Origin of the sequence: Sporomusa rhizae, from assembly GCF_041428845.1 — a bacterium.
In the GTDB taxonomy this organism is placed as follows: domain Bacteria; phylum Bacillota; class Negativicutes; order Sporomusales; family Sporomusaceae; genus Sporomusa; species Sporomusa rhizae.
This window is the reverse complement of sequence record NZ_CP156925.1, coordinates 3070586-3128256: the sequence shown is the minus strand read 5'-3', so window position 1 is coordinate 3128256 and position 57671 is coordinate 3070586. Positions and strand designations below refer to the sequence as shown.

General features: G+C 41.9%; 49 protein-coding genes, 14 tRNA genes, 1 rRNA gene, 1 other RNA gene and 1 pseudogene (1 of these 66 cut by a window edge). 54 read left to right on the top strand and 12 right to left on the bottom strand.

Translation table 11 applies throughout. The features are described from left to right. The 30 genes from SRRS_RS14850 to SRRS_RS14705 all read left to right on the top strand — a co-directional run. Window positions 1-612: the 3' portion of a methyl-accepting chemotaxis protein gene (locus SRRS_RS14850; protein WP_371361602.1), read on the top strand. 1413 nt of this gene lie to the left of the window's left edge; 612 of the gene's 2025 nt are visible here — the last part of the coding sequence; its start codon lies off the left edge, out of view; the stop codon is at window positions 610-612. A 497-nt stretch (window positions 613-1109) separates the two neighbouring features. Beyond that, window positions 1110-1185, top strand: a tRNA-Asn gene (locus SRRS_RS14845). A gap of 8 nt (window positions 1186-1193) precedes the next feature. Further along, window positions 1194-1269, top strand: a tRNA-Lys gene (locus SRRS_RS14840). Between the two features lies 1 nt (window position 1270). Beyond that, window positions 1271-1345: transfer RNA gene (locus SRRS_RS14835), tRNA-Glu, on the top strand. 1 nt (window position 1346) lies between these two features. Further along, a tRNA-Val gene (locus tag SRRS_RS14830) sits at window positions 1347-1422 on the top strand. A gap of 78 nt (window positions 1423-1500) precedes the next feature. After that, window positions 1501-1577: transfer RNA gene (locus SRRS_RS14825), tRNA-Asp, on the top strand. A 21-nt stretch (window positions 1578-1598) separates the two neighbouring features. Then, an RNA gene (gene rnpB / locus SRRS_RS14820) (RNase P RNA component class B) lies at window positions 1599-1928 on the top strand. Between the two features lie 27 nt (window positions 1929-1955). Beyond that, window positions 1956-2032: transfer RNA gene (locus SRRS_RS14815), tRNA-Arg, on the top strand. Between the two features lie 4 nt (window positions 2033-2036). Next, window positions 2037-2112 (top strand) — tRNA-Phe (locus tag SRRS_RS14810). A gap of 5 nt (window positions 2113-2117) precedes the next feature. Then, window positions 2118-2193: transfer RNA gene (locus SRRS_RS14805), tRNA-Thr, on the top strand. Window positions 2194-2295: 102 nt separating this feature from the next. Beyond that, window positions 2296-2380, top strand: a tRNA-Tyr gene (locus tag SRRS_RS14800). Window positions 2381-2392: 12 nt separating this feature from the next. Continuing rightward, window positions 2393-2468, top strand: a tRNA-Met gene (locus SRRS_RS14795). A gap of 196 nt (window positions 2469-2664) precedes the next feature. Further along, window positions 2665-2740 (top strand) — tRNA-Thr (locus tag SRRS_RS14790). A gap of 16 nt (window positions 2741-2756) precedes the next feature. Beyond that, window positions 2757-2833, top strand: a tRNA-Met gene (locus SRRS_RS14785). A gap of 7 nt (window positions 2834-2840) precedes the next feature. After that, window positions 2841-2914 (top strand) — tRNA-Gly (locus tag SRRS_RS14780). Between the two features lie 3 nt (window positions 2915-2917). After that, window positions 2918-2994 (top strand) — tRNA-Pro (locus tag SRRS_RS14775). Window positions 2995-3275: 281 nt separating this feature from the next. Next, window positions 3276-5077: ribosomal RNA gene (locus SRRS_RS14770) — 16S ribosomal RNA — on the top strand. A gap of 346 nt (window positions 5078-5423) precedes the next feature. Then, window positions 5424-6389, top strand: coding sequence for a glycosyltransferase family 2 protein (locus SRRS_RS14765; protein ID WP_371361601.1), 966 nt, complete (start codon window positions 5424-5426; stop codon window positions 6387-6389). Window positions 6390-6411: 22 nt separating this feature from the next. Next, window positions 6412-7965 (top strand): ArnT family glycosyltransferase, encoded by a 1554-nt coding sequence (locus tag SRRS_RS14760; protein WP_371361600.1) that lies wholly within the window; start codon window positions 6412-6414, stop codon window positions 7963-7965. A gap of 20 nt (window positions 7966-7985) precedes the next feature. Then, window positions 7986-9632 carry an ArnT family glycosyltransferase gene (locus SRRS_RS14755; RefSeq protein ID WP_371361599.1) on the top strand — a complete coding sequence of 549 codons (1647 nt, stop codon included), beginning with the start codon at window positions 7986-7988 and terminating at the stop codon, window positions 9630-9632. Between the two features lie 29 nt (window positions 9633-9661). Continuing rightward, on the top strand, window positions 9662-10345 hold the full coding sequence (locus tag SRRS_RS14750) for a response regulator transcription factor (protein WP_371361598.1): 684 nt from the start codon (window positions 9662-9664) through the stop codon (window positions 10343-10345). Beyond that, on the top strand, window positions 10335-11624 hold the full coding sequence (locus SRRS_RS14745; RefSeq protein WP_371361597.1) for a sensor histidine kinase: 1290 nt from the start codon (window positions 10335-10337) through the stop codon (window positions 11622-11624). The genes SRRS_RS14750 and SRRS_RS14745 overlap by 11 nt, the downstream gene beginning before the upstream one ends. A 308-nt stretch (window positions 11625-11932) precedes the next feature. Then, window positions 11933-13975: a transporter substrate-binding domain-containing protein gene (locus SRRS_RS14740; protein ID WP_371361596.1), complete on the top strand. Its 2043-nt coding sequence runs from the start codon at window positions 11933-11935 to the stop codon at window positions 13973-13975. Then, window positions 13968-15371: a sigma-54-dependent transcriptional regulator gene (locus SRRS_RS14735; protein ID WP_371361594.1), complete on the top strand. Its 1404-nt coding sequence runs from the start codon at window positions 13968-13970 to the stop codon at window positions 15369-15371. Before SRRS_RS14740 ends, SRRS_RS14735 begins: the two co-directional genes overlap by 8 nt. Before the next feature lie 162 nt (window positions 15372-15533). Continuing rightward, a complete protein-coding gene (locus SRRS_RS14730; protein WP_371361592.1) occupies window positions 15534-17600 on the top strand; it encodes a methyl-accepting chemotaxis protein in 2067 nt (688 codons plus the stop codon). Window positions 17601-17821: 221 nt separating this feature from the next. Further along, entirely contained in the window at window positions 17822-19165 is a 1344-nt protein-coding gene (locus tag SRRS_RS14725; RefSeq protein ID WP_371361590.1) for an MFS transporter, read from the top strand. 168 nt (window positions 19166-19333) lie between these two features. Further along, complete coding sequence (locus SRRS_RS14720) at window positions 19334-19882, top strand: hypothetical protein (RefSeq protein ID WP_371361588.1); 549 nt, start codon at window positions 19334-19336, stop codon at window positions 19880-19882. A gap of 1 nt (window position 19883) precedes the next feature. After that, window positions 19884-21374 (top strand): AAA family ATPase, encoded by a 1491-nt coding sequence (locus SRRS_RS14715; protein ID WP_371361587.1) that lies wholly within the window; start codon window positions 19884-19886, stop codon window positions 21372-21374. A 65-nt stretch (window positions 21375-21439) separates the two neighbouring features. Continuing rightward, a complete protein-coding gene (locus tag SRRS_RS14710) occupies window positions 21440-22501 on the top strand; it encodes an SIR2 family protein (protein ID WP_371361586.1) in 1062 nt (353 codons plus the stop codon). A 224-nt stretch (window positions 22502-22725) separates the two neighbouring features. Beyond that, window positions 22726-23367 (top strand): alanyl-tRNA editing protein, encoded by a 642-nt coding sequence (locus tag SRRS_RS14705; protein ID WP_371361584.1) that lies wholly within the window; start codon window positions 22726-22728, stop codon window positions 23365-23367. 123 nt (window positions 23368-23490) lie between these two features. Here the strand turns inward: SRRS_RS14705 and SRRS_RS14700 are convergent, their stop codons facing one another. The 5 genes from SRRS_RS14700 to SRRS_RS14680 all read right to left on the bottom strand — a co-directional run bounded on the left by SRRS_RS14700 (window position 23491) and on the right by SRRS_RS14680 (window position 26557). Next, window positions 23491-23619 (bottom strand): hypothetical protein, encoded by a 129-nt coding sequence (locus tag SRRS_RS14700; RefSeq protein ID WP_371361582.1) that lies wholly within the window; start codon window positions 23617-23619, stop codon window positions 23491-23493. A gap of 65 nt (window positions 23620-23684) precedes the next feature. Beyond that, complete coding sequence (gene fba / locus SRRS_RS14695) at window positions 23685-24614, bottom strand: class II fructose-1,6-bisphosphate aldolase (RefSeq protein WP_371361580.1); 930 nt, start codon at window positions 24612-24614, stop codon at window positions 23685-23687. Window positions 24615-24670: 56 nt separating this feature from the next. After that, window positions 24671-25561: an RluA family pseudouridine synthase gene (locus tag SRRS_RS14690; protein WP_371361579.1), complete on the bottom strand. Its 891-nt coding sequence runs from the start codon at window positions 25559-25561 to the stop codon at window positions 24671-24673. Between the two features lie 145 nt (window positions 25562-25706). After that, a complete protein-coding gene (locus SRRS_RS14685; protein WP_371361577.1) occupies window positions 25707-26174 on the bottom strand; it encodes a hypothetical protein in 468 nt (155 codons plus the stop codon). Between the two features lie 38 nt (window positions 26175-26212). Then, window positions 26213-26557, bottom strand: coding sequence for a hypothetical protein (locus SRRS_RS14680; protein ID WP_371361576.1), 345 nt, complete (start codon window positions 26555-26557; stop codon window positions 26213-26215). Window positions 26558-26786: 229 nt separating this feature from the next. On the opposite strand from SRRS_RS14680, the gene SRRS_RS14675 reads away from it, so the two are divergent. The 7 genes from SRRS_RS14675 (at window position 26787) to SRRS_RS14645 (ending at window position 33197) form a co-directional block, all read left to right on the top strand. After that, complete coding sequence (locus SRRS_RS14675) at window positions 26787-27038, top strand: hypothetical protein (protein WP_371361574.1); 252 nt, start codon at window positions 26787-26789, stop codon at window positions 27036-27038. A gap of 12 nt (window positions 27039-27050) precedes the next feature. After that, window positions 27051-28166 (top strand): hypothetical protein, encoded by a 1116-nt coding sequence (locus tag SRRS_RS14670; protein WP_371361573.1) that lies wholly within the window; start codon window positions 27051-27053, stop codon window positions 28164-28166. Window positions 28167-28443: 277 nt separating this feature from the next. Next, entirely contained in the window at window positions 28444-29514 is a 1071-nt protein-coding gene (locus tag SRRS_RS14665; RefSeq protein ID WP_371361571.1) for an HD-GYP domain-containing protein, read from the top strand. Between the two features lie 80 nt (window positions 29515-29594). After that, window positions 29595-30035 carry a hypothetical protein gene (locus SRRS_RS14660; RefSeq protein WP_371361570.1) on the top strand — a complete coding sequence of 147 codons (441 nt, stop codon included), beginning with the start codon at window positions 29595-29597 and terminating at the stop codon, window positions 30033-30035. Window positions 30036-30134: 99 nt separating this feature from the next. Beyond that, the gene (locus SRRS_RS14655) at window positions 30135-31358 is read left to right on the top strand and encodes an aspartate kinase (RefSeq protein ID WP_371361568.1); all 1224 of its coding nucleotides are present in this window, start codon (window positions 30135-30137) and stop codon (window positions 31356-31358) included. A gap of 524 nt (window positions 31359-31882) precedes the next feature. Next, window positions 31883-32752, top strand: coding sequence for a hypothetical protein (locus SRRS_RS14650; protein ID WP_371361567.1), 870 nt, complete (start codon window positions 31883-31885; stop codon window positions 32750-32752). Between the two features lie 148 nt (window positions 32753-32900). Then, a complete protein-coding gene (locus SRRS_RS14645) occupies window positions 32901-33197 on the top strand; it encodes a small, acid-soluble spore protein, alpha/beta type (protein ID WP_371361565.1) in 297 nt (98 codons plus the stop codon). 151 nt (window positions 33198-33348) lie between these two features. Here SRRS_RS14645 and SRRS_RS14640 read toward each other — a convergent pair. Next, a pseudogene (locus SRRS_RS14640) lies at window positions 33349-34707 on the bottom strand (IS1182 family transposase); the annotation flags it as partial. 276 nt (window positions 34708-34983) lie between these two features. On the opposite strand from SRRS_RS14640, the gene asnS reads away from it, so the two are divergent. The 3 genes from asnS (at window position 34984) to SRRS_RS14625 (ending at window position 38015) form a co-directional block, all read left to right on the top strand. Continuing rightward, the gene (gene asnS, locus SRRS_RS14635) at window positions 34984-36276 is read left to right on the top strand and encodes an asparagine--tRNA ligase (protein ID WP_371361563.1); all 1293 of its coding nucleotides are present in this window, start codon (window positions 34984-34986) and stop codon (window positions 36274-36276) included. 27 nt (window positions 36277-36303) lie between these two features. Further along, window positions 36304-37551, top strand: coding sequence for an aminotransferase class I/II-fold pyridoxal phosphate-dependent enzyme (locus SRRS_RS14630; protein WP_371361561.1), 1248 nt, complete (start codon window positions 36304-36306; stop codon window positions 37549-37551). 287 nt (window positions 37552-37838) lie between these two features. Beyond that, window positions 37839-38015, top strand: a complete 177-nt coding sequence (locus tag SRRS_RS14625) for a hypothetical protein (protein ID WP_371361559.1) — start codon at window positions 37839-37841, stop codon at window positions 38013-38015. A 175-nt stretch (window positions 38016-38190) separates the two neighbouring features. Here SRRS_RS14625 and SRRS_RS14620 read toward each other — a convergent pair whose 3' ends face one another. Then, a complete protein-coding gene (locus tag SRRS_RS14620) occupies window positions 38191-39120 on the bottom strand; it encodes a substrate-binding domain-containing protein (protein WP_371361557.1) in 930 nt (309 codons plus the stop codon). Window positions 39121-39450: 330 nt separating this feature from the next. Between SRRS_RS14620 and modA (SRRS_RS14615) the strand changes: the two genes are divergently transcribed. The 5 genes from modA (SRRS_RS14615) (at window position 39451) to SRRS_RS14595 (ending at window position 44510) form a co-directional block, all read left to right on the top strand. Beyond that, complete coding sequence (modA, locus tag SRRS_RS14615) at window positions 39451-40263, top strand: molybdate ABC transporter substrate-binding protein (RefSeq protein WP_371361556.1); 813 nt, start codon at window positions 39451-39453, stop codon at window positions 40261-40263. A 37-nt stretch (window positions 40264-40300) separates the two neighbouring features. Beyond that, window positions 40301-41116 carry a molybdate ABC transporter substrate-binding protein gene (modA, locus tag SRRS_RS14610; RefSeq protein ID WP_371361555.1) on the top strand — a complete coding sequence of 272 codons (816 nt, stop codon included), beginning with the start codon at window positions 40301-40303 and terminating at the stop codon, window positions 41114-41116. Window positions 41117-41124: 8 nt separating this feature from the next. Further along, window positions 41125-41811, top strand: coding sequence for a molybdate ABC transporter permease subunit (gene modB / locus SRRS_RS14605; RefSeq protein ID WP_371361553.1), 687 nt, complete (start codon window positions 41125-41127; stop codon window positions 41809-41811). Continuing rightward, entirely contained in the window at window positions 41812-42504 is a 693-nt protein-coding gene (locus SRRS_RS14600; protein WP_371361552.1) for an ATP-binding cassette domain-containing protein, read from the top strand. Window positions 42505-42845: 341 nt separating this feature from the next. Further along, window positions 42846-44510 (top strand): nucleoside kinase, encoded by a 1665-nt coding sequence (locus tag SRRS_RS14595; protein ID WP_371361550.1) that lies wholly within the window; start codon window positions 42846-42848, stop codon window positions 44508-44510. A gap of 54 nt (window positions 44511-44564) precedes the next feature. Here the strand turns inward: SRRS_RS14595 and SRRS_RS14590 are convergent, their stop codons facing one another. Further along, window positions 44565-45962, bottom strand: a complete 1398-nt coding sequence (locus SRRS_RS14590) for a [Fe-Fe] hydrogenase large subunit C-terminal domain-containing protein (protein ID WP_371361549.1) — start codon at window positions 45960-45962, stop codon at window positions 44565-44567. Window positions 45963-46099: 137 nt separating this feature from the next. On the opposite strand from SRRS_RS14590, the gene SRRS_RS14585 reads away from it, so the two are divergent. The 3 genes from SRRS_RS14585 (at window position 46100) to SRRS_RS14575 (ending at window position 48211) form a co-directional block, all read left to right on the top strand. Continuing rightward, entirely contained in the window at window positions 46100-47419 is a 1320-nt protein-coding gene (locus tag SRRS_RS14585) for an APC family permease (protein WP_371361548.1), read from the top strand. Between the two features lie 114 nt (window positions 47420-47533). Next, complete coding sequence (locus SRRS_RS14580; RefSeq protein WP_371361547.1) at window positions 47534-47767, top strand: hypothetical protein; 234 nt, start codon at window positions 47534-47536, stop codon at window positions 47765-47767. 57 nt (window positions 47768-47824) lie between these two features. Next, window positions 47825-48211 (top strand): DUF1540 domain-containing protein, encoded by a 387-nt coding sequence (locus tag SRRS_RS14575; RefSeq protein WP_371361545.1) that lies wholly within the window; start codon window positions 47825-47827, stop codon window positions 48209-48211. A gap of 40 nt (window positions 48212-48251) precedes the next feature. On the opposite strand, the gene SRRS_RS14570 is transcribed toward SRRS_RS14575, so the two are convergent. After that, window positions 48252-48461 carry a DUF896 domain-containing protein gene (locus SRRS_RS14570; RefSeq protein ID WP_371361544.1) on the bottom strand — a complete coding sequence of 70 codons (210 nt, stop codon included), beginning with the start codon at window positions 48459-48461 and terminating at the stop codon, window positions 48252-48254. Window positions 48462-48694: 233 nt separating this feature from the next. On the opposite strand from SRRS_RS14570, the gene SRRS_RS14565 reads away from it, so the two are divergent. Both SRRS_RS14565 and SRRS_RS14560 read left to right on the top strand, forming a co-directional pair. Next, window positions 48695-48964, top strand: a complete 270-nt coding sequence (locus SRRS_RS14565) for an ACT domain-containing protein (protein ID WP_371361543.1) — start codon at window positions 48695-48697, stop codon at window positions 48962-48964. A 43-nt stretch (window positions 48965-49007) separates the two neighbouring features. Beyond that, window positions 49008-50366: a PFL family protein gene (locus SRRS_RS14560; RefSeq protein WP_371361541.1), complete on the top strand. Its 1359-nt coding sequence runs from the start codon at window positions 49008-49010 to the stop codon at window positions 50364-50366. Between the two features lie 161 nt (window positions 50367-50527). Here the strand turns inward: SRRS_RS14560 and SRRS_RS14555 are convergent, their stop codons facing one another. After that, complete coding sequence (locus SRRS_RS14555; protein WP_371361539.1) at window positions 50528-50842, bottom strand: hypothetical protein; 315 nt, start codon at window positions 50840-50842, stop codon at window positions 50528-50530. A 127-nt stretch (window positions 50843-50969) separates the two neighbouring features. On the opposite strand from SRRS_RS14555, the gene SRRS_RS14550 reads away from it, so the two are divergent. Both SRRS_RS14550 and SRRS_RS14545 read left to right on the top strand, forming a co-directional pair. Continuing rightward, on the top strand, window positions 50970-51779 hold the full coding sequence (locus tag SRRS_RS14550; RefSeq protein WP_371361537.1) for an inositol monophosphatase family protein: 810 nt from the start codon (window positions 50970-50972) through the stop codon (window positions 51777-51779). Then, window positions 51776-52969, top strand: a complete 1194-nt coding sequence (locus SRRS_RS14545) for a DEAD/DEAH box helicase (protein WP_371361535.1) — start codon at window positions 51776-51778, stop codon at window positions 52967-52969. The genes SRRS_RS14550 and SRRS_RS14545 overlap by 4 nt, the downstream gene beginning before the upstream one ends. Before the next feature lie 150 nt (window positions 52970-53119). On the opposite strand, the gene SRRS_RS14540 is transcribed toward SRRS_RS14545, so the two are convergent. Further along, window positions 53120-53698, bottom strand: coding sequence for a nitroreductase family protein (locus tag SRRS_RS14540; protein ID WP_371361534.1), 579 nt, complete (start codon window positions 53696-53698; stop codon window positions 53120-53122). Between the two features lie 127 nt (window positions 53699-53825). On the opposite strand from SRRS_RS14540, the gene SRRS_RS14535 reads away from it, so the two are divergent. Both SRRS_RS14535 and SRRS_RS14530 read left to right on the top strand, forming a co-directional pair. Next, window positions 53826-54218, top strand: coding sequence for a rhodanese-like domain-containing protein (locus SRRS_RS14535; RefSeq protein WP_371361533.1), 393 nt, complete (start codon window positions 53826-53828; stop codon window positions 54216-54218). 104 nt (window positions 54219-54322) lie between these two features. Then, window positions 54323-56359, top strand: coding sequence for a DNA topoisomerase 3 (locus tag SRRS_RS14530; protein WP_371361531.1), 2037 nt, complete (start codon window positions 54323-54325; stop codon window positions 56357-56359). 1 nt (window position 56360) lies between these two features. Here SRRS_RS14530 and SRRS_RS14525 read toward each other — a convergent pair whose 3' ends face one another. After that, a complete protein-coding gene (locus tag SRRS_RS14525; RefSeq protein WP_371361530.1) occupies window positions 56361-57665 on the bottom strand; it encodes a DEAD/DEAH box helicase in 1305 nt (434 codons plus the stop codon). Window positions 57666-57671: the final 6 nt, after the last annotated feature.

Sequence of the window (57671 nt, the reverse complement as noted above, 5' to 3'; positions counted from 1 at the left end):
ACAGTGACAAACTCTGCTCAGGTTATTGTCAAGCTAGGGGAAAATTCAAAAGAAATTGGTTTAATAGTAGATACTATAGCTGGTATTGCCGGGCAAACTAATTTGCTGGCTTTAAACGCAGCCATTGAAGCTGCGAGGGCAGGCGAGCAAGGGCGGGGTTTTGCAGTTGTTGCCGAAGAAGTCCGTAAATTAGCTGAACAATCCCAGGATGCTGCAAAACAAATTGCAGTGTTAATTCACGATATTCAAAGCGATACTAATAAAGCCGTTGTGGCCATGAATGCCGGAACGCATGAGGTTAACATTGGAGCTGAAGTTGTTAATACCGCGGGGCATGCTTTTAATGAAATTATAAAATTAGTTAGCAGTGTGTCTGAACAAGTTCGGGGTATTTCTCTGGAAATCCAACATATGGTGAGCGAAAGTCAAGAAGTAGTTGGCGCTGTTAAAGAAATTGGCCGAATCAGCAAGGATGCAGCCGGACAGGCTCAGTCGGTATCCGCTGCTACCGAAGAGCAGTCTGCTTCTATCGAAGAAATTGCGTCATCTAGCCATGGCCTAGCGAGACTGGCGCAAGAGCTACAAGATGCAGTGAGTAAATTTAAAGTATAGTGTTTAGAGTATTCTTTATCAACTAAATACTTGGAAATGCCTCAGTTTCGATACTAGGATATACTTTTCTTAAGGTAGACAGGTTGATACTAAATACCTAATACCGAATGAGGAGCATACACTAGGCACGAAATGAGGCTTTTTTTTTGTTTAGTGCAGCTTGAGATATGTTATTGTATATTTATTGCATTAGACTTATGTCAAATAAATTAAAACTGTTATTGGGATGTATGTTAGTAAATGGTAGCGACTATTAAATGTTTTTATGTTGACACGATGAAACAAACGTGATAACATATATAACTGTCGCCGCTGAAAACACGGCAACAACAAAACCGGTCCCGGACAACGTGTACCATCCATGGTACATCCGTGACGCCAGCGCATCCTTGCGCGGCTTATTTTCTAGGAGGTTTCCAGGAAGATATTTGCCAAAAGTTACAAGTTGTAAATAACGAATAACTGTGGTAAAATATAATTCTTGAGTAATGAAACATTCCTCGATAGCTCAGTTGGTAGAGCAATCGGCTGTTAACCGATCGGTCGTAGGTTCGAGTCCTACTCGAGGAGCCATTTTTGATGGTCCACTAGCTCAGTCGGTAGAGCACCTGACTTTTAATCAGGGTGTCCCGCGTTCGAGTCGCGGGTGGATCACCACGGCCCGTTGGTCAAGCGGTTAAGACACCGCCCTTTCACGGCGGTATCAAGGGTTCGATTCCCTTACGGGTCACCATGGGCGATTAGCTCAGCTGGGAGAGCGCCTGCCTTACAAGCAGGATGTCGGCAGTTCGATCCTGTCATCGCCCACCAATCTCGATATTCGACGCTAGACGGTCGACATGATAAATATCGGACATCGAAGATCTAAAGTCGAAAATCGAATATTGCGGCCCTGTGGTGTAGCGGTCTAACATGCCGCCCTGTCACGGCGGAGATCGACGGTTCAAATCCGTTCAGGGTCGCCATTAAAAATTCCAGCCTTTTTTAAAAACGGGAAATTGCGGTATTGCATTAATTGCAATATTGAGGAAAGTCCAGACTGCCACGACCTGAGATGGTCGTAGTGTTCGTGCCTATCGCAAGATAGGGCAGAGCTACGCTCTGACGACGGCAAAATCGACTCACGCAGCCGAAAGTAGCCATAAAGTGCACAGAGAATGAGTAGGTTGGCGACAACCTAGTGAAAAGTGGTAAACTCCACGAGGCAGAAACCCGAATTATGGTAGGGGAACTTCCTATAGGGAATTGAACCGAAGGGAAGAACGCTAACTAGCGTTAGATAAATAATTTCCTAAAACAGAAACTGGCTTACGGTTTTTAACGAAGGCTGTAATATAAAAGAAGACTCCGTAGCTCAGCTGGATAGAGCGTTTGACTACGAATCAAAAGGTCGCAGGTTCGAATCCTGCCGGGGTCGCCATTATGCCTCGGTAGCTCAGTCGGTAGAGCAGAGGACTGAAAATCCTCGTGTCGGCAGTTCAATTCTGCCCTGAGGCACCATTTATGCTGGCGTAGCTCAATAGGTAGAGCAGCTGACTTGTAATCAGCAGGTTGTGGGTTCAATTCCTATCGCCAGCTCCATTAAGCATAAGCAGCGAACCAAGTTTTTAAAAGCGATAGCGACGCGAAAACTTGTGTGAATCGCTTAGTTCCAAGCGACAGCGCGGAACTTCCTTACAATATGGAGGGATTCCCGAGTGGCTAAAGGGAGCAGACTGTAAATCTGCCGTCTTTGACTTCGGTGGTTCGAATCCACCTCCCTCCACCAAATTTATTTTATCGCGGGGTGGAGCAGCTGGCAGCTCGTCGGGCTCATAACCCGAAGGTCACAGGTTCAAGTCCTGTCCCCGCAACCATGATTCAGAAGCGAAGCTTATATATAGTTATCTGCGACGAGCCGAATATCTGTCACTCAGCCGCAAACGGGTTAGTAGTGTTCAGATGCTAGGCGCGACGAGCACGCGACCGGAGTCGTACTGGGAAGTACGTCGGAGGAAGCTCGCACAGGAGCAACAACGCAGATGGACGCTAATAACCCGCTTTGCGCAGTATGCTGGTGTAGCTCAGTTGGCAGAGCGTATCCTTGGTAAGGATAAGGTCACCGGTTCAATCCCGGTCACTAGCTCCATTTACAAAATTAATATGGCGGCGTAGCTCAGCTGGCTAGAGCATGCGGTTCATACCCGCAGTGTCCGGGGTTCAAATCCCTGCGCCGCCACCAAGTTTATGCGGGTGTAGCTCAATGGTAGAGCACTAGCCTTCCAAGCTAGCTACGAGGGTTCGATTCCCTTCACCCGCTCCATATCGGGGCGTGGCTCAGTTTGGTAGAGCACCTGGCTTGGGACCAGGGGGTCGCAGGTTCAAATCCTGCCGCTCCGACCAGTAAGTTACCTAAATTTTCTGGTTGATACAATAGCAATTTGTTATTTCGTTCCCTGAAAACTGAACAATGTAAGTAATGCATCAATAAGCCAGATGTGCGGTGCTCATTGAGCACACAAAAACAATTTCTTTTTTTGAATTTATGAGCCAACAAATGGCTCCATAATAATGAAGTCAAAAATGACTTTGAACTTTTGCCTGTCTCTTCTGATATAGTAGTTTATCTGCTTATCGAGATAGCAGCCGGCAAATAGCAATAAGGCATATAGACGGCATACAATTTTATGGAGAGTTTGATCCTGGCTCAGGACGAACGCTGGCGGCGTGCCTAACACATGCAAGTCGAACGGTCTGCTGTTCAACACCGAGAGTTTTAGTGATGGTGAATTCCGACAGCGTCAAGCGCGAACGAAAGAGAGTGCTTCACGCAAGGAAGTCGAGCTTTATTGCCGTCCATGGCAAGCTCGACATTAGACCCATCCAGGGTCGTCACAACACAAAAGCCTTGGGTGTTGAATAGCAGATAGTGGCGAACGGGTGAGTAACGCGTAGATAACCTGCCTCTAAAATGGGGACAACACCGCGAAAGTGGTGCTAATACCGAATGTGGTATCTTTATCGCATGATAAAGATAAGAAAGATGGCCTCTACATGTAAGCTATCGTTTAGAGATGGGTCTGCGTCTGATTAGCTAGTTGGTGAGGTAAAGGCTCACCAAGGCGACGATCAGTAGCCGGTCTGAGAGGATGAACGGCCACACTGGGACTGAGACACGGCCCAGACTCCTACGGGAGGCAGCAGTGGGGAATCTTCCGCAATGGACGAAAGTCTGACGGAGCAACGCCGCGTGAGTGAAGAAGGTTTTCGGATCGTAAAACTCTGTCGTTTGGGACGAACGTGCTTTGGGTAAATAATCTAAAGTAATGACGGTACCAAAGGAGGAAGCCACGGCTAACTACGTGCCAGCAGCCGCGGTAATACGTAGGTGGCAAGCGTTGTCCGGAATTATTGGGCGTAAAGGGCGTGTAGGTGGATTCTTAAGTCGTGTGTCTAAGTGCGGGGCTCAACCCCGTATAGGCGCAGGAAACTGGGGATCTTGAGTGCAGGAGAGGAAAGTGGAATTCCCAGTGTAGCGGTGAAATGCGTAGATATTGGGAGGAACACCAGTGGCGAAGGCGACTTTCTGGACTGTGTCTGACACTGAGGCGCGAAAGCTAGGGGAGCGAACGGGATTAGATACCCCGGTAGTCCTAGCCGTAAACGATGGGTACTAGGTGTAGGAGGTATCGACCCCTCCTGTGCCGGAGTTAACGCAATAAGTACCCCGCCTGGGGAGTACGGCCGCAAGGTTGAAACTCAAAGGAATTGACGGGGGCCCGCACAAGCGGTGGAGTATGTGGTTTAATTCGACGCAACGCGAAGAACCTTACCAGGGCTTGACATTGAGTGAAAAACTTAGAGATAAGTTCCTCCCTTCGGGGACACAAAAACAGGTGGTGCATGGCTGTCGTCAGCTCGTGTCGTGAGATGTTGGGTTAAGTCCCGCAACGAGCGCAACCCTTATCCTTTGTTGCCAGCACGTTATGGTGGGAACTCAAAGGAGACTGCCGCAGACAATGCGGAGGAAGGCGGGGATGACGTCAAGTCATCATGCCCCTTATGTCCTGGGCTACACACGTACTACAATGGGCTTAAACAAAGCGAAGCAAGCCTGCGAAGGTAAGCCAAACGCATAAACAAGCTCTCAGTTCGGATCGGAGGCTGCAACTCGCCTCCGTGAAGTCGGAATCGCTAGTAATCGCAGGTCAGCATACTGCGGTGAATACGTTCCCGGGCCTTGTACACACCGCCCGTCACACCACGAAAGTTGGAAACACCCGAAGCCGGTGGGATAACCGATTCGACATTGGATTTTCGACATACGATATTCGTAAGGAAAAGGAACTCCGAAAAAACCTTACGAAAGTCAAAAGTCGAAGGTCGAATGTCGAACCGGGGTCAGCCGTCTAAGGTGGGGCCGATGATTGGGGTGAAGTCGTAACAAGGTAGCCGTATCGGAAGGTGCGGCTGGATCACCTCCTTTCTAGGGAGAACCGTTCAAGCTAGCGCTTGAACTACTCCAAGGTCGGCGATGCCATCGAGGTAATTTGCAGTCTGCAAGTTACTGACAAACCGTCGTAAACAAGTTTGTCTTAATTCGATGTGCGGACATCAGGCAGATGATAACTCTTACATTGTTTGGTTTTGAGGGAATGTGAAAAATATATAATGTAAAAAAAGCCAACGCCAGCAAGGATTAATCCTTGCTGGCGTTGGCTTTTTCGCGCTTACATAGCTTTTTCATTTTGTTTTCAGAATCAATTGCTATAATTACTACCGAAATCAAGAAATAGTTACTATTTATATATGTGATTGCGAGGGAAGATACTATGAAATATATATCGATTGTTGTACCTGTATATAATGAGCAGGAAAATGTGGCAGTATTTTATCAAGAGGTTTGTAAGCATATGGAAGCTACTGGCTATCCCTTTGAATTGATTTTTGTAGATGACGGTTCTACTGATAAAACAATTCTTATGTTAAATAAATTAATTCAGCAAGACACCCGGGTTCGTGCGATTATTTTGGCACGTAACTTCGGCCACCAAGTGGCATTAACCTGTGGTCTTGATCATGCACGCGGCGACGCTGTAATTACTATGGATGGTGATATGCAGCACCCACCCGCAATGCTGCCGCTTTTGATTAATCAATGGGAAAACGGTTATGAGATCGTTCAAACAATTCGTAAGGATACGCAAGGTGTTTCCTGGTTTAAAGGATTTACATCAAAAATGTTTTATCGAAGCATTAATGCTATGTCAAATATTAACGTGGCTGAGGGGGGATCTGATTTTAGACTACTTGACCGTAAGGTAGTAGATACTTTTAGAAATTTTAAAGAAAAAGCACGCTTTATTCGCGGCATTATTAGTGGTATGGGGTACCGACGGGTAGAAATCGAATTTGTAGCCCCTGAGCGTTTTGCTGGTAAGTCTAAATTTTCTTTAAAGAAAATGTTGAATTTCGCGCTTGATGGTATTACTGCCTATTCAAAACTGCCGCTGCGTTTGGCTTTTTATATGGGCTTATTATCTGGTCTATTGAGCTTACTTCTGACAGCAGATGTAGTCTATACAAAGTTGTTTACCGCAGAAGCTGTTCCCGGTTGGGCTACGATTGCAGCTAGTGTATTATTGCTAGGCGGACTTCAGCTTGCCGGACTGGGTATTATCGGTGAATATATTGGACGGATTTTCGAAGAGGTAAAGGAACGACCATTATATTGGGTACGGGACGAGCTGAAAAGTGAAGTAGAATTAAGGACTAAAGCGCAGGATACCGTGGCGTGAAAAAGTGAGGGATAAAACTAATATGACAAACAAACGAATATGGCTTAACATAGCATTGCTTTTATGTGTTGCCAGCATCGTTACGTTCGCCTATTTAGGCAGTTTGCCTTTGCTGGATCCTGACGAACCGGTATATGCGGAAACGGCCCGCGAAATGCTGCAATATCATGATTTTATTTCCCCGCGAATATATGGCGACTTTTGGTATGATAAGCCTCCTATGTATTATTGGCTGGTTGCTGGTGCGTTTAAAATTTTCGGTGTAGGTGAATTTGCAGCCAGATTTCCGTCAGCATTATTAGCAACAGCGGGAGCTTTGCTGGTCTATTTATCAGGGCGTAAGCTATTTGGCGAACGTGCAGGAATATTATCAGGATTGATATTAACCACAAGCCTTGAATACTTCTATTTAGGCAAGGCTGCTGTTACCGATATTACTTTAACCTTTTTTTTAACAGCGGCGTTGCTAGCTTTTTTGCAAAGGAAGTATTATTTTTTTTACGGCTGTGCCGCGTTAGCTGTTGTTACTAAGGGGCCGATTGGAATAATTTTTTGTAGCGTAATTCCGGGACTCTATATATTGCTAAGCGGTAATTGGGCGTTGATTAAACGTATGAAGGTTTTGAGTGGGACGTTACTATTTGCTGTTATTGCCTTACCTTGGTATATATTGATGTACTATTACCACGGAATGGATTTTATTGAAACATTTCTTGGTTTTCATAATATAACGAGGTTTTTGCAGCCGGAGCATTCATCCGGGACTCTATGGTATTACTATGTTCCGGTTATTATATTCGGCTTTTTCCCGTGGATTGCATTTATGGTGCAGGCCGTTTACGCCGCAGGGAAAGATAAGAGTGATAATCAGCGGCAGCTTGGTTTCCTAGTTATCTGGGCGGCAACTGTATTTGTTTTTTTTACTTTTTCACAAACGAAATTGATTTCTTATATATTACCGATGTATCCTCCGTTAGCGCTTTTGGTAGGCTGGTATATTGACAAAGCCTGGTCTGAGAATGCCTTCAGTATTTTAAAATGGGCTACCGTTATATTCACCGTTGTAGCCTGTATACTCGAAGCCGGTTTGATTTATGCAGGAAAGACAATGACGCCCAATTTATATTTTCCGGGAATAATCACGGCGGTTGTGTTTGCAGTAGCAAATATTTTGCAATGGTGGCTAAGCTATAAACGGAATTTTCGCTTGGTGTTTGCCATCAATATTATCCTAATGTTATTTTTTTCAACGTACTTGGTTACAAATTTACTTCCTACAATAACACCTGCATTTTCCATGAAATTACTTGTTGAGGATTTCAACCAGTATTATGACGGAAAAAGTCAAGTTTATGTAACGAAATCTTACCGGCCTGGGTTTATGTTTTATAGCGGAATACCGGGCAAAGAAAAATCAGATGCGCTACGTACCAAACTTTTGGGCGTAAAAGAAGATGCTTTTTTCATTGTTTCAACTAAAGAATATAATGAACTGCCTGCCGATCTACAAGGTAAAGTTATAGTCCTGGCTACTCATGAAGGCAAAGTTTTATTAGTCCATAAAAGTAGCAGCTAATTAATCAAGGGGGAAATCTAATGGCCACTTCTATATCTATCTCGGCCGCTCGTTCTAGGCACATTTGCTTAGGTTTGTTTTTAGTCTCCTTTGTATCCTACCTTTTGTTTAGCCACCTTGTGCCAATTACAGATCCTGTAGAATCAAATTATGCGCTTACCGCAAAAGAAATGGTGAAAAGTGGCGATTGGCTTTCACCCCGAATTTATGGACATGTTTGGTATGATAAACCGATTTTTTTTTATTGGCTTACTGCGTTAGCTTATAAATATTTTGGCTTTTCTGATCTGGCGGCACGCCTAACTCCGGCTTTATTTGCCGGACTGGGTATTGTTTTACTATACTGGTTCTTGAATAAGACTACCAATCCGTTGGTTGCGCTATTATCAACCATTGTTATGGGAACATCGTTAGAATATGTGCTTCTAGCGAAGTTTGTAATTACCGACATGGTATTGTTTGTATTTAACAGCGCTGCGCTTGTGTTCTTTTTTCTTGGATATATCCAGGAAGGGGGGACAAAACGCTGGTATTGGGCTATGTACGCAAGCATGGCCTTAGCCGTTTTAACTAAGGGACCAGTTGGTCTACTTTTGCCTGGTCTTGTAATGTTTGTTTTTATTGCAGTGCAACGCAATTGGTCAGAACTTAAAAATATGTCGATTCCGACAGGCTTAATGCTTTTTTTCATGATTGCCTTACCCTGGTATGGTGCCATGTATTATGTTCATGGATTCGATTTTATTGATACCTTTTTTGGAGTGCATAATTATTTGCGGGCCACTGTTTCGGAGCATCCCAAAGATAATGTAATCTATTACTATGTGGTAGTATTTTTTCTTAGTATGCTGCCATGGGCTCCGCTAGCATTAAAAGCTATGGTTATGACTTGGAAAGACCAAAATTTGCGGAAATCATCGCTGTGGGTATTTAGCTCTATATGGTTTGGAGTTTATTTTATTTTTTACTCGCTTATGGCTACGAAATACTTAACTTATACTTTCCCTACACTTTTTCCACTGGCGATGTTAACAGGTAATTACCTGGAACAGCTGCTAAATCACAATAAAAAAAGTACAATTCTTTCTTGGATAGGAATGCCTATATTTTTTTCGACCGCTGGCTATATTGCTGCAACTTATAGCTATTTAGAAAGTCTGTGGCTTATTGCGGGTAGCCTAACTTTACTATTTATAGCAGTATTTGTCTGGGCGAAGATAAGAAAACAATCTTCTCAATTTGTTTTGGGGTTACTTTGTGTATACCAAATAGCCATTTATATGATGCTGTCAGTATTTATCTACCCCGCTGTTGCCGAAACTAGATCTGAAAAAGAACTTGCACAAAATTTGTTGGATTATAATGACCAACGAATCGGATTTTATGAGTTTTATAGTACATCTGCCGTTTATTACAGTGGTAAAGCGGCAGTAAAACTTACCTCAGAGGAAGTAAGTGAATCACCTCAAACTAAATTGAGCTGGGCAAGCAAATATACAATGCCTACGGAATCACTAGCAAGTTTCGTGACGGATTCTAAAAAAGGTAGTATAGTTATTGTAGTACCTGATACTGGTAGGACACAGTTTTTGGCAGAGACAAAAAATAGCAATCCTCAGCTAGTGAAGACTACTGAGAGATTTAGCTATTACCGTATCGGAGATTGATTATTGGTTTGGGCTTGGGGGGAATAAAGATGCGAATACTGCTTGCTGAAGATGATAGTAAGCTTGGTAATTTAATAAAACGGATGTTAGAAAAGGTTGAAGTAGCTGTTGATTGGGTAACACGCGGGGACGAAGCGCTGGAGTGTGCAAATTACTCACAGTATGATGTAATTGTTTTGGATTGGATGATGCCAGGCGAGACGGGTATCGATGTATGCGATCATTTGCGCAAAAGTGGTTATCAAGGAGCCATTTTAATGCTTACTGCTAAAGATGATATTAGTGACCGGGTGTTAGGGCTGGATACAGGAGCCGATGACTATCTTGTAAAGCCATTTGAGTTTGAAGAACTATGTGCTCGGCTCCGGGCCTTAGCACGGCGTAGTACTGCTAAACTTAAAGAAGATATCGTGCAATTAGGTGATTTTGTCCTAAATCGCTCGACTCGCAGTGTTCGCTTTGCGCAAACTGAGGTGCAACTTACTAGTCGTGAGTTTCAATTGTTAGATTTACTTGTACAAAATAGAGGGCAGGTTGTACCAAGAGAAGTTATATTAGACCGGGTGTGGGGGCTGGAAGCCGAAATATCACAGAATAATCTTGACGCCTATGTACGTTTGCTTCGAAAAAAAATCAACCTGCCTGAGGGCGACGTGGTGATTCAAAATGTAAGAGGTGTAGGGTTCAAACTGGAGGCTCATCATGTTTGCTAAGATTCGCAACCATTTGACCATAGTTTATTCCACTGTTATGGTATGTTTTCTTATATCATTTGTGGTGGCAAGTTATACAGGGTTAGTTTGGGTACTGTACCGTCAAGAACAACAAGATATTGAAGTTTATGCCAAAGAAGAGGCCCGTGAACATAGTAGCTTGCTTCGGCAAAAGCAGCTTTCAGCAATTTTACCATCAGAAGAAGATGCAGAAAGCGATGGAGATCTATTTCATTATGCATTTGATTTAAATGGCAGACAGGTTTCTTCTAGTGAACCAGCTCATGAAGTGCGTGCCGCTATACGCGAAAAAATTCTTACCTGGCAGGAGGCTGACGGGGAAGCGGTCTTAACAAAAGTATATCTGCCTGGCGATAAGAAAAATTATTTTATGTTATGCAGTATAAAAGTTTATGATGGAGAGCATTTGCTGGGTACAGTCTTCGTGGGCAAGGATATTACGTCTTACTACATTATGTTGAAACGGTTACTGTTAGTGCTTTGTATGGTTTGCTTATTATTTCTTATTATTGCAACTTTTACCGGGCATTTATTGGCAGGGCGGGCAATTATCCCAATTAAAAATTCTTTTACGCGACAACGTGAGTTTGTTGCGGACGCATCTCATGAACTTCGTACTCCTCTTAGCGTTATGCTAACTTCCGTCGAGGCAATTCGAACAGACGATGAAAATACGCTTTCTTCATTTTCTGAGCAGGTTCTCGAGGATATGAGAAGTGAAATCAAAAGAATGACTAAAATTGTTTCTGATTTATTGACTCTGGCTAGGGCTGATGCTGGAGCGGAAATTCTAATTAAAGAAAAATTTGATATAAGCGATATTGCAGAGAAAGTCATCCGTTCCTTTCAGCCAGTAGCAGTCGAAAAAGGAGTTAAACTTGATTTTGTCGGTATAAACGATCTTTTTATTCATGCAGATAAGGAGAAAATTACTCAGCTATTGTTGATTCTTATTGATAATGCTTTAAAGTATGTGAAGCAAGATGGAAAGGTAGTTCTTTTTATCAAGCAATCATCTGGTTCGAAGGGGACAGTCAATATTATCGTACAAGATAACGGAGTAGGTATTCCTGAAGAACAACAACAATTTATTTTTGAACGGTTTTACAGAATAGATAAAGCGCGTTCCCGGGTAGCAGGTGGTACAGGTCTGGGCTTATCTATCGCGAAATGGATTGTGGAAGCACATCGCGGAACCATAAATGTGGAAAGTGCCGTTGGTAAGGGGAGTACTTTTACTGTAAGTTTACCTAATTAAGAGATTAAAACATTTACCTAAAAAAGGGGACAGATTACTTTGAACAAAAGTAGTCTGTTCCCTTTGCTACTTTATAAAGCGACATGTGACTAATTTTTAGAATGGTAAATAAATATATAGCCGGGCACATGAGTAATCACAAGCTCAGGTTTAACGGTCATAGCAACTGCTTGGGGAGTACAGAACACCAACCCAGAATAGGGGAACTCCTTCAGGCTTGATTATTTTATAAACAAACTGTCAAGATGCATTCCAACATGATAAACTAAATATAAAGGTTATGGAAAATAGAATTTGGAGTGGATACAGTGCTTATCTTAAGTACAATAAATAAATTTTCTCAAGTAATTAATAATTTTAGAGTATTGTGCAGGTTAAGTGTACTTTGCCTTTGTGCGGTGATAACTGTATTTGTAATATTTGATGTGAGTTTATGTAATGCAGAAAGAAGTAAAGTATTTGTAATCGGCGGAGACGATAATTTTCCGCCGTATGAATATGTGTCGGCAAAAGAAGGAATACAATCTTACCGTGGATTCAATGTAGATATTATGCGGGCCATCGCTTTGCAGACCGGTATTGAAATTGAGTTTAGACCAATGACTTGGGCTGATGCTCTACAAGCCTTAGATAACGGAGAAATAGATGCAATTCAGGGTATGAAATATGATAGTGAACGTCTCAGTAAATACGACTTTTCCGATGAGTATATTACAAGTTCTCAGGTGGTTTTCGTTCTCAGTGGTATGTATATATCAGAATTGGATGAACTACGGGACCATAAAGTAGCTGTCCAAAAAGGTGATATTGCCTATCAAAATCTTAAAAGCCACTCGTCTTTTAGTGTTGTAGCTGTGCCAAACCAAGAGGAAGCTTTTAAATTGCTGCTTGCTGGAGAAGTAACGGCAGTTATTGGTAATAAGCTGGCCGGCCAGTATATTTTGCAGCGGAATAATCAGGTTGATAATGTGAAAATGATCGGGCCGGATATTGATCCGCACAATTACGGAGTTGCTGTTAAAAAAGGAAATACCGAATTAATTCAAATTATTAATACAGGACTGCGTGAGATAAAGAAAAATGGAACGTATGATAAAATTAGTAAAAAATGGTTTGGTGAGCTAATTGATCACCCGTCTTCTTACTATAAAGATCGACTTATTTTGGTTATAACACTGGCAGTTGTATTGTTTCTAGGATTAATTGCGGCAGGTCATATTAGTTTTATGTTGAAAAATGAAGTCGCGAAACGGACGCGGGAAATTGCGGGTATCAATAAAGCCTTAATGGAGAAAAACGAATATATTAAGCGGGAAAACCTGCATAAGGAGAAAATTTTAAACAGTGGCTACAGCGGGATAATAACATTGAATCAAGATGGTATCATTCAATTTATTAACGATTATGCGGTTCAGTATATGGGAGTAAGTAATGCTATAGGGTTGCATTATTCCAGTACTCCGATAGTTGAACTCTTTCCTCAGGATGATATAAAGTCGATCTTTAGAGAAACAGAGAATATGATTAGAGGCGAAAAAAATATAAGAGGTTATAGTGTGGAATATACTATCTGTTTACTATCTCAGGACGAAATAATGGAGGGGATTGTAATCAGCTTCCGCGATATTACTCTTGAAAAGAGAATGCATGAGCAACTAATACGCAAGGATAAAATGGAAGCATTAGGAAGCCTGGTAGCGGGTATTGCCCATGAGATAAGAACTCCACTTACCTCGATAAAAATGTTTACCGAATTATTGCCTGTTAAATACGAAAGTGTTTCTTTCAGACAACAGATAAGCCGCTTTGTTCCACAGGAGGTGGAGAGAATCAATGATATGGTTAACAGCTTGTTAGAATATGCCAGGCCGCGTAAACCAAGTCCGGAGTCGTTCGGCTTAAACCAACTTGTAGAAAATGTATTGATCTTATTTACCGGACATATTGAAAAACATTGTATTTTAATTACACATCAAATTGATGACCAAATTACTGTGTTTGCAGATAAACAGCAAATTCAGCAGGTGCTGATTAATATTTTGTTAAATGCTATTGAAGCAATGGAAGAGCAGGAAAAAAAGAAAATTGCTATTTCTTGCAGTTCGAATGAGCATTCTGCCGTTATGGTAATAGAAGATAGTGGGTTAGGTATGAATGAAGAAATCGTAAGCAAGATATTTGATCCCTTTTTTACTACCAAACCACTAGGAACAGGATTAGGATTAGCTATTAGCTATAAGTTGGTTCGTGAAAATAATGGACGGATTTGGCCGGAGAGTCTGCCTGGTATTGGGACAAAGCTATATATTGAATTACCGCGGAGCTCTTGTAGGGGTGGGAAAAGTGTTTAAGTTATTAGTTATAGACGACGAAGAGTCTATCTGCTCTTCGCTGGCGTTTGCACTAGAAAATGAGTACGAGGTTTTTACTGCAAGCAATGAAAAAAATGCGATAGATTTATTTACAACTCACGAAATTGATCTTGTACTTCTGGATTTACGGTTAGGGAAAACTGATGGTTTAGAGGTATTAACTAAAATTAAGGAACTTAGGCCGACGGCAATGGTTATAATTATGACGGCCTACGGCAGCATTCGGTCGTCTGTTTTCGCTATGAAAAAAGGCGCATTTTATTACATTACAAAACCGATTAACATAGAGGAAGTAAAAGCTCTTTTAAATAATGCAACAAACTACATTAAGCTAAGTAGTAGAGTTGAGCATTATGCCGACAGGTTTTTTCGTGAATATGAGCAGGCTGGGATTATTGGTAGATCGCAGACAGTGCGCAATGTATTCAGTATGGTTGAGAAGGTACGAAATACGGATACTAATGTAATGATTACCGGTGAGAGTGGTACTGGAAAGGAATTAGTAGCACGGGCAATACACTTTACCGGAAATAGAAAAAACGAACCGTTTGAAGTCATCAACTGTGCTGCCATTCCTCCTAACTTACTTGAAAGCGAACTATTCGGCCATGAACGTGGCGCATTCACAGGTGCTTTACGAAGAAAGCAAGGCATTTTTGAATTAGCTGATAAAGGTACCTTATTTCTTGATGAAATATGCGAAATGGATATAAATTTGCAATCAAAACTTCTCAGGGTAGTACAGGAAAAGGAGATTACTCCGCTAGGATCTACTATTCGGAAACGTATAAATGCTCGTATACTATGTGCAACTAATAGAAATTTCGCCGTTGAAATTTCTGCAGGGAGATTTCGTGAAGATCTTTATTATCGGCTCAATGTGATTAATATTCAGCTACCTTCTTTGCGAGAGCGTCCTGAGGATGTTCCACTATTGGTAAGATATTTTATTTCCAAATATAATCGAAAAATGGGAAGAAGTATTGAAGGCATTAACGTGGAAGCATTAGAAGCATTATGCAGGTATTCGTTTAAAGGCAATGTGCGTGAACTGGAAAACATAATAGAGCGAGTGCTTGTACTTAGTAATGGGCCTTATATTGGAATAAATGATTTACCGGCCGAGATATGTATGAGGCAAGGAATGAACCCCAATAATCCTCAAATGCTTATACCTGTACATGTAGGGGAACGTATGGAGGATATTGAGCAAAGAGTAATTCTCTACACACTAAAATCTTTAAAGGGCAATCGACGGGAAACGGCAAAAACATTAAATATTAGTGAGCGGAGTCTGCGCTATAAACTTAAAGAATATAGTTTGAAAACTGAAAAAATTGCAGAAACGGCAAAATTTGCCGACATAAAGGGATGAATTTTCTGCAATTTTTGCCATAATTTGTAGAGAAAGATATAAAAAACCTACAATTTTGTGAAAAAATGACTTTTGGCATGAAAATTGCGAATAATTAGTGTTTAGACGAGTATTGCCTCCAACATTGGTGGTACAGCTATTGGTCAAACAGGAGGGAAACTAATGTTTAAACATGGAAATAATTCAATTCGTAAATTACTAACGCTCAAAAATAAGTTATTGTTATCGTTACTGGCCGTTTCGATAATACCGTTAATCGCTGTGGGTTTTTATATTAATATGTACATACAGAAACAGAACTTTAATTCAGTCTATAATACTAATGTAGCGCAACTGAACCAAATTGATTTGCAAGCAACAGCCTTTTTTACTGATATTGAATATAATGTTCAAATGCTGGCTAATACTGAAATTATGAAAACAAAAAACGACAATGAGTTTTCAAATTTTCTTCAAGCAGATGAGACGACTTTTATATACAATATAAAGAATGAAGAAGCGCAAATACTAAATATATTCCAGACTTTCAAAAAAAGCCACCCATATGCAACAATGGTGTATATGGGAAGAGAAAACGCTGCCTATATTCAGTATCCGGCCCGCGGGAAGCCGACAAAATATGATCCCCGTGTACGGGGATGGTATAAAGCCGGCATGGCTCAGCCCGGGACATTTGCAATAACCGATGCATATAAACCGCTTACAAGTAATGATATAGCTGTAAGCGCAGTGATAGCACTTATGGATGGAAATAAACCTTATGGTGTTGTTGGCGTTGATGTATCGTTAAATTACTTAGCAGAGGTAATGTCCAAAATCCGCGTAGGCGAAAACGGTTATGCTTTTCTGTTTGATAAAAAGGGCGTATTGTTAACAAACCCAAATCCGGAAAAAGTATTCAAAAAATATAATGAAGTTGGTTATGATGTTTACGAACAAATAGCCCAAAATGACAAAGGTTATGTGATGTTTACTGAAAATGGCGAAAAGAAATATTTGTTTTATCATACCTCACCAATGTTAGGGTGGAAGATTTGTTCGGTGATTCCTGAAACTGAAATCACTGCCGCTACGGCGAGTATTGCCAAAACAACGGTGGTTGCTGTACTAATTACCGTGCTCTTAGCTATATTTGTTGCAATATACGTGGTTCGCCACATTACTCGTCCGATTAACCAGCTTGTTACATTTTCTAATCAAATGGCCGCAGGCGATCTGACAAATTCTATTAAAGTGCAGGGCAACGATGAAATTGGTCAACTTCAGAGAGCCTTTAGTAATATGACTCAAGATTTGCGAGAAATAGTTCATCGTATTCAGGATAGTGCCCAACAGGTAGCTGCGTCTTCGGAAGAGCTAACTGCCGGTGCTGAGCAGTCCGCACAAACAACCAATCAGGTAGCAGCCACGATTACCAATGTGGCTAGGAGTACAGAGCAGCAATTAAATGCTGTTAACGAAACGACTCAGTTTATCGAAAAATTATCGACTGGTATTCAGCAGGCCGCGGCAAGCTCCCATTCGGTAGCTGATGTTGCGGACAAAACGGCCGCTGCCGCAAATAGTGGCGTTACGTCGATAAGTACTGCAATGAGCCAAATGTCACATATTGAAGCAACAGTGGCAAATTCTGCTCAAGTAGTATCCAAATTAGGTGAGCGGTCCAAAGAGATCGGACAGATAGTAGACGTAATTTCCGGAATTGCAGGTCAAACCAATCTGCTTGCTTTAAATGCCGCCATTGAGGCCGCCCGGGCTGGTGAACAAGGACGAGGCTTTGCTGTAGTGGCGGAAGAAGTTCGCAAATTAGCAGAGCAATCTCAAGAAGCCGCCAAAGAAATTGCCAGCTTAATTAATGAGATACAGAGTGATACTGAAGTGGCTGTTGTAGCTATGAACGATGGTACGCGCGAGGTTAAGGTAGGCACAGAAGTCGTCAATACTGCCGGCGAAACTTTCAACGAAATAACCTCGCTGGCGAGTCAGGTTTCGAGCCAGATCAAGGAAATTACAGCGACAATCCAGCAAATGGCAGGAGGTAGTCAGCAAATTGTTGCTTCAGCTAAAGCGATAGATAACCTATCAAAAGAAAATGCCGGACACACCCAGACAGTATCGGCTGCTACAGAGGAGCAATCTGCGACAATGCAAGAGATAGCATCCTCAAGCCACAGTCTGGCCAGAATGGCTCAGGATTTGCAGGATGTTATTGGCAAATTCAAAGTGTAACAATTAAAATTGTCTATTATCCAGTGGTTGACAATCTGAAAATTTTATGTGATAATCAAAAGAACAAATGCATATAAGAATCCTTTAAATCAGTCCTGTGAGGCTGGCAAGGTCAGAGCTTGATGTTTTATTAAGCGTATTTGTGTTGAAAATCAGCTCAATCAAGGCTTTCTGCCGTCTCCAGGCAGAAAGCCTTTTTAATTTTATTGGGGGGAATTGCTGTGGATATTGAAGTTAAAGCCAACCAAAGCAGTATAGGGGTTGTTGCGTCAACCGGTGCGATGGGGGATGTTGATAATACTTCGGCCAGTTATCGTTGGAAGGTGCTAATTGCTTCGGTAACGGGATATGCCATGGACGGGCTGGACATGCTGATCCTGTCTTTTGTAATGGCTTCAGTAATGAGCACGTTTGGCCTTAGCTTGGCTGAAGGCGGGTTCGTGGCTACCGTTACCTTGTTTGGGGCGGTCATAGGGGGTTATGTTTTCGGAATTTTAGCCGACTATATTGGCCGGGTCAAAGTATTTTCCCTAACTATCTTAATCTTTTCCATATTTACCGGATTAACGGCGTTTTCATCAAGTCTGACTGAGTTGAATATTTACCGCTTTTTAGCGGGTTTGGGCCTAGGCGGAGAATTTGGTATCGGCATGACTTTGGTAACTGAAACCTGGCCAAAAGAAAAGCGAGCCAGAGTTACCGGCGGGGTTGCAATCGGCTGGCAATTAGGTGTTGTCCTTGCAGCCGCAGTAAGTGCATGGGTCTTGCCGACATACGGATGGCGGGCCGTTTTTCTGGTAGGTTCTTTACCGGCGCTGTTTGCTGCCTGGTCTCGTTATGGTTTGGCTGAACCGCCTATCTGGGTAGCTAGAAATGAATTGAGGAAGCGTCTTAGAGAAAAAGTAAAAAATAATGAACCCATGACACAAGAGGAACTAGCAGTATATAAGGAAACAAACAAATTTCCATTATTGCACTTATTCGCTGATAAAAAAATTTCCACAAAAACTTTTGGACTTACCGTCATGACGAGTGTACAGAATATGGGTTACTACGGTATTATGGTCTGGCTGCCGACAATCTTAATGCAAAAGCATGGTTTAACGTTAACTAAAACCAGTGCATGGATGATAGCAACCGTTCTCGGAATGATGCTTGGAATAATGGTATTTGGCTATATTGCTGACAAAGCTGGCAGACGTCCGGCCTTTATAACTTTTCAACTTATGTCAGCGGTGTGTATATGGATTTACTCCGGTTTATCAGACCCGATGCACCTTTTAATCGGTGGTGCAACCCTTGGATTCTTCTGTAATGGCATGATGGCAGGATATGGCGCACTACTGTCCGAAAACTACTCTACCGATGCGCGGTCTACCGCAGAAAACTTCATTTTCAATACCGGGCGTGCAGTTGGCGGTCTGGCTCCCGTACTTATCGGCATGCTGGCGGCAAAGTACACACTGTCTGGCGCACTAGCACTGCTGGCCTTCATTTATATAGCTGCTGCAATCAATGTATACTGCTTAATTCCTGAAACTAAAAATAAAGAATTAATTGATTAAATATTTACCCACGCGTAAAACCCTGCTCAAATATTGGGCAGGGTCTTTTGTACTTTTCTTCCCTGTATTTTACGCTATATTAAAACATTGATATGTGATATAATATTTTCGCTGATAGTATTGCGAAATACAGATATTAATATATACGAATGAAAGGGGCATTAAGACATGCCAAAAAAGGACTACAATTGGATTATTGGCTGTCTGACGCTGGTGCTTTCCCTTGCCATTTTGTTTGGCGGCCAATTTTTGTGGAATAAATACGCGGTAGCTAACCCGATAAACAAAATGTTTCAAAATATTAACGGTGTTGAGTCGGTAACGGTGGGGCGCTTGAATGAGCAAGGCAAGAATAATGAAAAGGTAAAAATATATGTAAAGCTTAACAACGTTTCTAACCTGCAGAATTTATATAGTGAAATAACCGACGGGTTGAAACAAGTGGATGGCGGCAAGAAATACGATATCGTTATTCAGGACACACGGACACCTGAATTAGAACAGTTCTATTACACAATTCACTATTATGTTCAAGAAGCTATTTTTACAGGAAACTTTGCAGCAATGGCAGATCATATTACAGCGAAGGCCGTTAGCGCAGGGGTGGATGCTCAGATATATGTTGATACCAAAAATATATATTTAAAGATGACCCGGGGGACGGCGGAAATGTATGTGATTGTTCCTCGAGATGCCAGCAGCCAAGGGGGGAAATAGGATGCGCTATTTTGAGATTATCGGAGGTATGGCGGCAGCTTTAGTAATCTTTTTAGCTGTACAGGGAATTGATATATTTCCGGTGCTGCTTTTGGCTGGTTTACTAGCTGCTTTCTATATCGCTAATGTTAAACGCTCTGGCGGTAAGTCATTTGCTGGTATTTCAAAGAAAGCCGGCGAGGAACAATTGATAAGTTTTGAAGATATTGGCGGCCAGGATATCGCTAAAGGTGAGCTGCAAGAGGCACTTGAGTTTATAAAAGATATTGAAAGACTTAAAAACTTAGGTATTCGCCCGCTTAAAGGCATTTTGCTTAATGGACCGCCCGGTACGGGTAAAACACTTTTAGCAAAAGCGGCAGCTTGTTTTACCGGTTCAGCATTTCTGGCAGCCAGTGGCTCTGAGTTTGTTGAGCTGTACGTCGGTGTTGGTGCCCAGCGGGTTCGACAACTCTTTAAGCAGGCTCGCGATATTGCCAGACGCAATAATAAAAAAAGTGCCGTGATTTTTATTGATGAAATTGAGGTACTCGGCGGCAAACGTGGGCAAAATTCCGGACATATGGAGTACGACCAAACACTGAATGAATTATTGGTACAAATGGATGGCATGTCAGAAAATGACGATATCCGGGTGTTAGTAATTGGGGCAACGAACAGAAGTGATATGCTTGACCCTGCGTTATTGCGTCCGGGCCGATTTGACCGGCAGGTTAAAGTTGATTTGCCTGATAAAAAAGGCCGGGTCAAAATTCTTGAATTGCATACGCGTAATAAACCCTTGGCAGAGGATGTTTTGCTGGAAGAGGTTGCTAATGACACCTTTGGGTTTTCGGGGGCTCATTTGGAGAGTGTAGCTAATGAAGCAGCTATTCTAGCTTTCCGGGAAAACGCCGGAGAAATTACTGCCCAACATTTACGCAGTGCGGTCGAAAAAGTAATTATGGGAGAAAAATTGGATAGAATTCCGGGCGGTGAGGAAAAAAGCCGGATTGCTATTCATGAAACAGGGCATGCGGTGCTGAGTGAATGTATTCAACCGGGCTCTGTTGCCAGTGTCAACGTAGTTCCTCGTGGTAATGCCTTAGGTTATGTGCGGCAAACACAGCAAGAAGATATGTATTTGTATACTGTCGATTTCATTAAAGGCAAAATAGCGGTTGCGATTGCGGGGGCGATTGCTGAAGATATATTCCTGGGGGCACGTAGTACTGGTTCGGATAATGACTTTAAGCAGGCTGCAAGTATGGCGAAACAAATTATATTTGGCGGTATGTCCGAGCTTGGTATTGTATCACCGGAGGATGTGCCTAAAGACCTGCTCCATAATGCTATCACCAGCATTATAAAAGAGATTGAATGCAAAGTAAGGACTATGCTTATGGATAAAAAAACCGAGTTTGACACGGTGGTAAAAATATTACTAGCGAAAGAATTTATTTCTGGAAGCGAGTTTCGCGTTCTTCTGAATAACTCTGAACAAGTGGCGTAAAGTCCATCCTATTAGATGGGCTTTTTTTCGTATACTACTGCATTTCGTGGAAAAAATAAATTAGTATGATGAAAACAGCGATTTTTCTAGGCGGCGGTGCTTCAGCTGCCGAAGGTGCACCTGTACAAAGTGCACTTTTTAAAAAATATTTTAAAGCACTTCGTGCCGAAAATAATTATAGTGACTATAAGCGGGTAAGTGAGCTTAGTGCCTACTTTAAGCAAATGTTTTTTATTGATGTGCTTAATGATGATTTAGATGAGATTAATTTCCCGACGTTCGAAGAAGCAATAGGTCTTTTGGATTTGGCGGTACGCAAGCGCCAGTCTTTCCGGGATTTTGATCTGGAAAACCTGGCAAAAAGCAGTAATCGAATTGGCTTTATTCGGCAATATTTGGTTCTGCTAATGGCTGAGGTACTTGAGGATAAAACGGCAGCAGTTAAAGGTCTACATCGTTCTTTAGTTGAACGGCTCAACAAATTTGGCGTCCTAAAAGACATGATATTTATCTCCACTAACTACGACGTTCTTATTGATAGGGCGTTAGCTTCGTGTGAAGATACATTTTTAGACTATGGTATAGACTTTAGCAACTACAGAAGTCCAATGTGCTCCCCGGAAGAGCGTAAGCAGGCTGTCAGTTTGTATAAAATCCACGGTTCTTTGAATTGGTCCTATTGCCCGACTTGCAATTTACTAAAGCTTATCAAATATCAGCAAGGATTGCTTAAGCTTTTAACTGATCCGTCTCAAGCAGTTTGTGCAATTTGTCAATCTGTTAAGACTCCGGTAATTGTCCCGCCTACTTTTTTCAAAGATATGTCCAACAGCTTTTTAAATATTGTTTGGCATAAGACGGAAGCAAGTCTCAAAGATGTTGGGCATCTTGTTTTCTGCGGCTATTCTCTCCCCGACGCTGACATGCATATCAAGTACCTTTTAAAACGGATTCAGACCAATCGTACTGACAGGTTAAAGATAACCGTAATTAATAACTATCAAGGCAAGAAAATGGAAAAGGCTGAAGAAGAGAAAAATCGTTATATGCGTTTTTTAGGTACAAAAACTCGTTTTACTGATGATACATTCGAAGATTTTTGTCAGCGCCCGGAAAACTTTTTATAGTTGTTCCACTTCTTGGACTTGGATTTTATTTTAAAGCTTAGTATGTAATTTTAGTCAACATTAGCACAGAGAAAACCCATCAGTTAAAAATGATGGGTTTTCTGACGTTTACTCTAAATTTTTTCGAAAATGATGAACTTAAAAATGGATATTATTTACATGACAGGTATTTATAGTATAAAAGTGTTATAATATGGATTAGGTAAAGGTGTTGGAGGTTAAAAATGGATGTTGTAAAAATATTTTGGGAAGACCCATATCTTACAGAATTAGATGCAAAAGTAACAAGCGTTGAGAATGACTACATTACTGTAGATAGAACAATTGCTTTTGCTTTCTCTGGTGGACAAGAAAGCGATACCGGAACAATAGGTGGTTTAAAAATACTTAATGCCGAAAAACGGGATAAGCAGATTGTATATCAGTTAGCCGGACATGCCATGTCAGTAAATAATCCTGCGCGAATATGCATTGATTGGAACAGACGGTATTCGCTTATGAGACTACATTTTGCGGCGGAAGTTGTTTTGGAACTTATCTATCAAAAATTTAATCACCCCGAAAAAATCGGAGCGCATATAGCAGAAGATAAAGCGAGAGTGGACTTTTATTGGCAAGGTAATATATCCCAAACCTTTAGTTTGCTTCAAGATGAAATTCAGAAACTTGTTAGTAATGATTTGCCGATTACAAGTGCTTTCAGTGACCCGGAAAACGAAGTACGGTATTGGGAAATTAATAACTTCGCTAAAGTGCCCTGTGGAGGTACACATATAAAAAGGACAGGTGAAATTGGGGAAGTAGTACTAAAAAGAAATAACATTGGAAAAGGAAAAGAGAGAATTGAGATTTTTTTAAAAGAGTAACATTATAAAAAGTCGACTTGCTCCGTACTATGATGGTAAAAAGCCATAAGGATAAAAGAAGAGAGTAAGTAGTAATACAGATTACTAAACTTACTCTCTAATTATTTATATTGGTAATTTTACTTATTTTTGATTAAAGGCCAGCAATAAAATATTATTACCGTGTTTAGAAGCGAACTCTTTTTCAAACTTTTTAATAGTTTCAAGCTCGTCTAAGGATAAGGAGGCAAAATCAGTATTGTTCGCGTGCATTGTAAAGACTCCTTTCTATAATGAGATTCATTTTAATTTTTCCCATTATAGAAATTATATGCTTCTTACAGGCGACCGCTGCAGTTTAAAACATTGCGGATTTTGTGCTTAACCATACCTTTGATTGCTTCACGGGCGGGTTTGAGATACTGACGAGGGTCGAAATCGGATGGGTGATTGGCAAGGTGTTCTCTAATGGAAGCAGTCATAGCCAAGCGAAGGTCGGTATCAATATTAATTTTACATACACCCAGTTTCCCGGCTCTGAGCAGCATATCTTCAGGAACTCCTTGAGCGCCTTTAATTTGGCCGCCAAAATTATTGCATTTCTCGACAAACTCAGGCAGAACGGTCGATGCACCATGCAATACCAGCGGGAAGTTCGGTAACAGACGGGAAATTGTTTCAAGACGGTCAAAGTCAAGTTTGCATTCACCTTTGAATTTGTAGGCACCGTGACTTGTGCCGATAGCAATTGCAAGGGAGTCTACACCGGTACGCTGTACAAACTCAACTGCTTGATCCGGATCAGTATATGTAGCGTCTTTTGCGCTAACGTTAACAGCATCTTCAACACCGGCCAAACGGCCAAGCTCTGCTTCAACTACTACGCCGCGCTCATGCGCATAATCAACAACTTTTTTAGTCAGGGCAATATTTTCTTCAAACGGCAATTTAGAGCCGTCAATCATAACCGAAGAAAATCCGCCGTCAATGCAGGATTTGCAGATTTCGAAATCTTCACCATGATCGAGGTGTAAGCAAATAGGTAAGTTTGAATCTTCCAGAGCTGCCTCGACTAGTTTCACAAGGTAGATATGTCTGGCGTATTTACGGGCACCGGCAGATACTTGAAGGATGAGTGGAGCTTGTTCTTCTTTTGCAGCGTCAACAATGCCTTGAATAATTTCCATATTGTTAACGTTAAAAGCGCCAACGGCATACTGTCCTTCATAGGCTTTTTTAAACATGTCTTTTGAGGTTACTAATGGCATGGGAATCCCTCCTAAGTTTTTCCTGAGCAGATATATTGTAGCACATTTTAAATACATTATAGCATATTTGGAATTTTTCCGCCAAGTTTGCTAATAAGATTAATAAAATCTAAAGGTAACTTAGTCGAAATAGTAACTGGAGTGCAAGTAATAGGATGTGGCAGAGTTAAATGTGCTGCATGTAAAGCTTGGCGGTTAATTAACGTTTTAGAACCTCCATAGAGGTCATCGCCTAATAAAGGGCAGCCAATGTGGCTGAGATGAACCCGTATTTGATGCGTTCGTCCGGTTTCCAATGTAATTTCAAGTATGCTGGCTTCATCAAAACTTGCTATGACACGATAATGGGTAAGGGCAGCTTGTCCGTCAGCTCGAACTTCCCGCTCGATAATACTATTTGCCTTTCGACCAATAGGGGCATCAATAGTACCCGATGCCGGGGAAGGCGTTCCATTAGTAACAGCTAAATATTGCTTTATTAATAGTTTGTGATTTTGATTCAGCCAGTGTTGAATATCCGGGCGTTTGGCTATTAGCACTAACCCCGATGTGTTCCGATCTAACCGATTAACCGGATGAAAGCCGCAAGAATAATTTTGTACATTATAATAATGCATTATAGCATTGCCTAATGTTCCTGAATGTTCTCCGGCTGCGGGATGCACAAGCATACCCGCAGGTTTGTCTACTGCCAGAAGCCATTCGTCTTCGTAAATTATGTTAAGCTCCAGGGACTCGGCAATTATAGAGGAATTTTCCGGCCAGGAGACAGTGATAATATCCCCGGGATATACAAGATCATGAGCGGCGGCAGGTTGTGAATTAATCACAAGAGTTCCGTTGTTTTTTATTTTGCGCCATAGAGTTAATGACACGCCGGCTTGCCGACGTAAAAAATCTTTTGCAGGCAAGGCAGAAGTAGTTGGCGGAACCATAAAATCTGGCATAATGACTCCTTTGCTTAAATTGGTAGTTATTACATATTATTTCGTAGAAAAAATATAAAAATCCTTTCATGGAAAAGTCCAGTACAAAGGCTGTTCTATAGGGCAAAAAAAAGGAGGCAAATTGCCTCCGGTGCAAACGACTCTGTTACATTGTATTTTGGAGCATACTTATCATTTCTGCCAAGTGTTCTCTTTCCATGCTAATTGATTCCTTAATATAATCCCCCATGGGATTTGTCCGTAATCCATAGTAGTAGGCAAAACGGCGGTGTCGCCGAATAAGCCCTAAGAGGAGGGATAAAATCAGTAAACGGTTGCCAAAAAACTGACGCTCGGTTTCCGCCAGCTCGCTGTCACGCATTGAGAAACCCTGCTTCTTCATGACTGTGGCCAAATTGTCATCGTGCATGCAAATCATATGGATTACATCCAAGTAAGATTCCCAATGTTTTTCCGCAATTGTTTCTAGTGAGTCTCGCATGCCATCAATAGCGTGTTCGGACGCTTCCACACAGTTTTGCATAAGCTCAAGCTGTTCTATAGCTTCATGATGTAGAGTAGTCATATGCACTGGATCAACGGCCAGTGACCGGCGGTTGTATAGTTTTCTCATGGAACATCTTCTCCTCTGCCAAGGCTATAGAAAAACTTTTAGCGACGACCTTTAAATGGAGCAATGAAGCGAATCATTTTGATTGGCACATGTAATGAAATGGCGCGACGGCAAAACGTGCTGTTAACGATGATATAGTCGCATCCTACATAACAAATTGTTCCGCAGAAAGTAGAACCTTTGCGATCAATTATGGCATCAGTACCGATGATAATTTCATCGCCCAGGAAGCAAAGCAGGCGGTCTTTGAAGCTATCACGATACATTTTGTAAGCCATAGGATCAGTCATTAACTCGTCTTCGCAGCACATCATTTCTTTTTCCGGAAAATCGCAGCACATTTTATCTTCTGGACCATACCAATGTGGATATTTAGATTCCATAAATATCAATGACCTCCTTTATTTACCTTATGAGAAGTTATACATGTTTAGATTTCGGTTTCTACTTCAGCATATGAATTTCAAATACATAATGTTACAGCAGTCAACAATTTAGAAATAGGAATTAAATAGGACTTAAGCACTAGACGGATTCTCTGTTCGAGGCAGGAAAAAAGGCGTATTCAGCGAATATATAACCTATCCTTATAAGGTAGGTGGCCTGCAGTCAATGGAATTTATGAAAAATAGCAACATTATTCTTATGGGCTTTTTGGTATGGCTGATTATTGCACCGCGTGTTAATAGTCCGCGTTACGGCGAACTATTTTTGGCTTATATGACAGCGCTTTTGTTTTCTCTAATTGGCAGTTCGGAGATTATGATGATAAAGCCAGTCGCTTTCTTCTTTACGTTAGGCGGAGTGCTGGCTTTTTGTTACGTTGTCGTACGGAAAACAATCAGAATAACAATTAGAAGATAAGGGGGCAAATTCATGCCTGCAAATGCTGAAAAAAGATCTAATCACCGGGGGCGGGATAGTAAAGAAAATGAAAGGGCCGAAGTCCGCTATTTTAAAGGGGAAGATCAATTTGAACGGTGGCGTAAAGAATTCGTACAACATCAGGATTATGAGCTTAAATTGGCGTCAGTTAGTAAGCTGAATTATGAACCGGTCGACTACCAAGGCTTACTTGTGCGGGAATCATTTCCCGAACTAAAACTGACTGATTATAGCCACCTTGTTGGGATTGCTAAACAAAAAGCCGAGGAGAAATACTTCTACCCGGTTGCCGCCAGGATTGCTGGAATCGTATGTTTACTGGGTATTTTGGTTATACTTTTTAGTCCAATCACGCTCTTAATAACGGCTGCATTAGGGGTAGCCACTGGTGTATCGTTGCACTTTACAATAAAGGATAGGGAAAGTGCAATAAAAAAAGCGGAAGAGAATGCACTAGAGGAGATCGCCAAACGAAACGAACAGGAACGCCAAGTACATGCAGAGCGTAAACGTCAGCATGATGAGAAAGAAGATGCTCGTATCGGGCAAACCGAGCTGCTGCTCTCGGGTGAACCTAGTGCAGTTAGGTCCAGACTGGATGAAGTTTTAAATCGTCTAAAGCTGCCCGTTGTCGTGGAAGTAGATATCGATTTTTATAATAACATCCCGTTAGTGAAGGTATGGTTGCCGGCAAAAGGTGTCATTCCCAAACAAACATGCGAAATGCTCACTTCGGGGCGGCTTCAATACCAAGATAAAGATACCCGGGTTTATAACAAACAATATTTTGAGTTATGTGCAGGAATTATCTTGCAAATTATGTCTGCGATAATGGCAAATATACCGTCATTTCAAGAAGGATATGCAGCCGGTATTGTTAAAAACGATCTTAGTGATGATTGTGTGTTAGCCGTTAAAATTCCTCGTGAAAAGATCGATACTGTTGGGCGTGCGTCTAATGCGGTCGCCGCAATTCAGGCATTTGATGCAGTATATGAATGCGATACTGCGTTAGTTCTGTATCCTGTTAATATGTTGTACCCGCCGGAATGGGAAGAGGTCGATAAACAATCATTAAAGAGCCTGCGGGTGCGGATTTTCAAATAGAAAGATAATTAATACATAGTAGTATTTATTGTTGAATTTTGAAGTAATTTGTAATATTAACATTTTGTGGGAAGGGAGTAAGTAAGTTTTTGTAGAATAAATAAGTATGGCGCTCTTGAGAGCCGGGGAGATACTCCCTGGCCTTTTTGCGTAATTGAAAGCTAGGTACCTTTCATTAGTTGAGAGAACGACTAAGGCATCTGTTGATGACTTAGGGCTTGGCGTTTGACAGAGCGTACAGCATAGTTTTTAATAAAATATGGCGGGTGAGGGATTTATGGTTCAAATCGCTACTAAGTCTTATAATGTGAAAGACATTACTCCTGGTATGACGATTGGAAAACCAGTGTTGGGAACCAATGGTCGTGTAATTCTAGCTGAAGGTATCATCATTTCGGAGCGAATTATTGAGCAACTTAATAATTGGGGGATAAGCTCGATTGACATCCAGGAAATTAGTCAGACCGTTAGTGCGCATGTTGAAGAAATCGAACATTGTGCAAAGCAGACTAAGGAAAACTATGAAAAAACATTAGATTTGTTAAAAACAAATTTTGAGCAGACCCGCCGTTACAAGAAGTTGTCTGTAGCCTCTATGCGCCAGTTATCTGATGATCTTATTAAACAATTAGTTAATACTTCTGGCATAATTTCTTTTTTGTTGATGTTAGAGCGCAAGGATGATTATACTTTTCATCATTCTTTGAATGTATCAATATTATCAGGTGTATTAGGAAAATGGCTTGGAGTTTCGGAGCAAGACCTAAGTGATTTAACTCTTGCCGGGTTAATGCATGACGCAGGCAAAGCTTTGATAGATATCGGTATTTTAAATAAACCGGAAAAATTAACGGGTAAAGAATTCGAAATTATGCGTTATCACCCGGTATTTGGTTATGAGCTTTTACGGGAAGATAAACAGTTACCTGAAGCTGTAAGGTTAGGAGTGCTTCAGCATCATGAACGGATGGATGGCAGCGGTTATCCGCTAAAGCTCTCCGGGGGACAAATACATACCTTTGGAAAGATTATCGCGATAGCCGATATTTATGATGCAATGACTTCTGATCGAGTATATAGAAGCAAAGTTGACCCATTTAGTGTTGTGGAAACTTTAGCGGGTGAGATGTTTGGCAAAATTGATGCGGAGTTCTGTTCGGTATTTTTACAAAATATCAGTAACTATTTAACGGGGAAATTTCTGCGTTTAACTGATGGCAGAGTTGCTGAGGTTGTCTACTATGACAATGTAAGCTACCGGCGCCCGGTTATACGCACTAATGATAACGAATTTATCGATTTAAACAAAAATAGATCCATTGGGATTAGCGAAGTGCTAGATGTCTGATTGTTCAATCAATTACGGTATGGTATAATATGGACATAAGGTTCGAAGAAGAAGCATAATTTGCCGGGGGGTTGAGCGGTATGCAAAAAATGCTGCTGATTATGGCCTGCTGTTCTTTTCTTTGGAACTATACCATTCCTCAACGTTACATGCGTTATGAAAAAGGTGAAATTTTATGTGGGCGCCGTTTTAGTAGAATGGCGTTACTTAAATTAGCGAGGCACGCCGGTTCAAAAGTCGCCCGGCGTGTTGCGCTTATTTTGTTATTTTTCGTTTGGATAATTCTTTCGTGCTACTTTATCATTATTAGTGCTGTCTTTCCAACCATTGGGCTCAAGACAGTAGCAATGCTTACCGCTATTTTGGGTACAATCGGATTGTGGCAAGACATGGAAGCCGCTAACCGCAATTTTACCGAGTGGTGTTACAATCAGGAAGACAATATGATAATGCTTAGCAAAGGCTGTTTGGAAATTGTTCTGGCCGGTCTTATCTTTATCAATATTTATCTGGGAAATTAATTTCCCTAATTTTTTGTCCACTTGTAGAAGGATATTGTATTTATATGGAGAATATAAAGTGCCATGCCAATTAAATGTGTATACTAGAGGGGGATGGTCATGGCACTAATTGTAAAAAAATTCGGAGGAAGCTCTGTAGCTACACCCGAAAAAATTATGGCAGTTGCCAAACGGGTGTTGCAGGAAAAGCACCCGGAAGATAGAATTGTCGTTGTAGTATCAGCAATGGGAGATACTACAGACGATTTAATAAGTTTGGCTGAAGCAGTGACAGACAAAACCTATGGACGGGAAATGGATATGCTTTTAGCAACAGGTGAACAGATATCCATTTCCCTTTTAGCCATGGCTTTTGCTAAATTAGGACATGAGGCCGTGTCTATGACTGGGTTCCAGGCGGGTATTACCACAAACGAGGTTTTTAATAAAGCCAAGATTACCGGTATTGCTCCGGAAAAGGTGTTAGCAGAACTTAATGCTGGCAAAATAGTAGTAGTTGCAGGTTTTCAGGGAATAACTAAGGCTGGAGATATTACTACTTTGGGCCGGGGTGGTTCGGATACTACCGCAGTTGCCGTAGCGGCAGGCTTAAAGGCCGATCACTGCGAGATATACACTGACGTCGATGGTATTTATTCTTCCGATCCCAGAGTTGTTTCAGATGCAAGGCGGATGAAAGAAATTACCTATAATGAAATGCTTGAACTGGCTAGACTCGGTGCCGGTGTAATGCACCCGCGTTCCGTAGAACTAGGAAAACATTATGGTATGCCGATTCATGTCCGTTCCACTTTTACACACGAACAAGGTACTTTTATCAGGGAGGAATATACGATGGAAGAAAAAGAGTTTGTAATTCGTGGTGTAACTCATGACACCAATGTTGCCAAAATTGCTGTATTAGGAGTACCTAACCGTCCTGGAATTGCGTATAAAATATTTTCTGCGCTGGCGAAAGCTAATATCGATGTTGACATGATTGTGCAAAGTATTCGTGTAGCTGACAAAGATATTATTGATATGGTGTTTACCATTGCGCAAGGCGATGTTGCCCGAGCCAGGAGTATACTTGAAAAGATCAATCAGGAAATAAGTTTTGGCGGGCTGACAATTGACGAGAATGTAGCTAAAGTTTCAGTTGTAGGCGCCGGTATGTTAGGCAACCCAGGAATTGCGGCTGCTACCTTTGGTGCTTTGGCTGATGCAAGTATTAATATTGAGGTTATTAGTACCTCAGAAATCAGTATATCTTGTCTTATCGAAGCAGGAAAAGTAAAACAAGCTGTTAACTCCATACATAATCGTTTCTTTCCTGCTAACTAAAGGAGCAAGGCTTATGCCAACCTTCATAACGGCAGCGGAACAATATTAATCTTGGCGAAGTATCTTTTGTTCTATGCAGAGCGTAAACAGTCCCTAATTATGTGGGGACTGTTTTATTTTGCTTGTAATATAGTTAACATAATAGCAAAATGTTAATGGTAAGCATTTCATGAATTTCAATTAATTACTAACTATATTTTATCTAAAATAAAAAGGAATTGTAGTAAAGTAAGCGAATTAGTTACAACACTAGGTAGTTAACATAATAAATTAACTGCTTGGCGATGCTTATTACTCCAATAGCGTAATAAAGAACTAAAAGGAAGAGTAATAAGTATAATCGGTCAGTCTGAAAAACTGGTCTGAGGTAAAGCTGAGTACATATGAGGAAACGTGGAAACTCATTTTGGAAAGGGCAGTAACCTCCCAGGAAACGCAGGCTAGACAGGTTAGTATGGGTAACTTGAACCTGGATTCCTGTAGCAAAAAAACAAAGAATTCAAAAAACTAGGGAGGGACTTACTGTGAAAAAGAAATTGATTGCTGCCGCTGTGATGGCTACTCTGGCAGTATCTACTGCATCGGTTTTCGCCGCCGCTCCTGCTTTCTCCGGTGACGCTAAAATTGAATGGAACAACCAAACCAGTGGTGGTACTGACAACTACCTTATTAACCGCGTTCGGTTAAACATGGATGCCAGCATTGATGACACTTTCTCGCTTCATAGTCGTGCTGTTATGCTTAACGATCTGAAAAATGGCAATGGTTCTAATGGGGTAACTTTTGACCAAGCTTATCTTGGAGCCAAATTTAGCAATGTTGATATCAAAGCTGGTAAGCAATCGTTATACTCCGGCCAAGGTTTGTTGATGGACGACGACAATTTTAGTGGTGTACAAGCTGGAACAACTTTAGAAAATGTAAAATTAAGCGGTTTCTATGGTCATGATAACGATGCTAATAAAATTACCTTAGCCGAAATGGCAACTTCTTTTGGTAAAGTAAATGTTGGTGCTAACTATCTTAAACAAGATGACGCTAAATATTGGGGTGTAAATGCTTCTACTCCGATTACGAACAATGCGGCATTCAACATTGAATATGTGAAAAATACCGACACCAGCGCTACCGGATATCTTGCTGAAGTAAAGGTTGGCAATGCTGTTAAAAAAGGCGATATTGATTATTCCCTTATTTACCGCGATATTGACGCAGGCGCAATTAACAACCATACTACCAATTACAACTATAGCGACTCCAAAGGCTTCAAAGTAAAAGCCGATTACAAAGTATCTGACAATGCTAAACTTGCCGTATACCATGACATGGGTAAAAACCATACTACCGATGTTGACCAAAATCGTACTAACGTAGAATTCTCTGTAAACTTCTAATTTAATCAACTTTTTCAAGGCGGCTTTGCATAAGCCGCCTTTTTAATTTGCACCAGTTATGCCATATATTACAATGTATTTATGTTTTTAATAACAGGCATTATATAAACAGGCACCAAAAATATTTTAAAAATGGAGGTTTTGCGTAATGTCAAGGACTAATAAACCTGTGAACCCTGCAGCGCAAAATGGCCTCGACCGTTTGAAAGAAGAAACAGCTGCCGAACTTGGTCTTAAAGATTACAAAAACACCTACAAGGGCGCTCTTACGTCGGCTGACAACGGCCGGGTAGGTGGAAACATGGTTCGCAAAATGATTGAGTCCCAAGAAAATCAATTTGGTGGACAAGGTGGGAATCAAGGAAATCAGGCTAACAAAGCAAACAAAGCTAACCAACAAAATGCAGGTACTACGCTTACTTCTCAATATGATATCAACGAATAATCCTAAGCAGGCATAAAGCCTGCTCAGAGTGTAGACAAATCCCGCTTCAGGCCGGAAGGCCAACAAGCGGGATTTTGTTAATAGTTACGAGTTTCATAAATTTTGATAACATAGACGGAAAAGTTCTTGAAAAAGGCGGTAACATACCGCGCTTTTTTTTCCACATTGCTAACTTCTTTAAATTCATACACGCAAAAAGAAGCGTGAGGTAGTGTTGTACTTTCCTCAAGCCACGATAGCGAGTATAGCGCATTCCATGTCTTTCTTTCGCATCTGCGAAGACACGTTCAATGGTTTGGCTTCGGCGGCGATATAGGTCTTGGCCTTGGTGAGTATGACGGACATCCTCTGCATATTCAACGCAAGATTCCCAGATATGCCGGTTTACGACTTTTGTAAAGTTTTGGCTTTGGGTACATTGCATACGCAGTGAGCATTGGACACATATCTTGGGATTGCTTTTGTATTCCCGATAGCCTTCTCTATTTGTAGTGGAATATTTTAGCACTTGGTTATTGGGGCAGATATAGCAGTCATAGTATTCGTCATAAACATACTCGTATTTCTTAAAGTATCCTTCTTTAGTCATAGGGCGTTTGTAGGGCATAACCGGTATTTTATTTGCTTGCATAATTTCACGACATACTCCCGGCGTTTTGTAACCAGAATCGGCAACTACTGCTTTTATGTCATTAAATTTTTCAATGACATCTTGAAATACATCGGTAAACACCTGACTATCATGAACATTACCTGGGGCTGTTTTAACACCAAGAATAAAATTGTTGCGCTCACAGGCCACTGTGGCGGTGTAAGCAAAGCAACGCTCTTTTTCACCTTTATGGAACATACCACTTTCTGGGTCAGTTGTACTTTCTTTGACTTCCTTTTCTTCAATCATTGTTCCGTCAGAATCATTGTCGTTGTCATCGGTAAAAGGTTTCTTGCCATGTGATTCACGGTCAGCGTTAATTTCAATCATCAATTCACGCTTATATTTATGTACTCGATGCTGGGCCATCTTTTTAACATACTTGTTTTTATTGGCGTTGGCCTTAACATGACTAGCATCAAAAAATACAGCATCTGCTTTGATAAAACCACATTCTATGGCCTCAAATAACACTCTTTCAAAGATTTTTTCAAAGAGGTCACTTTCTTTAAACCGTCTTTCATAATTCTTCCCGAAGGTAGAAAAATGCGGTATCTTCTCCTGAAAGCCGTAGCCTAAGAACCAGCGGTAAGCAAGATTGACTTGAGCATCGCTAATTGTTTGACGCATAGATGTAATACCGTACAAAATCTGCAGTACTAGCAATTTTATCAGAACGACCGGATCGATACTGGGTCTGCCAGTAGTATCACTGTATAAATCTTTAACTTCATCATATATAAAATCGAATTTTATGCTTGCATCAACTAAGCGCAGTAAATGATCTTGTGGAACTAGCTCGCTTAGACAAACAAATTCGACTTGGTCGATTATCACTCTGTTTTTCTTCTTAAGCACGATTATCTCTCCCAATCTCTTATTATCTCTATTTTACTATATTTCACACCGGATTAGAAGAGGTTCTCAAATATAAAAAGGCTGCCGACTTTGTCGACAGCCTGAGCAGGCATAAAGCCTGCTTTTTCTATTAAAAAAAGCTGGATATACTAAATTTTTAGACAGGAAATATAATGGTATAGCCAGAATAGGTATATAATAGGCATATAACCATCATTTACTATATGTCGATGTACTAAATAGATAGACTATTTTCGTTAAAAGGGAGTGCAATTAGTGGAAACAGCATTAATAAAGAATTTATCTCGTCATGTTGGCGAGCAGGTAACTGTGCAGGGCTGGGTTTACAATTTGCGATCCTCCGGGAAAATCTCTTTTCTTATTATCCGGGATGGCTCGGGACTTATGCAAGGCGTGGTTGTAAAACAAGAAGTAGGCGAAGAGTTATTTGCTGAAGCGAAAAAGTTAACTCAGGAAAGTGCTGTTAAGGTAATTGGAATTGTTCGTGAAGAACCACGCTCGGTTGGCGGCTATGAAATGCAGGTAACAAGCCTGGAGATAGTTAGTCTTGCGGAAGACTACCCTATTACTCATAAAGAACACGGTGTGGATTTTCTGGCTGAACATCGGCATCTTTGGATTCGTACACCGCGCCAGGCGGCCGTGTTACGTATTCGTTCGGAAATCGAGCATGCATTAAGAAATTTTTTTTATGAGCGTGATTTTGTTCTAGCTGATGCACCAATTATTACTCCGGCAGCGTGTGAAGGAACTACTAATCTTTTTGAACTTGACTATCATGGCGAAAAAGGTTATTTATCACAGAGCGGTCAGTTATATAATGAAGCAAATGCTATGGCATTAGGACGTATATATTGTTTTGGACCTACCTTCCGGGCAGAGAAATCCAAAACGCGCCGGCATTTATTGGAGTTTTGGATGATTGAAGCAGAAATGGCTTACTTTGACATTGATGCAAACATGGAACTCCAAGAAGAAATGATTTACTATGTCATCCAGCGTGTACTTACAAAATGCCAAAATGAGCTAAAAGCCTTAGAACGTGATGTAGAAAAATTAAAAGCTGTCAAACTGCCTTTCCCGCGTATTAGCTATACTGATGCCGTAGAAATTCTTAAACAGGCAGGGGAAGAATTTACCTGGGGCGATGATTTTGGTGCGCCACACGAGACTATTATATCCAACCATTTCAACTCGCCGGTATTTGTACATCGCTATCCAACCGAAATTAAAGCGTTTTACATGAAGCCGGACCCCGAGAATCCCAAAGTAGTTTTAGGAGCCGATTTATTAGCGCCGGAAGGGTACGGGGAAATTATCGGCGGCGGACAACGTATTGACGAGTTGGCTTTGTTAGAACAGCGTATTGCTGAACACAAATTACCAAAAGAAGCTTTTGAATGGTATCTTGATTTACGGCGGTTCGGCGCAGTACCTCATTCAGGTTTTGGCCTTGGACTAGAAAGGACAGTTGCCTGGTTGTGCGGTTTGGAGCACATCAGAGAGACCATTCCTTTCCCAAGAATGCTTCATAAGATGTATCCTTAAATTTTTTAATTATAAGGGGGAGATAAAATGACTGTAAGTATTGCCGCATCACATGCAAGAGGCAAATTTGCTACTGACAAAATCTTCGGAGCCTCAGCAGCTGCCAACAAAGATGTTGCTAAGTATGGCAACGAGGTAGTTGTAAACGCCACTATCGGTGCTATTTTGGATGATAAAGAGACTCTGGTATGTCTGCCTACGGTAGAAAAAGTATTTCGTAATCTGCCTATGAATGAAGTAATAAACTACGCGCCTATCGCCGGCTTGCCGGACTACTTGGAAGCGGCAATGGCATTGACTTTTGCCGATAACCGGCCTGAGGCCTATACTGCTGCCGTTGCTACTGCCGGTGGCTCCGGTGTAATTCACCATACTATCGCGAATTACACCGAGATCGGTGATACCCTGCTTACTTCTGATTGGTACTGGGGACCGTACAAAGTGTTGTGTGAAGACGCTCTACGTAAACTTGATACATATACTCTCTTCGATGAAAAGCAAAAATTCAACATTAAGTCCTTTGAAAGTAAAGTTAACGAACTTTTAGCTAAACAAAACAGCGTTGTAGCTTTAATTAACACTCCGGCGCATAACCCTACTGGTTATAGCCTGACAGACAGCGAATGGGACAGCGTGCTGGATGTTGCTAAGACAGCTGCAAAAGATCAATCCAAGCGAATTGTCCTTATGGTAGATATTGCCTATTTGGATTATGCCGGCGAAAAAAACGAATCGCGGGCATTTATGAAGAAATTCAGTAATCTGCCTGATAATGTTTTGATCATTTTGGCATTCAGTATGTCTAAGGGCTATACAATGTATGGTCAACGTACTGGTGCTATAATCGGTGTTTCTAGCAGCAAAGAAATCATCAAAGAATTTGAAGATATTAACCAATATACTAGCCGGGCAACCTGGTCGAACATCAACCGCGGCTGTATGCGTCTGTTAGCTACCATTTATAATGATAAGGCTATCTTGGCACAAGTTGAAAAAGAACGTAACGAATATTATTCTCTTATTCGTGAGCGGTCAAATATCTTTATGCGTGAAGCAAAAGAAGCTAATCTGCATATGTTGCCATACATTGCAGGGTTCTTCCTGACAATTCCGGCTAAAAATCCTGATGCTGTTTGCGAGAAGCTGCATGATGATCACATTTTCGCGGTGCCTCTGGCTAAAGGAGTTCGGATTGCGGTATGTGCTGTACCGTCAGCTAAGATTACCGGCATGGCTGGTAAAGTAGCTCAAGCTTTAGCTGCTGTTGATAAATAATTTAATATAGTAAAAGGGCGAGAATGCAATAAGCTGCAATCTCGCTTTTTTTGTCACCAAAACTAGCCGGAAAATAATATATAACCATAGTTATCTATGCAACTTTATATATGAGAAAGTTGCTGAGCGTATAGCGGCAGATATCGTGCTCAGTCTGCAGGCAATTCAGGACGACGTTTAGCCTGCGGGCTAATCCGAAGACGACGCGATATTTAGTTAGTATAAGATTTTACCAGTGCTTGAATATAGCGGTGCGGGAAATACTATTTTTAAGGAGGTCGATACTGATGAGTTGCCGTCACAAAAATTTAGTCGATGATACAACGATGGAGTTTCCTCGCGCCGGTTTTTGGATTGTGCATGTTTTAGGGGCTATGTTCCTGGTCTCATTAGGTATGCGGCTGGCGGTAAGAAGAATGCCGCTGCCAATAATCGCTTATCGGCTGTTCAAGATGTTACGGTGAAGTTTAAAGTAGTAATGGTTTCACGCGTCCAGCCTTTCCGATAGCTAGGGAAGGCTGGATATTTTTTATCTACAAAAAAGAAAAAGGAAAGCCCATAGTGGCTTTCCTACTAGCGCTAACAGAAAGTATAGCTTTTCTAAGACAGTCGCTTTCAATGGGTTAGCAGAAGTTTATTTTACATATTTCCCATAAGTTGACCTGTTTGTGATAAATCGTAGCCGCCCATGCCGGCAACCTCATTATGGAATATATCCGAACGAATAATAGATAGCAATGCTTGAAAGTGAGGTTTGTCGGCATCTTCCTTATGAAAGACAATATCGTAGCGCTCTTTTTTTTGAAAAATAAAATCAATATCACTGACTTGTAATGCGGCTTTTTCAATACCGATACCTACATCGGCCTCACCTCTGGCCACAGTGCTTGCGACTGCAAGATGAGTCATTTCCTCTCGGGTATAGCCATTAATTTGACGATAATCTAGATCAAGGACGTGAAGCATTTCGTCAAGTAGAACTCTGGCGCCGGAACCACGCTCCCTGTTGATGAGAGTTACGTCAGGGCGTATCAAGTCATTCCAGGTGTTGATGCTCTTAGGATTACCCTTTGCAACATAAAACCCCGCGTTACGATAGGCCAAATTGTAAACCAATGCCCGGTGTCCCGGCAAAAACCTGCGGATGTAAGGAGTATTGTAAGTGTCGGTGTCGCTATCCCACAGATGGGCAGTAACGACATTTGCGGTTCCGCGATAAAGGGCTAATAAACCATCGATGCTTCCGGAATGATTGCGAAAACAGCGGACATGGGGCATAGCTTTCTCAAGATGTCGGGTCAAAATGTCAAGTAAGATGTCTTGCCCGCAAATTATAAGGTAGTTCTGATCGATTTCTGGCGGTTGTTGGACGGAGGCGGGAGATTGGGGCAGTTTATTTTTCTTGGACTTCTGGATGTAAACCTCTAAGTCCGGTGCTTCAACACGAACTTTGCGACCAATATGATAGGCGGCAAGATCTCCACGTTTAATCATTTCATAAACGGTAAAACGAGATATTTTTAAAATTTTAGCTACTTCTGTGGGGGTGTAGGAAGTTGTGTCACTCATATATACACCTCTATTAAAAAATAGTATATCTATTTATTGACAAGCTCTTGCAATTATCATACAACAAATACTATAATAACACCATAGAGCTTGTGTTTGCTTATGTTAGTTTTAATTTGTGTAATTTGATGATATATTAGTGTTTTCTTAGGCTCGCAGCAAGAATTATACTTTTAATAATCAATTTACATATTTAACTTATATCATTTAAATTGTGTATAGTTTGATTATGTTAGTTTATTTTTTGTGAGAGGTTGATTTGTTATGTTTTACGCCTATCTATGGGGAAATTATTTTGCCCGGATAGAGTGATTTTAGGAGGGGAAGAAAATGAGAAGAATTAAAACAAGAGTATTTGTGATCTGGAGTTTGATAGTAGTTGCTGCGTTTAGTCTGGTTGGCTGCGGCAGTGAAAAGCAAACGCCACCAGCGGCGCAGCAAGCACAACAGGTAGAACTTAATATATCGGCTGCTGTCAGTCTTAAGGATGCGCTTGCCGAAATTCAAAAAAATTACCAGGCCAAAAATCCTAATGTAAAAATTTTGTACAATCTTGGAGCATCTGGTGCTCTTCAACAACAAATCGAACAGGGCGCGCCGGCCGATATCTTTATTTCGGCTGCTCCTAAACAAATGAATGAATTGGAAGCAAAAAATTTAATTAACAAAGCAACGCGTAAAAATTTAGTTGAAAACAAGTTAGTAATTGTTGTTCCCCAAGATACTAAACTTAACATAACCAAATACGAAGATTTAAGTCAGGATGCCGTGCAGAAAATTGCGCTTGGGGAGACTGCTACAGTGCCTGCCGGTCAATATGCCCAGCAAGTTTTACAAAAACTAGGTCTTTGGGATAAGCTAAAAGAGCGGGTTGTATTTGCTAAAGATGTGCGTACAGTATTGGCTTATACTGAAACAGGCAATGTCGAAGCAGGGATTGTGTATAAGACTGACGCTATCTCCAGTAATAAAGTAAAGGTTGCTGCGGTTGCACCGGAAGGCAGCCATCAACCTATCGTATATCCGGTTGCGATAACTTCTGGTACCAAACAGCAAAAGGCGGCCGAAGCTTTTACTGAATATTTGTTTAGTGCAGAAAGTAAAGCAATATTTGAGAAATATGGCTTTACAATGGGGAAATAAAAGTTGTTTGGCTGGAGTGGGGTGAGGTGGTTTATAAATGAACCGTAAATATACAGCGAATTGGCTGTTTGGCATAATTGCCATCCTGGCTCTTACGGGTACAATTTGGGTAGCAAAGCCTGTAGCCCAAGTATCTTCTAAACTGCCAGAGCCAATAACAATTAATGTTTCTGCCGCCCTTGGTCTAAAAGATGTTTTGCAAGAAATTCAAAAAGAATATGAAGTATCTAACAAAAACGTAAAAATTGTGTTTAACTTTGGTCCAGCCGGAGTTTTGCAAAAACAATTGGAGCAGGGCGTTCCTGCTGATTTATTTATCTCTGCTTCCCTGAAGCAAGTTAACGAATTACAAAACAAAAATCTTGTAGTACCTTCATCACGTAAAATACTGGTTAGTGATAAATTGGTTCTAGTTGTGCCCAAAAACTCACAGTCGCCAATTACAAATTTTCAAGACTTAAAAACGGTTACAAAATTTGGTATTGGCGAATTAGGAACAGTTCCAGCCGGTCAATACGCCTTAGAGTCGCTTAAAAGTATTGGGATATGGGAAGATGTTAAAGATAGAGCAGTACAGGCTAAAGATGTTCGCACAATCATTGCCTATGTAGAAACAGGTAATGTTGATGCTGGCATTGCTTTTTCGACAGTGGCAGCATTAAGTGATAAGGTAAAAGTTGTCGCAGTAGCTTCGGAAGGATCACATACACCGGTTAATTTTCCAGCGGTAATTATGGCTAACTCGCAACATCCACAAGAAACAGAAGCTTTGCTGGAATATCTTTGTGGTTCACAAAGCGCAGAAATATTTAAAAAATATGGTTTTAATTTTGTCGGAGCGGGAGTAAAGTAGGTGAATTTGTGATAGAATGGCAGCCGGTCCTATTGTCAGTTAAGGTTGCGCTTGTTGCGCTAATATTTGTCTTTATTTTTGGAGTAGCTGCCGCGTATATGATGCGCACCTTTGAATTTCCTGGTAAAAGTGCGCTGGAAGCATTCTTTGCTTTACCCTTGGTACTGCCGCCTGTTGTAACAGGTTTTGTGTTGCTGCTGTTGATTGGGAAGCAAGGGCCAATAGGGCGTTTTTTGTCCGAAAACCTACATACTCAGATTATATTTACTCCGTATGCGGCTATACTTGCAGCCACAGTGGTTGCATTTCCATTAATGTACCAAAGTACCAAAGCTGCTTTTCAGGGTGTGGATCATAATCTGGAGGATGCCGCGCGAACACTAGGGGCAGGTAACTGGCGGGTTTTTTGGACAGTAACTATTCCATTGTCCTGGCCGGGCTTGGTAGCCGGTGTGGTATTATCTTTTGCTCGGGCACTAGGCGAGTTTGGGGCTACCATAATGGTGGCCGGTAATATTCCTGGTAAGACGCAAACCATCCCTTTAGCAATTTATTTTGCCGCAGAATCGAATAATTTGACTCTGGCTGGCGCATATGTCCTAATGATTAGCGGCATTACATTTTTCCTAATTCTATGGTTAAATGTCTGGTCGAAAGCGCGAGGCGGCAAATCGTCCATAAAGGGGTTATTCTAGATGCTCACAGTAGCTATGAAGAAAAAATTATCAGACTTTACTTTGGACATTGAATTTACTGTTACAAACAATATCTTGGTATTATTCGGGTCTTCGGGAGCAGGCAAGACAACTATTTTACGTGCGGTTGCCGGGCTTATCAAGCCAGATGAGGGCAAGATTGTTCATGACGGCCGTACTTTCTTTTCTTCAACAGAAAGAAAATTTATGTCGCCGCAGTTACGACGCGTGGGATATATGTTTCAAGAATTTGCGTTGTTTCCGCATATGGATGTCAGGAAAAACATTTGGTATGGAGTTAAACAGGATAATATAACATCGCGTGAACTTTATGAAAGGCTGTTAGGCCTGCTGCGTATTGAACATTTGACAACACGGTTTGTTGACAAATTATCCGGTGGAGAAAAGCAGCGTGTGGCTTTGGCGCGTGCGTTAATGGCAGAGCCCGCTATTTTATTATTGGATGAACCATTGTCGGCGCTGGATAGTGATACCCGTTTGGAGCTGCAGGCAGAACTGAAAAAAATTCAAGGAATATGGAATATCCCGTTTATTCTTGTAACACATAGTTTAGAAGAGGCACAGGCATTAGGTGATCAATTCCTATTTTTAGAGAGAGGTAAACAGGTAGCTAAGTCGATTCCCTGGTTAAATAACTTTGTCCAATATCCAAGTCTTAATCAGATAAATTAAGACTATATATACAGCGAAAGAAAAACTTTTCTTTCGCTGATTTTTTTTATCCGATGACTAACTCTCTTTAAGACTCCTTGCAGGAGTTAAGAGCGGTGATATTATAAGAGAGTTATATTAAATGATTATTATCGAAGGAAAATAGAAGAATATAGTTGAATTATTTATATATAGTATAGGGAAACCTTTATCCTGTGACCAAGTTGCTCTAAGACTCCCGCTTCTAAACGCGGGAGTTAAGAGCGACTAAGTCCCTGGATAAGGGCGACTAACCTTCAGATGGGGTTAAAACCCCACCTGAAGCTAAGTCTACCTTATCACATAACGAGGGGGCCTTTCAGGTGGCAGAAAAAATAACTATAACATTTTCAAATGGCCGTATTGATGAATATAACAAAGGCGTTACACTGCTCGAAATAAGCCGGGATGCTGCTCATAGATATACAACACCGGTCGTGGCTGCCAAAGTAAATAATGAGATTAGAGACTTGCAAAACGTGTTAGAAGAAGATTGTATGGTGGATTTCCTTGAGCTGCGCAGCGATGCCGGAATGAAGGTATATCAGCGTAGTGTAACTTTGCTTATGATTGTTGCAGCCCGGGAATTATTCCCTGACTGTGAAGTAACAGTGGAACATTCGTTAAGTAAAGGAATGTATTGTGAACTGCACCATGGCAGAGACGTAACACCTGAGGATATTGCCAATCTTGAGCGGCATATGCGGCAAATAGTCAGCGAAGACCGGCCGTTTATTCGGAAGGTTTTACCTAAAACCGAAGCGATCGAATTATTTAAAGCTGCCGGACAGCTGGAGAAAGTAAGCCTGCTTGAACAATTAGATAGAGAAAAAGTAAGTGTATATTATTGTGGCAAGGTTTATGACTATTTTTATGGCTATATGACACCGTCTACAGGCTATTTAAAAGTGTTTGAGCTAAAATACTACCCGCCGGGGATTATCTTACGCTTGCCTGAAAAAGAGAATCCTGCCGTGTTGCCTAAGTTTGTTGAGAATCCTAAATTGTTTAAGATATTCCAGGAAGCCGCCCAGTGGGGCAATATTCTGCGCTGTGGTTATGTCGCTACTCTTAACCAGTGTATCGGTAAGCATGATATTAAAGATATTATTAGGGTAGCCGAAGCTTTGCACGAAAAGAAGATAGCTCAAATTGCCGATTTTGTTTCTTCGCATCGAGATGAAGTGCGGGTTATCTTAGTGGCAGGCCCGTCCTCCTCAGGCAAAACAACCTTCGCACAAAGACTTAATATCCAATTGCGGGTTAACGGGGTTTGGCCTGTTCCTGTGTCCTTAGACGATTATTTTGTGGATAGAGAAAAAACACCAGTGGATGAAAACGGCGATTATGATTTTGAGTCTATAGAGGCCATTGATTTGGAACTATTTAATTCGCATCTGGCAAGAATTTTAGCCGGAGAAGAAGTGGAGATGCCGACTTTTAACTTTAAGACAGGGCAGCGGGAATACCGTGGACACCGTATTAAAGTGGATAAAGGCCAGCCCTTAATTATTGAAGGAATTCATGGCCTGAATGAACGACTGACAAGTGCGGTCCCACGTCATTGTAAAATCAAAATATATATTAGTGCTTTAACGCAATTATCTATAGACAATCATAATCGCATTCCGACAACTGATGCCCGACTCATTCGTAGAATTGTTCGTGACAGTGAGTTTCGTTCTCATGATGCGTTGATGACTCTCAAAATGTGGCCATCTGTGCGCCGGGGAGAAGAACGGAACATTTTCCCGTTCCAAGAAGATGCGGATCTCATGTTTAACTCAGCACTTATCTATGAATTGGCAGTGCTGAAAAAATGCGCCGAACCACTTTTGGAAAAGGTTACACGCGAAAATGCCGAGTATTCTGAAGCGCGGCGGCTCTTAAATTTCCTGGAGTATTTCCGGACGGTAGAAGACGATGAAATCCCGCAAAACTCAATATTGCGCGAGTTTATTGGAAAATCATGTTTTGACAAACATTAGATAAAAATTAGTGACCCTGCACAAAAGTGCAGGGTCATTTCTGATCTTAGTATATTATTGTTTAGAACCGGGATTGGGTTCTAACTTGCGCGCGAGGATAGCAGCCATTTTACTGGTACCTGTCATTGCAGGCATATCGCGGTAGTGTCCTAGTTTTGCGAGGATAGAGTATACCTGCGGATTTTCAACCGGTGTCCGGGCAGACGAAAGGTTGCCGTAGTCATTTACATGTGAGGTACCTTGATCGGGTGGAATTAGGCGGCCAGGACCGCCAACACAACCACCTTTGCAAGCCATACCCTCAATAAAATTTGCTTCAAGTTTACCAGCGCGAATATCTTCCAGCAGTTTGGTACAGTCTGGGATACCGTCAACTTTAATGGGGTTAAATTTTTCAGCCCGGCGGGGAATTAGTTTTTCAAGTGTAGTGCCAACTGCAGCACTGACTCCGCCTGTCCGGGCATATAGCCGTCCACCCCAGGAGGCTACAGGGTTTTCTTCGTCCGGTCCATCGGCCGGATTAACATTGGCTGCTTCAAAGATGGCTTCAAGTTCTTGAAATGTCAGTACAAAGTCAATAGCTCCCCGCAAATCAGGCAACTGAGCTTCGGATTTTTTTGCTACGCAGGGGCCGATAAACACTACTTTGGCATCAGGCTCAAACTCTTTAATAACTCGGCCGGAAGCAATCATTGGCGAAACAGAAGGAGAGATATGACCTACTAAGTCGGGAAATTTATTTTCGATTAACTTTATCCAAATGGGACAGCAGCAACTGGTAATTAAAAAATCCTGCGCTTCTTTAACATGTTCATTATATTCAAAGGCTTCCTTTATTGTAATTAAGTCAGCATATAGAGCTGTTTCTACCATTTCGCTAAATCCTAGTTTCAACAAGGCGCTGCGTAGTTTACCTGCCGTTACTTCAGCACCAAATTGTCCGGCAAAAGCTGGAGCAACCGAAGCATACACCTTATGGGTGTTCTGTTTAAGCAGATTAATAAGAGGGATAAATTGTGACTTTTCGGCCAGAGTGCCAAACTCGCAGGCAAGGCAATACCCTTCATTGCTGCATTTTCTTTGATCAATAGACGGGCGTCCAAGCTCGTCACGGGTTATCGCGCTAAGTGGACAAGCTTTTTCACAAGCGGGATCTTTACAATTCCGGCAACTCTCTGTATTGGCAATAACAGCGGGTTCACTGCCCATACCCATCAGAGCTTCTTCATCGTATTCGTTGATGACGTCTTCAGATTCAGTGGCAGCAAGCCCCATAGCAATTCTGATTTGGTTAGCTACAAACTTGCGGGTAGTTCTATCTTTAAATTCTGATTGTATCAATTGGCAAATTTTCTCTCTTTGCTCAAACAATTGGCCTTCCCAAGCGGCCTTTGCTACTTGATAGAGAATTCTGGGGCGGATATTAAGATCGGTAGGATTGTTTTTGGACATAATTACCACCTGCTCATCTTTGATATTTTTTTCCAAGACTATTTAGTCAGATTTTGTTGAAAAACTAATTGTAGTTTATGTAAATATTTGATATTGTAGTAGCTGGTGTTTTTAAAATTTTAATAGTAGGAGAGATTATGCATAAAGAAAATTGCAAAACAGAACCTGCATTGAAGAAAGATTTTACTATGCTTGCAGCTACCGCGTTGGTAGTCGGTATGGTTATTGGTTCAGGAATCTTTATGAAACCAGGAAAGGTAATAGCTGCTGCCGGTGATTCCACAATGGCACTAGCAGCCTGGGTATTAGGCGGTATTATTACGATAACTGCCGGTCTTACTATAGCCGAGTTAGGAGCACAGATACCTAAGACCGGCGGTTTGTATGCCTATCTTGATGAAGTGTACGGAAAAATGTGGGGGTATTTATTCGGTTGGGTACAAACTTTAATTTACGGACCAGCGACTACAGGAGCACTGGGACTGTATTTTGCTTCGCTGCTGTTGCCTTTTTTTAACCTGCCAGATACTTGGAAATTACCGGTTGCAATTGCTACGGTTGCTTTTTTAGCTGGTGTCAGCGCATTGGGTACAAAATATGGTGGTTTTATTCAAACAGTATCTACGGCGGCTAAGCTTGTGCCAATTGTTCTTATAGCTGTTTCTGGTTTATGGAAAGGTAATGGCCAGATTCTCGCCATGCCGAGTGGAGCCGCGGAAACCGCCGGAATGGGAGCCGCTGTTTTAGCAACGCTATGGGCGTATGATGGCTGGATTAATGTTAGTTTTGTGGCTGGCGAAATGAAAAACCCGGCCAAGGAATTGCCCCGTTCGATTATTATTGGCTTGTCTATTGTTATGGTAGCGTATCTCCTGGTTAATATGGCTGTGCTGCATGTGCTGCCTGCTTCAGACATTGTTCTTCTGAGCAATCGGGCTGCCGGCACGGCGGCTGGAGTGTTATTTGGTGAAGTCGGTGGTAAGCTTATTAGTATTGGCATTTTAATTTCTATATTTGGTGCTCTTAATGGCTACATACTGACTGTGGCACGGGTGCCTTATGCTATGGCTCGGAACGGGCTTTTACCGGGTGCCGGGATGCTAGGTGAAGTTCACGCTAAATCAGGGGCGCCGGCGAATGCTTTGCTTTTAGGCGCTGTATTATCAGCAATTCTTATGACGCTTGGTGACCCTGACCGTTTAACAGATATGGCGATGTTTATTGTTTGGGTCTTTTATATTTTGGCGTTTGCTGCCGTCTTTGTTTTGCGTAAACGTTACCCAAAGAGCAAACGTCCTTATAGTGTTCCTGGCTATCCCATAGTGCCTGTGATTGCAATCTTAGGTTCAGTATATATTGCGTTCAGTATGTTAGTGAATAATCCTGGTGATGCTTTGTATGCGTTAGGTATTACACTTGCTGGCATACCAATGTATATGATCATCAAAAAGAAATAGAGGTTTGCTCTTTAGCAGGTAGGATGACTTTGTCTTTCTCCTGCTTTTTTTGTTTAAAACACATGGTGGGGGATTAAACTAGATAGGTACAGTTATTTATGGGATGTGAAGCTGATGGAACATATTTGTCCGCTATGTAATGGTTTACAGTCAATCAATGAAATATGTCCTAACTGTGGCGAAATTATGGTTGACGGAGGGGCGCTTGCTAATTATCTTGGCCCATATAGTCCTTATGCGGAAATAGCCTCTCTGCCGTCTCAATCTGAAGCGCAATGTATACATCTCATATATTGCCAGAAATGCAGGTATGATGATCGAGTAAGTGTGTCGCTTATAACAATTTAATCAGCATAAAACTCTACTAACAAGCAAATAATAGAAAAAAATAAAGGAGTGAAGCTAATGTCTAATCCGCTGGTTAAATGTACTGTTGATCAATGTACCCATTATATGCCTGGCGATCAGTGTATGGCTGCAAAAATCACTGTTTATAATGATGAAATGAAAGGCACTTCGTCTAAAGCGCAAGATACTTTATGCAAAGCTTTCCATCATCGTAAAACTATGGGCGATATGGTTGGTGCTCTCCATAATGCTAATATTGGCGGCAGTGTATCGGCAGCTTTTCTGGAAGGAACGCAAATCACTCCGGCGGTTGAGTGCTTTGTTAATAATTGCAAGCATTGGCAAAACGGCAATTATTGTAATGCTCAGAACATTCATGTTACTGGTTCTAATGCTTCAAAAACAGCCGATACAGATTGTGAGACCTTCGAGTCTGAAAAATAAGTTTAAAAAAACGTCGGGGCTAATGCTCCGGCGTTTTTTATTAGTGGTGAGAATGGCAGCCGCACTTACAATCTTTTTCATCATCCACGACTTCGATGCAGTCAAGCTGTGCCTTAACTTGAATCTTTATATGATCGATATAACGGTGGCGAAGTTCAGCCTGCTCAGTCCGTTCGCTGTCCGTAAGACCTGTTTCGCGGCTCTTTTTGGCTAATTCATTGATTCTGGCGATAAGCTCAGTAATTGTCAAAATGAGTACCTCGCTTTCCTTGTGATATATAAAATACTAGCAAATTATCGACAAATGTGCAAGTGAATTGAAATAGCGACTGGCTAACAAATAAGTCAGGAATGTTGAGGTAGATAACAGCAATTATACGAACAGTGTTTTTTCTTAAGATACACTTGGCTTTTTCCTGAAAATGAGTATAATATTATCATACCATAATGGACATAATAGAAAATTTATTGGAGCGTGAGAATGTGAAAACGGTCATAACAATAGTTGGGCAGGACAGAGTTGGTATTATTGCTATGGTTAGTAATATTTTAGCGGAAAATAATATTAACATACTGAATATCAACCAAAACATACTTAATGGCTTTTTTAATATGGTTATGCTTGTTGACATGGAGCAGTCCATCATCAGTCTGAAAGACCTGGGACGTCTGCTTGGTGAAAAAGGCGAAGTTATGTGTCTTGATATCAAAGTGCAGCACGAAGATATTTTTAGAAGCATGCACCGCATTTAGTTCGGACATATTTAAAAAGGCTTACGCTTGGAGGTAAAACAACATGTTTACAATGCAGGACGTCTATGAAACAAACCGCATGATTGAAGAAAACAAGCTGGATATCCGGACAATTACTATGGGTATTAGTTTGCGGGACTGCGGTAATCCGGACATTAAGGTGCTTTGCCGCAACATTTACGATAAAATAACCCGGACGGCGGAAAAACTGGTACAAACTGGCGAAGATATTGAAGCCGAGTATGGTATTCCCATTATCAACAAACGCATTTCGGTCACTCCTATTGCCATCGCCGCTGAAAGCTGCCGGGCTGATAGCTATGTCGAGGTAGCCCAAGCATTGGATGCGGCTGCCAGGGAAGTGGGCGTAAACTTTATCGGTGGGTTTTCTGCACTTGTAGAAAAGGGTTACACCAATGGTGATCGCATACTTATTCGTTCCATTCCTGAGGCGCTGGCTGTAACCGAGCGAGTATGCTCCTCGGTTAACCTGGGGTCAACAAAGGCCGGTATCAATATGGATTGTGTTAGGGAAATGGGCGAAATAATTAAGCTTACGGCCGAAAGGACTAAAGACCGTGATGCTCTAGGCTGTGCCAAACTAGTAGTATTTGCTAATGTCCCTGAAGACAATCCCTTTATGGCCGGCGCTTTTCATGGGGTAGGCGAACCTGAGACGACCATCCACGTTGGCGTTAGCGGCCCTGGGGTTGTTAAAAGGGCGCTCGAAGATGTTCGCGGTCAGGATTTTAGTGCGGTAGCGGAGACTGTTAAACGTACTGCTTTTAAGATTACCCGTGTAGGTCAGTTAGTGGCTCAGGAAGCATCCCGCCGTTTGGGTCACCCTTTCGGAATCATTGACTTATCCTTGGCTCCAACACCGGCAGTAGGTGACAGTGTTGCTCATATTTTAGAGGAAATGGGACTAGAGAGCTGTGGCGCTCCGGGAACAACGGCCGCATTGGCATTACTGAATGATGCCGTGAAAAAAGGCGGTCTGATGGCTTCTTCTCATGTTGGCGGTCTCAGTGGCGCTTTTATTCCGGTTAGTGAGGACGCCGGTATGATTGCTGCTGTGGAACGCGGCAGCTTGACCTTAGAAAAATTGGAAGCTATGACTTGTGTTTGCTCGGTTGGCCTTGATATGATTGCCGTGCCTGGTGATACTTCGGCAGCTACTATTTCGGCGATTATTGCAGACGAAGCAGCTATCGGCATGATTAATAATAAAACTACTGCTGTCCGTATTATTCCTGTGCCTGGTAAAAAAGTGGGAGACAATGTGGAATTTGGTGGCTTGTTAGGTTATAGCCCAATAATTCCGGTTAATAAGTTTAAGTCAGATGCTTTTATTGCCCGGGGCGGCAGAATTCCTGCACCAATACGCAGTCTGACCAATTAAAGAAAGCAAAATAAAAATTGCCACGCTAAACCGCAAATACCTATAAGTGGTTCGCTGACTTTGTATCGGGCAAAGTCTCGTAGGTAAAACGGTGGCTGACTGTGACTTTAGATTATAGTCAGTGTGAGTAGCGTGGCAATCTTAATTTTTACTTATTATTTTTAAAATACTTCATTAGCATGGCGATGGTTGGTAATGGCTGCAAGCTTATCTTCGGTGGTCGACGATTTAGTCCATATTTCTTTAAATACAGTTGAGTTTTTAAAACTTGCGCTCCATAAGAAGGCGTCTTCCGGTGAATAGTACGCAAAAATAACAGCTTGGTCAAGCTTCTGCGGCATGGTGCCTTCAGTGTCGGTGAGCAGAGCATAATTACCTTCTGGGGTAAGTTCAATGCCCAGTATGACCAAACCGTCCTCAATCTCAGTTTCCTCAAAGCCAAGCGTTTCATAAAACGCTAACAGGGAATTACTCATTTGTAACAGCTCCTTAGGTTTTATTGTTTAATTTATATTTATAATTTGTCAGGCAGAAAAAGCCCGATTATAGGAATAACTCCATGAAACTACTGAAAAAAGGGCATAATTTAATGGGGTGAAAATAATGGAGCAGACAATAGATTTATCTATCGGTGTTATTGATAAGCTAAAACAGCTTGTAAAAGAAATAGGCAGCATGCAGAGACAAAATTTAGGCCGAACCAATCTTGCCGTTGCGCAAAAATCAACTTCTATTGATTTAGTAACAGAGATTGATAAGAAATCAGAAGAACAGATTATCGCTTTTTTACAGGATCACTATCCGGCTCATAGTTTTTTGGCTGAGGAATCAGGCGAAACCGGAGGCGATTCGGATTATTTATGGATTATCGACCCTCTTGATGGTACCACTAATTACGCGCAAGGTCTACCCATATTCACAATTTCCATTGCGCTTAACTATCAGGGCAAACCTGTTCTTGGAATGGTATATGCACCGGTTTTGGATGAGCTATATTATGCAGTAAAAGGGCAGGGCGCTTTCCTTAATGACCAGCCTATTCATGTATCGGATAAAACGCAGTTGATTGACAGTGTATTAGCAACCGGCTTTCCGTATGATGTCGCTAGCCATAAAGCCAATAATACAAACCATTTTAATAATTTATTACTAAAAACGCGGGCTGTAAGAAGATTTGGTTCAGCTGCCTATGATTTGGCCTGTGCAGCTTGTGGTCGTTTTGACGGTTACTGGGAGCTCAATCTTTCACCCTGGGATGCGGCAGCAGGTATGTTATTGGTAGAGGAAGCCGGCGGTATGGTCCTGTCCTTCCGGGATGATAGAAAGGTTTCTATTATCGCCGGGAACAAAGCTATTGTTAATGAAATTTGGATGGAAATCAAACAGTTGGAGGATGAAGACAACAATATATGAACAAGACATTTGAACAACTGGGACTTTCTGCGCTTTTGGCGGCCGGTATGGCCAAAGCCGGGATGACAATTCCCACTGCAATACAACAGGACACTATTCCGGTTGTATTGGCTGGCCGGGATGTGATTGGACAATCTCCCACCGGTACAGGTAAAACATTAGCCTATCTATTACCTCTGTTTCAAAAAATTGATACTACTAAGCGTGAAATTCAGGCCTGTATTTTGGCTCCTACCCATGAACTTTCTATTCAAATTCAGCGGCAGATAGAATTACTCGCCGGTAATTCAGGATTATCAATAGTGGCTGCCCCCCTTATTGGTAATGTCAATATTGCCCGGCAGATAGATAAACTTAAAGAAAAACCGCATATTATTACCGGTTCGGCAGGGCGAATTTTGGAATTAATACAAAAAAAGAGAATAAATGCCCAGACCATAAAAACCATTATTCTTGATGAAGTTGACCGGCTGCTGGATGATAAAAACATCGACTCTATTAAAGCTGTAATCAAAACTACTCAAAAAGACCGGCAGCTGTTGGCGTTTTCAGCGACAATGCCGCCAACTGCCTTGAAACAGGCTCAGGCGCTGATGAACAACCCGCAGCTGGTGTCAGTTTCTGCAAAAAACGCTGAAGTCATGCCGAATCTTGAACACTTATATTTTGCCGCAGATCAGCGGGATAAATTTGAGATATTGCGCAAAATTATAAGGGCCACGAATATAGCACAGGCGTTGGTTTTTATTAATCATAGTGATGATGTCGAACTCACTGTTGACAAGCTAAATTATCATAGTATCACGGCTGCAGGAATTCATGGGAGCTTTCTAAAGGAAGATCGCAAAAAAGCCATGGAAGGGTTCAAGAACGGGAAAATCCAGCTATTGGTTGCCTCCGATCTAGCCGCCCGTGGACTTGACATACCAGGAATTGAATATGTAGTTAATTTGGATTTGCCAGAAGACCCACAAGTATACTTACACCGGGCCGGGCGGACAGGGCGTGCCGGCAGAAGTGGTGTAGTAATTTCAATAGTATCACCAAGAGAAATGTCGCTTATCGCCAAATATGAAAAAGTGTTACAGATAAAAATGCTGCCTAAGCACATAACCCATGGCAAGGTTTTCGACAAGAGGCCGGCTAGCAAAACAACAGCCAAGAAATCTGCGGATAAAAGGCGCTCCTAACGACAAGAGGGATAGGATATGTGAAACGGTACTGGAAAACCAGTACCGTTTTCTTCCTAAATCGCCAAAGTATAAACTCTCTAAAAAAGCGGATTCGAAGTGATATAGTTCCGCAATTACCAAAGTCTTGGTGTAAGCTTTTATATTTGGCTAAAATCCGATCCACGTTACCTTGTTTTGCAAGGTTTCGTCAAGACGCTTACCCGGTGCCGGCACTTCATCCGGGAAACCCAGCGGTGTAATTGCAGTTAATTCACGGTCTTGAGGGACATCTAATATTGCCTGTAATTTGTCAGCCTTGGCCAGCGGTCCCGTCATCCAACATGTTCCGAGTCCTTCGGCATGGGCAGCCAGTAACAAATTCTGAAAAGAGGCGCTAACACTCTCCAATACCATTTTCCGCCGTGCGGCCTCGCTTTCGGCTTTGGTCATTTGAACAATGCATATAGGCGCATTACCAAGGGTCGAGTACCAGTGGGCGAAGGCTTTTTGTTGTTCACTTCTTTCAGTTTCGGGTGGCATGCGCAAGTCAATGACTTCCTTACAAACACTTTTAATCTCAGCAAGCTTTGATCCGGTAATCACAATGTATTCCCAGGATTGTTCGTTCATTCCGGAAGGAGCCCAGTTGGCGGCATCCAGGATTTTGCGTATGGTATCTTTTGCCACCAGGTCGTTTTTATACTTACGAATGCTGCGGCGGTTTTTAATAGCTGAGTAAATTTCCATAAATAGACCTCCGTTATTTTGATTTTATTAGGATATTCCACATTTGCATAACTATTCCTCCAAAGTATTTTTACTGGCAGAAAGCATTGTAATTATGGTAAAATGTAAGGACGCGGAGGGAACAAATATGAAAAAGTTAAATATTATACTAGTATTTGTAACTGCAATATTGCTCACAATATCTGTTTCCGCCTGCAGCGGAAAAAACGCAGACCTGGGAGGGAATACAGTGACGGTGGATGAAGCATTGCGTTTATGGCAGAATAAAGAAGCCGTAATTATTGACGTGCGCACGATGCAGGAGTATCAGGCCGGACATATCCCGGAAGTACCCTTACTTCCTTTGAACGAAATAGAAAGCCGCACAGGCGAAGTACCACGGAATCAAAAAGTTTTGTTTATTTGCCGCAGCGGTAACCGTAGCGGACAGGCGGTAAGCTTGTTGAAAAATAAAGGCTTCGACAATATCTATAACATTGAAGGCGGTATGCTTGCCTGGCGCGGTCCTGTAATAAAATAGATTAACTCTAAATTAACGTGCGATAGACTAAAAACGGTTTACTTCCGCATAAATGAATATTCATTAGATTTTTTCAAATTAGTTGTTAAGCTTGAGGTGCTGTTTTGAGATTATATATTGCCGAAAAACCAAGTATGGCTGCTGAAATCGCCAAATGCCTGTCAGGGCCGGTAAGTCGCAAAGATGGTTATATTCAGACCGGAGGCGGGACAATTACTTGGGGGTATGGGCATATTCTGCGGCAGGCTGAACCCGATGAATATGATCCCAAGTATGAAAAGTGGCGGGCAGAAGATTTGCCGATTATTCCGCAAAGCTGGAAGCTGTTAGTCGCTGATTCCTGCCAAAAACAGTTTGAAATTGTTAAAAACCTTATTGAACAAGCCGATGAGATTGTACATGCCGGTGACCCTGACAGGGAGGGGCAATTACTTATCGATGAAGTGCTTGACTTTGTCAATAATCAAAAGCCGGTACGGCGGATTCTGCTAAATGCTCTTGACGAACAAAGTATCAAGAAGGCCATTGCCAGTCTCCGGGAAAACCAGGACTTTTTTAACCTTAAGCAATCGGCTTTGGCCAGACAGCGGGCTGACTGGCTTATCGGTATGAATTTGTCCAGGGCGTATACACTGGCAGCACAGCGGGCCGGGCATCGGACAACTCTGCCGGTAGGCAGGGTTAAAACTCCGACTTTGGCGCTTGTTGTCCGCCGGGAGCGGGAAATTGAAAATTTTAAACAAGCTGATTATTTTACTGTAAAAGCCGATTTTCAACATTCGGATACTGTGTTTACAGCCTATTGGAAACCACGTGAAGACCAGCCGGGTCTTGATACCGAAGGCCGTTTAGCCGATAAAGCTATTGCTAAGGCTTTGCTGGAAATGCTTCAAGCGGCCAAGGATCCGGCGGCTGTAATGGCTTGCGAAACCACTGAAAAAAAAGAACCGCAGCGGTTGCCGCTGGCGCTGTCAACACTGCAGGTTATGGCAGGCAAAAAGTTTGGCTATGACCCGCAGATAGTATTAGATACAGCGCAAAAGCTGTATGAACGGAAACTTACTTCTTACCCTCGTTCTGACTGCGAATATTTACCTGAATCACAATACGAAGATGCTGCTACCATTCTCGGTAATTTAAGCAATATTGCTCATACTGAATTGGCAGGCTGGTCGCAGAAGGCCGATACCCAAATTTCCAGCCGAGCCTGGAATGATAAAAAAATTACCGCCCACCATGCCATTATTCCGACTGTGGAACGATGTAATTATGCGGCGTTAAACGAAACAGAGCGAAATATTTATTATCTCATTGCGCAAGCCTATATTGCCCAATTTTATCTGGTGCATGTTTATGATCAGACACGGGCCGAGCTGGAACATGCGGGTGAACGGTTTACAGCCAATGGCCGGATTATCAAAGAATTAGGCTGGAAGGAAGTATATGGCGCCGAAGCCGAAGAGAAGAAGGAAGAGGATAACGGCACGCTGCCGGCCATGAGCAAAGGCGATCAGGTGGAATTCTTGAAGGCCTCAGCGGAAAAGAAGTCAACAAAGCCGCCAACCAGGTTTACTGCCGCAACGCTGCTTGCCGCCATGAAAGAGATTCATAAATACGTAAAAAATCCTGAATTGAAAAAGCAACTGAAAGATGTGGCCGGTATCGGTACTGAAGCTACCAGGGCTACCATTATCAAAGAACTCATTGACCGTAGTTTCTTAAGAGAAGAAACCAAGAAAAAATATCTTAAACCAACTGAACCGGCCTACTTGCTGGTAGATATGCTGCCGGAAGAGATTACCTATCCTGACTTTACCGCTCTGTGGGAAGACATTCTCCGTCAAATGGCGGAAGGCAATGCCAGTCTGGACACTTTTTTGGGCCAGCAGGCAAGGTTTGCCACAGGTCTTTGCAATAAGGCCAAGGGAGCAAATATTCCGCTGAAAGGCGAATATCACTGTCCCCGCTGCCGCCGGGGTGTATTGCAGTTAAGAAATGGAAAGCACGGTAAGTTTTGGGGCTGTTCGCGCTACCCGGCATGCCGGGGTTCGTTCAATGATAAAGACGGTAAACCGGATATGCCGGTAAGACCGCAACCACAGCAACAACCATTACAACAGCAAAAACAAGGGCAAGGCTGATTTACGCCTTGCCCTTGCTCATGTTTCGTTTGCCGCCTTGCGGTTTGGCGGTTTTTGGTTTGCGGCGGCTTCGCAAATTGTTGCCGCCATGACGGATAGTCTTCTTATCTTCAGCTAATTTATCTACCGGTTTTTCAACGACCTGCTTCGGCTTTACAGGCGCAGTTTTTTTCGCGCTCTTAATTACCTTTTGTCCATTCGCTTTATATTTTTCAATGGAAGATTTTATTCCTTGCTCAATCATGCGCAAATACATATGCTCACCGGGGCTGATGAAGGTAACCGCCGTACCTGTCTCACCGGCCCGACCGGTACGGCCGATACGGTGGATATAACTTTCCGGGTCATGAGGGATATCGTAGCTGAAGACATGAGTAACACCTTCGATATCAAGGCCCCGGGCGGCGATATCGGTAGCCACCAGAATCTGCAGCTTGGCTTCGCTAAACCGGCGCATTACTTGGGTACGCTTGGCTTGAGACAGGTCGCCGTGCAACTCGTCTGACAGATAGCCGCGCTGAATGAGAGCAGTATTGACAGCTTTAGCGCGGTCTTTAGTATGACAGAAGACGATAGCTAGGTAAGGCTGATATTCGGCAATCATACTGCAAAGCTTATCAAGCTTGCTTTCTTCTGGCAGTTCAATCATTATCTGTTTGATTTCATCCAGGGTAACATTTTCAGTCTGAATCCTGATATCAGCCGGCTTGGTCATATAGCGGGCGGCCAATCCGCGGACTTTTACCGGCATGGTAGCCGAAAACAACATAGTCTGGCGTTTAGACGAGGTCAGCTGAATGAGTTCTTCGACTTCTTCCAAAAAGCCCATATGGAGCATTTGGTCAGCTTCATCCAATACCAGCTTGGAGACACCTGACAGCGCCAGTGTTTTGCGGCGCACATGATCAAGCAGCCGGCCGGGGGTGCCGACAACAATATGGGGATTGCCTTTTAGTTTGCGGATTTGTTCATCGACATCTTTGCCGCCATGCACGGAAATAACATTAATGCCAAGGATAGTAGCAAGCTTGGTGGCTTCGGCTGTAATTTGCAAAGTAAGTTCCCGGGTGGGAGTGATAATAAGAGTTTGTACATGTGGAGCCGAAACCTTTATCTTTTCTAAAATGGGCAATAAAAAGGCCAACGTTTTACCTGTTCCTGTCTGCGCCTGAGCGATGACATCTTTGCCTGCCATGAGCGCAGGGATCGCCTGAATCTGTACCGGAGTAGGGCGGGTAATACCGTTTTCCTTCAAAAAATGTGTCAGCTCAGGGCGGATACCCAAAGCCGAAAAGTTTGTCGACATGGAAAG

What these genes read in the sequence shown, in the direction of transcription:
- SRRS_RS14620 (WP_371361557.1), bottom strand. Translation starts at nt 39,120, where the DNA reads ATGAGTGACACAACTTCCTACACCCCCACAGAAGTAGCTAAAATTTTA.
- SRRS_RS14560 (WP_371361541.1), top strand. Translation starts at nt 49,008, where the DNA reads ATGTTTACAATGCAGGACGTCTATGAAACAAACCGCATGATTGAAGAA.
- SRRS_RS14675 (WP_371361574.1), top strand. Translation starts at nt 26,787, where the DNA reads ATGGAATTTATGAAAAATAGCAACATTATTCTTATGGGCTTTTTGGTA.
- SRRS_RS14710 (WP_371361586.1), top strand. Translation starts at nt 21,440, where the DNA reads ATGATGAAAACAGCGATTTTTCTAGGCGGCGGTGCTTCAGCTGCCGAA.
- modA (WP_371361556.1), top strand. Translation starts at nt 39,451, where the DNA reads ATGAGAAGAATTAAAACAAGAGTATTTGTGATCTGGAGTTTGATAGTA.
- modA (WP_371361555.1), top strand. Translation starts at nt 40,301, where the DNA reads ATGAACCGTAAATATACAGCGAATTGGCTGTTTGGCATAATTGCCATC.
- SRRS_RS14715 (WP_371361587.1), top strand. Translation starts at nt 19,884, where the DNA reads ATGCGCTATTTTGAGATTATCGGAGGTATGGCGGCAGCTTTAGTAATC.
- SRRS_RS14750 (WP_371361598.1), top strand. Translation starts at nt 9,662, where the DNA reads ATGCGAATACTGCTTGCTGAAGATGATAGTAAGCTTGGTAATTTAATA.
- SRRS_RS14630 (WP_371361561.1), top strand. Translation starts at nt 36,304, where the DNA reads ATGACTGTAAGTATTGCCGCATCACATGCAAGAGGCAAATTTGCTACT.
- SRRS_RS14575 (WP_371361545.1), top strand. Translation starts at nt 47,825, where the DNA reads ATGTCTAATCCGCTGGTTAAATGTACTGTTGATCAATGTACCCATTAT.
- SRRS_RS14720 (WP_371361588.1), top strand. Translation starts at nt 19,334, where the DNA reads ATGCCAAAAAAGGACTACAATTGGATTATTGGCTGTCTGACGCTGGTG.
- SRRS_RS14655 (WP_371361568.1), top strand. Translation starts at nt 30,135, where the DNA reads ATGGCACTAATTGTAAAAAAATTCGGAGGAAGCTCTGTAGCTACACCC.
- SRRS_RS14580 (WP_371361547.1), top strand. Translation starts at nt 47,534, where the DNA reads ATGGAACATATTTGTCCGCTATGTAATGGTTTACAGTCAATCAATGAA.
- SRRS_RS14680 (WP_371361576.1), bottom strand. Translation starts at nt 26,557, where the DNA reads ATGGAATCTAAATATCCACATTGGTATGGTCCAGAAGATAAAATGTGC.
- SRRS_RS14665 (WP_371361571.1), top strand. Translation starts at nt 28,444, where the DNA reads ATGGTTCAAATCGCTACTAAGTCTTATAATGTGAAAGACATTACTCCT.
- SRRS_RS14600 (WP_371361552.1), top strand. Translation starts at nt 41,812, where the DNA reads ATGCTCACAGTAGCTATGAAGAAAAAATTATCAGACTTTACTTTGGAC.
- SRRS_RS14700 (WP_371361582.1), bottom strand. Translation starts at nt 23,619, where the DNA reads ATGCACGCGAACAATACTGATTTTGCCTCCTTATCCTTAGACGAGCTT.
- SRRS_RS14645 (WP_371361565.1), top strand. Translation starts at nt 32,901, where the DNA reads ATGTCAAGGACTAATAAACCTGTGAACCCTGCAGCGCAAAATGGCCTC.
- SRRS_RS14765 (WP_371361601.1), top strand. Translation starts at nt 5,424, where the DNA reads ATGAAATATATATCGATTGTTGTACCTGTATATAATGAGCAGGAAAAT.
- SRRS_RS14625 (WP_371361559.1), top strand. Translation starts at nt 37,839, where the DNA reads ATGAGTTGCCGTCACAAAAATTTAGTCGATGATACAACGATGGAGTTT.
- SRRS_RS14525 (WP_371361530.1), bottom strand. Translation starts at nt 57,665, where the DNA reads ATGTCGACAAACTTTTCGGCTTTGGGTATCCGCCCTGAGCTGACACAT.
- SRRS_RS14550 (WP_371361537.1), top strand. Translation starts at nt 50,970, where the DNA reads ATGGAGCAGACAATAGATTTATCTATCGGTGTTATTGATAAGCTAAAA.
- SRRS_RS14685 (WP_371361577.1), bottom strand. Translation starts at nt 26,174, where the DNA reads ATGAGAAAACTATACAACCGCCGGTCACTGGCCGTTGATCCAGTGCAT.
- SRRS_RS14590 (WP_371361549.1), bottom strand. Translation starts at nt 45,962, where the DNA reads ATGTCCAAAAACAATCCTACCGATCTTAATATCCGCCCCAGAATTCTC.
- SRRS_RS14540 (WP_371361534.1), bottom strand. Translation starts at nt 53,698, where the DNA reads ATGGAAATTTACTCAGCTATTAAAAACCGCCGCAGCATTCGTAAGTAT.
- SRRS_RS14755 (WP_371361599.1), top strand. Translation starts at nt 7,986, where the DNA reads ATGGCCACTTCTATATCTATCTCGGCCGCTCGTTCTAGGCACATTTGC.
- SRRS_RS14535 (WP_371361533.1), top strand. Translation starts at nt 53,826, where the DNA reads ATGAAAAAGTTAAATATTATACTAGTATTTGTAACTGCAATATTGCTC.
- SRRS_RS14585 (WP_371361548.1), top strand. Translation starts at nt 46,100, where the DNA reads ATGCATAAAGAAAATTGCAAAACAGAACCTGCATTGAAGAAAGATTTT.
- SRRS_RS14555 (WP_371361539.1), bottom strand. Translation starts at nt 50,842, where the DNA reads ATGAGTAATTCCCTGTTAGCGTTTTATGAAACGCTTGGCTTTGAGGAA.
- SRRS_RS14670 (WP_371361573.1), top strand. Translation starts at nt 27,051, where the DNA reads ATGCCTGCAAATGCTGAAAAAAGATCTAATCACCGGGGGCGGGATAGT.
- SRRS_RS14545 (WP_371361535.1), top strand. Translation starts at nt 51,776, where the DNA reads ATGAACAAGACATTTGAACAACTGGGACTTTCTGCGCTTTTGGCGGCC.
- SRRS_RS14760 (WP_371361600.1), top strand. Translation starts at nt 6,412, where the DNA reads ATGACAAACAAACGAATATGGCTTAACATAGCATTGCTTTTATGTGTT.
- SRRS_RS14660 (WP_371361570.1), top strand. Translation starts at nt 29,595, where the DNA reads ATGCAAAAAATGCTGCTGATTATGGCCTGCTGTTCTTTTCTTTGGAAC.
- fba (WP_371361580.1), bottom strand. Translation starts at nt 24,614, where the DNA reads ATGCCATTAGTAACCTCAAAAGACATGTTTAAAAAAGCCTATGAAGGA.
- SRRS_RS14730 (WP_371361592.1), top strand. Translation starts at nt 15,534, where the DNA reads ATGTTTAAACATGGAAATAATTCAATTCGTAAATTACTAACGCTCAAA.
- SRRS_RS14745 (WP_371361597.1), top strand. Translation starts at nt 10,335, where the DNA reads ATGTTTGCTAAGATTCGCAACCATTTGACCATAGTTTATTCCACTGTT.
- SRRS_RS14690 (WP_371361579.1), bottom strand. Translation starts at nt 25,561, where the DNA reads ATGCCAGATTTTATGGTTCCGCCAACTACTTCTGCCTTGCCTGCAAAA.
- SRRS_RS14705 (WP_371361584.1), top strand. Translation starts at nt 22,726, where the DNA reads ATGGATGTTGTAAAAATATTTTGGGAAGACCCATATCTTACAGAATTA.